The sequence below is a fragment of the Curtobacterium sp. BRB10 genome, assembly GCF_031844325.1.
Classification (GTDB): Bacteria; Actinomycetota; Actinomycetes; order Actinomycetales; family Microbacteriaceae; genus Curtobacterium; species Curtobacterium poinsettiae_A.
Map to the genome: position 1 here is coordinate 339,364 of NZ_JAUZVA010000006.1, position 53,098 is coordinate 392,461.

The following is a 53,098-nucleotide window of genomic DNA, read 5'->3' on the forward strand; positions in this document are numbered from 1 at the left end:
TGACATCACCGTGCTGGTCGACTCGGACACCGTCTGGACCCCCGGCGCGCTCGAGGAACTCCTCAAGCCGTTCGCCGACGAGTCCGTCGGTGGCGTCACGACCCGGCAGCGCATCCTCGAACCGGAGCGCAGCTGGATCACCCGCTGGGCCGACTGGCTCGAGAACTCGCGAGCGCTCTACTCCATGCCGGCACAGAGTGTCCTCGGGCAGATCGGCTGCCTGCCCGGGCGAACCATCGCGTTCCGCCGGAGCATCCTCATGCGGGTGATGGACCGGTTCATGCACGAGAAGTTCATGGGCGTGTTCCTCGAGGTCTCGGACGATCGGACGTTGACGAACCTCACGCTCAAGGAGGGGTACCGGACGGTCTACCAGTACACGTCGCTGGTCTACACGGATGCCCCGCTGCAGGTGAAGAAGCTGTTCAAGCAGCAGCTCCGCTGGGCCCGCGGCTCGCAGTACAACACGCTGCGGATGCTGCCGTGGATGCTCGGCCACGCCCCGGTCCTGGCGGCGTTCTTCATCACCGACATCATCCTGCCGTTCATGCTCTTCGGCGTGATCGCAGGCTGGATCTACCGTGCCTTCACCGGCCAGGGCGAGAACCTGTACCAGGGCATCCTGTCGCAGTACGGCTTCTCGACCGGGTTCGTCTACGTTGCGGCGCTCATGGTGATCTCGAGCGTGCTGAGCATGGCGATCCGCCAGATGCGGCACCTGTCCGAGAAGCCGAGCGACTTCTTCCGCCTGCCGATGTTCATCATCGTGTCGACGTTCTTCCTGATGCCGATCCGGCTCAGCGGTTTCTTCCGCCTGGCGCACGCGTCCGGCTGGGGGACCCGAGCCGGCGCCTACGCCGGTGGTCCGATGCAGGAGGACCCGGCGGACGCCGTCCAGCCGCTGTCCGCCACGGCGCAGATCCCGGTCAGCCCGATCGACGCCGAACGCGCCCGCATCAACGGTGCGGACGCAGGTTCGGCGGGCTCGGGGTCAGGTCTGCCCGCCCCGCTCGAGACCGTCGACCAGGTGGCCGTCGACCGTGCGTTCGACGAGCTCTTCGGCGCCGACGCGGCGACCAACTCCACCACCACCGTGCTCGCCACCCGCCGCGAGGCCGCTGCCGCGGTCGCGCAGCAGGAGGCCCAGCGAGCAGCCGCGCCGGCCTCCGCCCGAGCCCGCCGGTACAACCCGTACGCAGCGATCCCGTACGTGATCGGCATCGCGATCTTCGCCCTGGAGGCGTTCCTCATTGTCTGACATCATCCGTTCCTCGAGTGCTTGGTGGGCGCAGTCCAGCAAGCACGCCCGCCGGACGGCCATCGGCACGACGGCCATCGTGCTGGCGCTCGGCCTCATCACCTGGTCGGTGTGGATCTCGCCCACCGGCCCCGTCTCGACCGCCGTGCACCAGGCACTCGGCGTCGAGGCGCCGAAGGCCAAGAAGGTGTCCGCCGCCGAGCTGCAGACGCAGCTCGACGCCGCCCAGGAGCGCATCTGGTCGCTCGAGGGCAAGCTCGACTCCCGCACCGCCCAGGCCGGGTCGCGCGGCGACCAGATCTCGGAACTCAAGGCGCAGATCGCGTCGCTGCAGTCCCGGCTCGGTGCCGCGAAGGGCTCGGGAGGCTCGTCCGACGTCAACGCCGCGGGTTCCGGCAGCGGTGGCTCGGGTTCCGGCGGGCCCGGTGCCGCGTCGGCAGGTGGGTCCGGTTCGGGTTCGGGCTCGTCCGACAACGGGTCCGGCAGCGGCTCGGGTTCCGGCAACGGATCCGGGTCTGGTTCGGGCAACGGTGGCGGCTCGAAGCCGAACCCCGGTCCCTCGACCGACCCGGGTACCACCCCGGTCGTCACGCCGACCAAGGCCGAGATCCTCGGTCAGCAGTCTCGCTGGTACGGCCTGTACACCGCGCAGTCCCCGTTCAACTGGGCCGAGTACGACGAGGTCTCCCGTCAGGTCGGCACCGCGTCGAACATGACCGGCTTCTTCCAGGGCTTCGACCAGGAGTTCAACGCCAGCGCGGTGCAGCGCTCCTGGGCCAACGGTCGCGTCCCGCTCATGACGTGGGAGACGGTGCCGGCGCAGACCGGCAACGACCAGAAGTACGTCCCCGGGTACACCAACGAGGACATCTCCGGCGGGTCGTTCGACGCCTACCTGACGAAGTACGCGAAGGCGCTGGCGGCCAACGGGCAGCCGATGGTCATCCGTCTCGACCACGAGATGAACGGCTCCTGGTACAACTGGTCCGAGGGCGACGCCCAGAAGAACCCGGCCGGCTCCTACAAGAAGATGTGGCAGCACGTGCACGACGTCTTCCAGGCGAACGGTGCGAACAAGTACGTCATCTGGGACTGGTCCCCGAGCCGCATCGACAAGCTCGGCAACCCGAAGTACCAGACGCTCGACTACATGCAGCAGTACTACCCGGGTGCGGACTACGTGGACTGGGTCGGCATGAGCGGCTACTACCGCGACGCCACCGAGCAGCCGACGTTCGCCACGACCTTCGGAGCGACGCTCGCGCAGCTCCGGCAGATCGCGCCGGGCAAGGGCATCATGCTCAACGAGATCGGGGCGACCGAGACCGGCACGAGTGTCGCGAACCCGCAGAAGACGCAGTGGATCAACTCGCTCTTCGATGCCCTGGCGGACCCCGCCAACAAGGACATCGTCGGCTTCGCGTACTTCAGCGAGACGGCCACCACCATCATCGACGGCAAGCGCACCACGAACGACTGGCGTCTCAACTCCCGCGCCGATTCCCTGAAGGCCTTCGCCGAGGGCATCAAGCGCAACGACATCGACTACGACCTGCAGGAGGTCACGCAATGAGCGAGTCCAAGAAGTCGACCGCATCGGCCGACACCCGCCCCGCACCCGTCATCAGCGTCATCGGCACCGGCTACCTCGGCGCCACCCACGCGGCCGCCATGGCCGAGATGGGCTTCGAGACCATCGGTGTCGACATCGACCCGTCGAAGCTCGCCGCGCTGTCCGCCGGTGAGGTCCCGTTCTTCGAGCCCGGGCTGCCGGAGCTCATCACGAAGCACGTCGCCAGCGGCAAGCTCCGCTTCACCGCCGACATCGCCTCGGCCGTCGCCGCTGCGGACGTCCACTTCGTCTGCGTCGGCACCCCGCAGAAGGCCGGGTCGCACGCCGCGAACCTGGCCTACGTCGAGAGCGCCACGCGCGGCGTCGCCGAGAACCTCACCCACCCGGGCCTCATCGTCGGCAAGTCGACGGTCCCGGTCGGGACGGCATCGCGACTCCGCGGCATCGTCCGCGAGTTCACCCCCGCCGGCATCGACGCGGAACTCATCTGGAACCCCGAGTTCCTGCGTGAGGGCAAGGCCGTCGAGGACACCCTGCACCCCGACCGTCTGGTCTGGGGCGGAGCCTCCGAAGCCGCCGACGCCGTGATCCGCGAGGTCTACGCCGCGCCCATCGGCGAGGGCACCCCGGTCATCACCACCGACCTCGCCACCGCGGAGCTCGTCAAGGTGAGCGCCAACGCGTTCCTCGCCACGAAGATCTCGTTCATCAACGCGATCTCCGAGATGTGCGCGATCACGGGAGCGGACGTGTCCACGCTCGCCGACGCCCTCGGCCACGACGCCCGTATCGGCCGGAAGTTCCTGAACGCCGGCCTCGGCTTCGGTGGTGGCTGCCTGCCGAAGGACATCCGGGCCCTCATGTACCGCGCGAACGAGATCGGCGCGGGCCAGGTCGTCGGCCTCATGCAGCAGGTCGACGAGATCAACATGGGGCAGCGCCAGCGGGTCATCGACATGGCGATCGACTCGGCCGGGGGATCGGTGCTCAACCGTCGCGTGGCCGTCATCGGTGCCGCGTTCAAGCCCCTGACCGACGACGTCCGGGACTCCCCGGCGCTCAACGTCGCCGCCGCGCTGCACCTCCGCGGCGCCCAGGTGACGCTCTGGGACCCCGAGGCGATGGAGCCCGCGAAGCGCTCGTTCCCGACGCTGAGCTACGCCGCCTCGATGACGGACGCGATCGAGGGCGCCGACGTCGTCCTCGTGCTCACCGAGTGGGACGACATCATCACCGCCGACCCGGTCGCCCTCGGTGACCTCGTCGGGCGCCGCGTCGTCATCGACGCGCGCAACTGCCTCCCGGTCTCCGACTGGGTGAAAGCGGGGTGGACCGTCCGTTCCCTGGGACGTCCCACGCCGGTCACGGGTGCACCCGTGAGCGTCGCAGCGGGGACGAACGACGCGTTGGCCACGAGCCGCTAGTCACCGTTCGCGAGACGGGGTCCGTGCCGGGCGGCGCGGGCCCCGTTCACGTGCGCCCGGGGAGTGCCTCGTCGATCCGGGCGCACCTGGTCGGATCGAGCGTACCTGGTCGGAAGTTCTGACCAGGTACGCCCGATCCCACTTCCCAGTCCAGCTGCGATGGGAAGGAACGCGCGTCGCGACCGCCTGGAGGCCCGACGCCCGCCCGCCGGACCGGCACCGGGCCTCCAGGCGGTCGCGTCCGCACCCCGCGTGCACGGTGGCAGCGTCCCCTCGTGAACGCGACAGGATCCCGCGGAACGTTCGCGACGTTCTGTCGCTCTCGCGAGTGCGAGCGCCCAGGCCGTCAGCGCGCTGTCGCTCCGGCCACACGCACGAAGGGCCCCGCACCGGACGGTGCGGGGCCCTTCGTGTGGTTGTCAGCGAGACTCAGACGCCGAAGTACAGCTCGTACTCGAACGGGTGCGGGCGCTGGGCCAGCGGGAGGATCTCGTTCTCGCGCTTGTAGTCGATCCAGGTCTGGATGAGGTCCTCGGTGAAGACGTTGCCCTTCGTGAGGAACTCGTGGTCCGCCTCGAGCGCGTCGAGCGCCTCGTCGAGCGAGCCGGGGACCTGGGGGATGCCCTTGGCCTCCTCCGGGGGGAGCTCGTAGAGGTCCTTGTCGACCGGCTCGTGCGGCTCGATGCGGTTCTGGATGCCGTCGAGGCCCGCCATCAGCTGCGCGGCGAAGGCGAGGTACGGGTTTCCGGAGGCGTCGGGCGCGCGGAACTCGATGCGCTTGGCCTTCGGGTTGGTGCCCGTGATCGGGATGCGGATCGCCGCCGAGCGGTTGCCGGCCGAGTAGACCAGGTTGACCGGGGCCTCGAAACCCTTGACCAGACGGTGGTACGAGTTGATCGACGGGTTGGTGAAGGCGAGCAGCGCCGGGGCGTGCTTCAGGATGCCGCCGATGTACCAGCGGGCGAGGTCCGACAGACCGCCGTAGCCGTTCTCGTCGTAGAAGAGCGGCTTGCCGTCGGACCAGAGCGACTGGTGGGTGTGCATGCCCGAGCCGTTGTCGCCGAAGAGCGGCTTCGGCATGAACGTGGCGACCTTGCCCCACTGGTCGGCCGTGTTCTTGACGATGTACTTGAACTTCAGGATGTCGTCCGCGGCGTGGACCATCGTGTCGAACTTGTAGTTGATCTCCTGCTGGCCGCCGGTGCCCACCTCGTGGTGCGAGCGCTCGAGCTCGAAGCCGGCGTCGATCAGCTTGAGGGTGATGTCGTCGCGCAGGTCGGCGGTCTTGTCGACCGGCGACACGGGGAAGTAGCCGCCCTTGTACGGGGTCTTGTTGGCGAGGTTGCCGCCCTCTTCGTCACGACCGGTGTTCCAGGCGCCCTCTTCGGAGTCGACGGCGTAGAAGGATTCGTTCTGCGTGACCGAGTAGCGGACGTCGTCGAAGATGTAGAACTCGGCCTCGGGGGCGAAGAACGCGGTGTCCGCGATGCCCGTCGACGCGAGGTACTTCTCGGCCTTCTTCGCGACCTGGCGCGGGTCGCGGCCGTAGATCTCACCGTTCCGCGGGTTGTAGATGTCGAAGATCATGATGAGCGTGCGCTCGGCGCGGAACTGGTCGACGTACGCCGTGGTGACATCGGGGATCAGCTGCATGTCGGACTCGTGGATCGACGCGAACCCACGGATCGAGGAGCCGTCGAACAGCTGGCCGACCGAGAAGAAGTCCTCGTCGACGGTGGATGCCGGGATGTTGAAGTGCTGCTGCACACCGGGCAGGTCCGTGAAGCGGATGTCGAGGAACTTGACGTCGGTGTCCTTGATGAAGGCCAGGACCTCGGAGGAATCGCTGAACATGGGGCCGATCTCCAATGGGTTGGGTGATGTCGGAGGCACCGGTCAAGGCACCTCCGACGAGGCTATTGACACGGGGTTTCCCGGACATGACTGGTTTGTTTCGGGCGTGTTACGCCCGGACCGTCGCCTACGCTGGGGACCATGGCCCGCAGCACTCCCAGTCCGTCCGCGCCCTCCGAGCACCCGGACGGATGGCCGGGGAAGGACCTCAGACTGCCCGAGTCCGGGCCCCGGAGCGTCGGGCGGATCGGCCGGCGGGTCGTCGCGCTGCTGATCGACGGAGCGCTGGCCGACCTGGTCGCCTACGTCACCGGTGTGTGGTCGCCGGTGAACGGTTCGGGCGACATCGCGCACTCCTGGGTGCAGATCGCCATCTTCGCGGTGCTGCAGATCGTCTTCATCTGCCTGCTGTCCGGGTCGTTCGGGCACATCTGCGTCGGACTCCGGGTCGTGCCCATGCGCGGGGGCTACGTGGGGGTGTGGCGGCCGATCCTCCGGACGGTGCTGCTCTGCCTGGTGGTCCCGGCGCTCATCATCGACCGCGACAGCCGGGGCGCGCACGACCGCATCGCCGGGACGGTACTCGTCCGGCGCTGATCGGGGCTGGCCGGGGTGCGGCGAGCGGGCCGTGCCTGTCGTCCGCGCCGTCGCACCGTGCGAGGTTGCTCATCCGGTGCGAGCATGCCCGCCCGGTGCGCCGTCGGAGTCCTGCACCGAGCCGACAACCTCGAACGGTTCTCCGAAGGTCGCACGGCGCAGGCCTCGCGAACACCGACGCCCCGCGGTCACTCCACGCTCAGACACTCCACGCTCAGACGACGACGCCCCCGACCGGATCTGGTCGGGGGCGTCCTGGTGTACGGAGGGCTCGGGTCAGCGCGGCCGTCCGGCGCGAGCCCGCATCGGGTCCATCCCCTTCGGGATCGAGGCCGCAGGGCTCTGGGTCAGCGAGTCGAGACGGTTCGCGACCGCCAGCACCTCGTTGCGGTTGAGCGACTTCTTGAGCTTGTTCATGGCACGGGGCAGCTTGTGCAGCGTCAGGCTCTCACCGGTGCCGTCACCCACGTGCAGCACGTGCACGGCGACGTTCGGGACGATGCGCTGGACCTTGCGGCGCTCCTCGTCGACCTGGCGGTTGAGGTTGCCGCGCTGGCCCTCGGTGATCAGGACCACTCCGGGGCGACCCACGGCGCGGTAGACCGCTGCCTGCGAGCGACCGTGCACCGCGACGGGCATCTCGCTCGAGCGCCACTGGCGACGGAGCGAGTTCGACAGCACGGCACCGACCGCGCCGGGCTGGCCTTCGATCTGGGAGTACGCGGCACGCTCTGCGAGGCGGCCGAGCACGATGAGGAAGAGCAGCACACCGAGCAGCACACCGGCGACGATCCACAGGACGATCGCGAGCCAGTTCTGCCCCGGCAGGAGCAGCGCCAGCAGGACACCGAGGACGACCGGACCGACGAAGGCGAGGGCGAACCACCAGACCGACGACGGATCGGCCTTCCGGGTCATCTGGAAGACCTGGAACATCTGCTTGAGACGCCCCGGCTCCTTCGCCTTCTTGTCTGTGGAAGAGCTGCGTGCCATGCGAACAGGATACGGCCTCCGTGCGCCAGGGGAGACCGTCGCGTGTCCGGCTGTGCGCGAACACGTCTTGTCCACAGTTGGTGCAGGAGAGCCTGGAGGCCCACCGCGCCACGGCCACGCTGGTCACCATGGAGACGAGCACCGACCACCACCCGGATCGCTGGATCGCGACCGGCAACGAGCACGACGAGCACGAGGTGCTCACCTGGGTCGCCGACCGCTCCGCGGCCGCCGAGCGGCACCTCGTCCCGGTGGCCGCGGTCGGTCGGACCGCGACGGGGCGTCTCGTCGTCGACCTCGACCGGCCGACCGGTACGTCGCTCGTGCCGGCGCTCGACCGGCTCGGCACCCCGACCACCGGGGCCGCGGTGACCCTGACGGTCCCGCTCCTCGAGCTCCTGGTGGCGGTGCACGACGGCGCGGTCCTGTTCGGTCCCGCCGGCATCGACGACGTGCTGGTGGACGACTCCGGTGCCGTCGTGCTCTGCGACCGCCCGACGAGCGCGACGAACCCGACCGTTCAAACCGACGCGACGACCCCGCCGCGCCCCGCGCACCCGGCGGATGCGACCCGGACCCTCGTGCTCGCGGCTCGGACCGTGTGGGACCGTGTCGACCCGGCCGACCCTGCCCAGGCCCCGGTGCTCGGAGCGTTGCAGGACGCCCTCGACGGTGACGGGCCGAGCGCACGAGCAGCGCTCGACGTCGTCCGTGCCGCCGCCGCGCCCCGGCCGTTCCGCTGGACCCCTGTGCCGAGCGACCTCGTGTTCGCCGAACCGCCGACACCGGACGGGCAGGACAGACTGCTCGAGCGTCTCCGCGACGTGGTCGAGCACGGGGTCCCGCTCGGAGCCGATCGACGACTCCCGCTCCGCCGTGTGCTCGTGGGGCTCGTCGTCGCCGTCGGGTCGGTGGTCGCCGCCCTGACCCTGCTCGGCGGTGGGTGACGCGGTGGGTGACGCGGCGGGTGACGCGGTGGATGACGTCGCCCCCGGAACGGGAACGGCCCCGGCTCCCACGAGGGGAACCGGGGCCGTCGGCCGTGCTGCTGGGATCAGTACCCGAGGTTCGGGGCGAAGTTGCCCTCTTCGAGACGGTTCTTCACCGCGACGAGGTACCGCGAGGCGTCCGCGCCGTCGATGATCCGGTGGTCGTACGACAGTGCCAGGTAGACGAACGAGCGGATGGCGATGGCCTCCTGGCCGTCGACCTTCACGACCGCCGGGCGCTTCGTGACGATGCCGGTGCCGAGGATCGCCGACTGCGGCAGGAACACCACGGGGGTGTCGAACAGCGCGCCACGCGAACCGGTGTTGGTCAGCGTGAACGTGCCGCCGGCCAGCTCGTCGGGCTTCAGCTGGTTGTTCCGGGTGCGCTCGGCGAGGTCCGCGATGGACTTCGAGAACTGCGCCAGGTCCAGCGAGGCCGCGTCCTTGATGACCGGGGTCAGCAGGCCGCGCTCGGTGTCCACCGCGATGGAGACGTTCTCGGTCTCCGGGTAGACGATCTCGTCGCCCTCGACCGTGGAGTTGATCTTCGGGTGGGCCTTGAGCGCCTCGGACGCCGCGAGGGCGAAGAACGGCATGAAGGAGAGCTTCGAGCCGGTCTTCTCGAGGAACTCCGCCTTGTGCGCATCGCGGAACTGCGCCACCTTCGTGACGTCGACCTCGACGACGCTCGTGAGCTGCGCGGTCGAGGTCATCGACTGCACGGCACGCTCGGCCACCACCTTGCGCAGGCGGGTCATCTTCTCGCGGGTTCCGCGCAGCGGCGAGACCTCGGCGACGAACGGGCCGGACGCGGTGGCGGGTGCTGCTGCAGCCGGGGCGGCCGGGGCCTTCGCAGCGGCGGCGAGGACGTCCTCCTTGCGGATGCGCCCCCCGACACCGGAACCCGTGACCGTGGACAGGTCGACTCCCTGCTCGTTGGCGAGCTTGCGCACCAGCGGGGTGACGTAGCCGGAGGCCGCGCCGTCCTGCGTGGGGTTCGGCACCGCGGCGGCGGCGGTGGCGCTCGGCGCGGAAGCCGGAGCCGGCGCGGCTGCCGGAGCGGCCTGGGCCGGCACGGCTGCCGGCGGAGCGGCTGCGGGCGGCGGGACCGGCGCGGCGGCCGGGACCGGCGCTGCCGCGGGCGGGGCGGACGGTGCCTGGGGGGCGGCGGGCTGCGTCTGACCGGCGGGAGCGGGCTCGGGCTCCGTGGGCTCGGGCGCGGGGGTCTCGGCCTCCTGCTCCGTGCTCGGAGCGGCCTCGGGCTCCTCGGCGTCGGCAGCGGCGGCGTTCGTGTCGTCGGCGCCGGAGTCGGACGAGTCCGAACCGCCGTCCGACGAGCCGGAGCCGTCACCGATCTTCACGAGGGCGGTGCCGACCTCGACGGTCTCGTCCTCCGGCACGAGGATCTCCTCGACGACGCCGGCGATCGGCGACGGGATCTCGGTGTCGACCTTGTCGGTCGAGACCTCGAGCAGCGGCTCGTCGACCTCGACCCGGTCACCGACGTTCTTCAGCCATCGGGTCACCGTGCCCTCGGTGACGCTCTCGCCGAGCGCCGGGAGGTTGACGGATTCGCTCATCGGGTGGACTCCTCTTCGCGGGGGATTGCAGTGGTTGTTGGTGTGGTTGTCACAGTGCGCTGACCGGTGCCGGTCACAGCGCGTGCAGCGGCTTGCCCGCGAGGTGCAGGAACGCCTCGCCGAGGGCTTCGTTCTGGGTCGGGTGACCGTGCACCAGGGGAGCGATGTCCTCGGGGTAGGCCTCCCAGTTCACGGCGAGCTGGGCTTCGCCGATGAGCTCGCCGACGCGGGCACCGATCATGCTGACGCCGACGACGGGGCCGTCCACGACGCGCACGACCTTGACGGAACCGGAGGTCCCGATGATGTGGCTCTTGCCGTTGCCGGCCAGGTTGTACTCGTACGAGTCGACCTTGTCGGCGCCGTACTGCTCTTCGGCCTTGGCCTGCGAGAGCCCGACCGACGCGACCTCGGGGTCGGAGTAGGTGATCTTCGGGATGTTCTTGTCCTCGATGACCACCGGGTTGAGGCCGGCGATCTCCTCGGCGACGAAGATGCCCTGCTGGAAGCCGCGGTGCGCGAGCTGCAGGCCGGGGACGATGTCGCCGACGGCGTAGACGTTCGGGATGTTCGTGGCGAGACGCTCGTTCGTGGTGACGAACCCGCGGTCCATCGCCACACCGACCTCGTCGTAGCCGACGTTCTGCGTGACCGGGCCACGGCCGACGGCGACGAGCAGGACGTCCCCGTCGAAGGTCTTGCCGTCCTCCAGCGTGACGACGACGCCGTTCTCGTGCTGCTCGACACCCTGGAACCGGACACCGAGCGAGAACTCGATGCCGCGCTTGCGGAACGCGCGCTCCAGCTGCTTCGACATCGACTCGTCCTCGGCGGGGACCAGGTGCGGCAGGCCCTCGACGATGGTGACCTCGGCCCCGAAGGACTTCCAGACGCTGGCGAACTCGACGCCGATGACGCCGCCGCCCAGGATGACGACCTTGTTCGGGACGTAGTCCATGCGGAGCGCGGTCTCGCTGGTGATCACGCGGCCGCCGATCTCGAGCCCGGGCAGGGACTTCGAGTAGGAGCCGGTCGCGAGCACGATGTTCTTGCCGGTGACGGTCTGGTCGCCGACCTGCACGGTGTTCTGGGAGGTCAGACGACCCCAGCCCTCGACCACGGTGATGCCGCGGGCCTTGATCAGGCCCTGCAGGCCCTTGTACTTGGAGTTGATGACGCCCTGCTGGTAGTCGATCACCTTGGGCACGTCGACCCCGGCGAACTCAGCGATCACACCGTACTTCTCGGCGTCACGCGTGCCGTCGGCGATCTCCGCGGCGTGCAGCAGCGCCTTGGTCGGGATGCAGCCGCGGTGCAGACACGTCCCTCCGAGCTTGTCGCCCTCGATGAGCGCGACGCTCATGCCGAGTTCGGCGGCCCGGAGCGCAGCGGCGTACCCACCACTCCCGCCACCGAGGACAACGACGTCGTAAGTCTGTTCCGTCACCTGGTGCAACTCCCTCGTGCGTGTCGGGCCGATCGGGCCCTACGTGGACACCGCGGAGGGCGGCGTCCGACGGTCGGACCGCGTGGTTCCGGTCCCGTCCCGTGCAGTACCGGTGGGAGGCGCGTCGGTGCGCCGATCCCACCGGTACCAAACCTACTACTCGGACTGGAGGTCTTCTGCGAGAGCGATGAGCGTCCGGACCATCACGCCCGTCGCACCCTTGCCCAACCAGGCGTACCCGCCGCCCTTGTTCTCCGACGGACCCGCGATGTCGAGGTGCGCCCAGGGGACACCCTCGCCGGCGAAGCGCTCGAGGAACTTGCCCGCGAGCAGCATGCCGCCGGCCGGGTTGCCCACTGTGGCGTTGACGATGTCGGCGACGTCGCTGGACAGCCGGGCCTCGAGTTCCTCGGGCAGCGGCATCGGCCAGATCGGCTCCGCGACGCCGTCGGCGACGGCGCGGACCTTCGCGACGAGGTCGTCGCTGCCCATCAGGCCGGTGGTGCGGTCGCCGAGCGCGACGACCTGGGCACCGGTCAGCGTGGCGACGTCGACGAGCGCGTCGGGCTGCTCGAGCGACGCGGCGGCCATCCCGTCACCGAGAACGAGGCGGCCCTCGGCATCGGTGTTCGTGACCTCGACCGTGGTGCCGTTCTTCAGCGTCAGGACGTCGCCCGGGCGGGTCGCGGTGCCGGAGGGCATGTTCTCGGCGAGGGCGAGCCACGCGGTCACGCGCACGTCGAGGCCCAGGCGGGCGGCGGCGACGGTCGCGGCGAGCACCGTGGCGGCACCGGTCATGTCGGTCTTCATGCCGAGCATCGACGCCGCCGGCTTGAGCGAGAGGCCGCCCGAGTCGAAGGTGATGCCCTTGCCCACGAGGGCGAGGTGCTTCGTGGCGGACTCCGGCGAGTACCGGACGACGACCAGGCGCGGGGGACGCGCCGAACCACGGCCGACGCCGAGGATGCCGCCGAAGCCCTGCTCCTCGAGCGCCTGCTCGTCGAGGACCTCGACGGTGAGCGGCAGGTCGGAGGCGAACCCGGTCGCGACGTCGGCGACGTCCTGCGGCCCGAGGTCGCCCGCGGCGGTGTTCACGAGGTCGCGCACGAGCGACGCGGCGTCGGCGACGATGGCGGGGCGCACGGCGGCGTCGGCGGCGACGTCCGCGGGGGCGACGACCTCGATGCGCTGGTCGCCGCGGGCCGGGGCCTTGGTGCCGGCGCCCTTGTGCCGGGTGAAGGCGTACGCACCGAGCGCCGCGCCCTCGAGGGCGGCATCGACGAGCTCGGCCGAGTCGGTGGGCAGGGCGAGCGTGATCGAGTCGACCCGGGGGAGCTGGCGGACGGCGCTGCCGGCCGCAGCACGAATCGCCGCGGCACCCGTGGCGGACCCGAGCCCGATCAGCGCGACCGACTTCGCACCGACGCCGGTGGCGGGCAGGCGGACGAGCTGGTCCTTCGCGCCGGTGACCCCGATCGCGGCGAGGTCGAGGCCGGCGAGGGCGTCGAGCGCGCCCAGGGCGGTGGGAGCGAGCACGGCGGTGCTGTCGGCCTCGCCGGACGAGCCCGGACGGACCCCGACGACGAGCACGTCGGCGGTGGTGGCCTCGGGTGGTGAACTGGTGGTGGAGAGCGTCGGTCGGACCATGCTCCAACCCTACCGACGGCCTGTTCGCTGTCGGCGTGGTCGTCGCGCACCGGTGACGTCGGAGGCCCCGCCTAGCATGGGGACGGTGAACCACCCCGAGGAGCTCTACACGTTCGACGCGGACGCCCCGACCGTGCCAGCAGGGTTGCACCTGATCGCCGGGCTGACCGGCTTCGCCGATGCCGGATCGGCGGTCGCGCAGGTGACGAACTCCGTCCTCGAGGACCTCGACTCCGAGCTCGTCGCCGAGTTCGACCCCGACGTGCTGCTCGACTGGCGGGCCCGTCGCCCGGTCATCACCTTCGAGCACGACCACATCAGCGCCGTCGAGCCGCCACGGTTGGCGCTGCACCTGGTGCGCGACGAGATCGGCCAGCCGTTCCTGTTCCTGTCGGGCTACGAGCCGGACTTCCAGTGGAACCGCTTCGTCCGCGCCGTCACCGGGCTCGCCGCCGACCTGCAGGTGGCCGACACCACGTGGGTGCAGTCCATCCCGATGCCGGTCCCGCACACCCGTCCGATCGGCCTCACCGTCTCCGGCACCCGGGCCGACCTGGTCGAGCAGATGAGCGTCTGGAAGCCCGAGACCCAGGCGCCGGCGAACGTCCTGCACCTGGTCGAGCACCGCCTCGCCGAGACGGGCGCGCAGGTCACCGGGCTCGTGCTGCTCGTGCCGCACTACCTGTCCGACACCGAGTTCCCCGACGCCGCCGTCGCGGCGCTCTCCGGCATCGCCGCCGCGACCGGGCTCATCTTCCCGACGGACGCCCTGCGCGAGTCGGGTCGCGAGTTCCTCGCCCGCGTCGAGGAGCAGGTGGCCGGGAACCCCGAGCTGCAGCGCCTGGTGTCCGTGCTCGAGGAGCGGCACGACACGTACATGGAGGGCAACCCCGTCGCGTCGCCGCTCACGGGCGTGGACGGCGAGGTGCCGACCGCCGACTCGATCGCGGCCGAGCTCGAGCGCTTCCTCGCAGACCGACGCACCCAGGGCGACGCGACCGATTGACCGTCGCGGGATCCGGACGTCCCCCCAGGGCGGCCTGGAGGCCCGTGGCGGCCCCGCACCGCGCCTCCAGGCCGTCCCCGGGTCGCCCGCACGACGTGACCCGCGTCGACGACGCTCGTCGCGCATCGACGCGGGGAGGCGTCGGTAGCCTGGTCCGGTGAACTCCCGTCGTGCCTTCCTGATCTGGGGCGTCGCGGTCCTCGCGTACGTCCTCGCCGTGGTGCAGCGGTCCTCCCTCGGGGTCTCCGGAGTCGACGCGCAGGACCGGTTCGCCGTCTCCGCCGCGGTCCTGTCCACCCTGGCCGTGGTGCAGATCGCCGTCTACGCGGGGCTCCAGATCCCGGTGGGGATCGCCCTCGACCGCGTGGGCCCGCGCCGGCTGGTGCTCCTCGGCGCCGCGCTGCTGGTCGTCGGACAGGCGATCGTCGCGGTGTCCCCGTCCATCGGGCCGGCCATCGTGGGGCGGGTGCTCGTCGGTGCCGGTGACGCGATGACCTTCATCTCGGTCATCCGTCTGGTGCCGATGTGGTTCAGCGGCCGGATCCTCCCGCAGATCTCGCAGTGGACGGGCAACCTCGGGCAGATCGGCCAGATCCTGTCGGCGTTCCCGTTCGCGGTGCTCCTGCACACGGTGGGCTGGACGCCGGCGTTTGGCGTCGCGGCCGCTGCCAGCGCCGTGGGCCTGGTGCTCGCAGCGGTCTTCGTGCGCAACGGTCCCGTGCCGGTGCGGACGGACACGATCCCGCTGCCGCACTCGTGGGGCGCCGCGTTCCGCACCTTCGGGCACGCGCTCCGGCGCCCGGGCACGCAGCTCGGGTTCTGGTCGCACTACGTCACGCAGTCGTCGGGCACGGTGTTCTCGCTGCTGTGGGGTGTCCCGATGCTCCGGGGGCTCGGGTACTCCCCGGGTGAGGCGGCGGGCTTCCTCACGATCATCGTGGTCGTCGGGTTCGTCGCCGGTCCGGTGCTCGGCGTGCTCTGCGCGCGGTTCCCGATGCGCCGGTCGAACCTGGTGCTCGGCGTCGTCGTCCTGCTCGCGGTGCTCTGGACGGCGATCCTGCTCTGGCCCGGGCACCCGCCGACGTGGCTGCTCGTGCTGCTCGTCGTCGCGATGGGGATCGGCGGGCCCGGTTCCCTGATCGGCTTCGACTTCGCCCGGTCCTTCAACCCGGTCGGATCGCTCGGCTCGGCGAACGGCGTCGTGAACGTCGGCGGGTTCCTGGCGGCCTTCGTGATGATGTACCTGATCGGCGTCCTCCTCGACGTCGCTGCGCGGGCGTCGGGCACCGAGGTGTTCGCCTGGGAGAACTTCCGGATCGCCCTCACCGTGCAGTACGTCGTGGTCGGTCTCGGTGTCGGGATGCTCCTGCACGCGCGCCGTCGGACCCGCCGGGTGCTGCACTCGGAAGAGGGAATACGCGTCGGGCCGCTCTGGGTTGCACTCGTTGCACGCCTGCGGAAGCGGCACGTGCAATAATGATCACGGACCCGTTCGGGCCCCCTGTCTGTCGGAACACTTCGGTGCGCCGGTGAACCCGGGGGACTTGACATGGGTCCTAGTGCTGCCCGGAACGGTAGGACTCGTACGACGCGGGGGACTGCGGCGCGGGACCTGGGCGGCGAGGGAGGCCACGACCCCACGAACGTGGCACGACGAGAGAGGTGATCGCATGGCTGCCCGGAGCACGACGATCGATCCCACGAAGGACACCGAGCCCGAGGGCGCCGTGGCAGAGGACGCCACGGACACCGAGGGCACCGCAGCGCCGAAGAAGCGTGCCACGAAGGCCCCCGCCAAGAAGGCGCCCGCCAAGAAGGCAGCACCCAAGGCGAAGAAGACCGACGCCGTCGACGAGGCGATCGCCTCCGACGAGCCCGTCGAGGAGCCGACCGACGAGGCCGACGACACCGACGACAAGACGGCCAAGCCGGACGCCGCTGCCGCGGTCGCCGCCGGTGCGCTCGTCATCTCGCAGACCGACGACGACGAGGCGCCGGTCTACTCGACGACCATCACGGGCGCCACGGCCGACCCGGTGAAGGACTACCTCAAGCAGATCGGCAAGGTCGCCCTGCTCAACGCCGAGCAGGAGGTCGAGCTCGCGATGCGCATCGAGGCCGGCCTGTTCGCCGAGGACAAGCTGCAGCACGCGACGGGGCTGTCGAAGCCCGCCGAGCGCGAACTGCGCTGGGTCGCCCGTGACGGACAGCGTGCGAAGTCGCACCTGCTCGGCGCGAACCTCCGCCTGGTCGTCTCGCTCGCGAAGCGCTACACCGGTCGTGGCATGCAGTTCCTGGACCTCATCCAGGAGGGCAACCTGGGCCTGATCCGTGCGGTCGAGAAGTTCGACTACACGAAGGGCTTCAAGTTCTCGACCTACGCGACGTGGTGGATCCGTCAGGCCATCACCCGTGCCATGGCCGACCAGGCCCGCACCATCCGCATCCCGGTGCACATGGTCGAGGTCATCAACAAGCTCGCCCGTGTCCAGCGGCAGATGCTGCAGGACCTCGGTCGCGAACCCACTCCGGAAGAGCTCGCCCGCGAGCTCGACATGACCCCGGAGAAGGTCGTCGAGGTCCAGAAGTACGGCCGCGAGCCGATCTCGCTGCACACGCCCCTGGGTGAGGACGGCGACTCGGAGTTCGGTGACCTCATCGAGGACACCGAGGCGGTCGTGCCGGCTGACGCGGTGGGCTTCACGATGCTGCAGAAGCAGCTCGAGAGCCTGCTCGACTCCCTGTCCGAGCGCGAGGCGGGCGTCATCCGCATGCGCTTCGGCCTCGGTGACGGCCAGCCGAAGACCCTCGACCAGATCGGTGACACGTTCGGCGTGACGCGTGAGCGCATCCGTCAGATCGAGTCCAAGACGATGGCGAAGCTCCGCCACCCGTCGCGGTCGCAGTCGCTGCGCGACTACCTCGAGTAAGCCGGCATGCGCTTCTTCATCCCGATCCTGATCGGGCGGATCCTCCGTGCCCTCGCCCGCGCGAGGGGCGGCGGGTCCGCCTACCCCGGGTACATCGTCCTGAAGCTCGTGCCGGACTTCCTGCAGCACGTGACGAAGCAGTTCCCGAACGGCGTCGTCTTCGTGCTCGGGTCGAACGGCAAGTCGACGACGACGCACATGATCTCCGACATCGTCCGGGCGCACGGGCTGCGGGTCTTCACGAACCCGTCCGGCGCGAACCTGCCGCAGGGCATCGCGTCGGCCCTGCTGTCCGAGGTGTCGCTGACCGGCCGGCTCAAGGCCGACATCGGCATCCTCGAGGTCGACGAGGCCTTCGCGGTCGAGCTCGCCGGCATCCTGTCGCCCTCGACGGTGACGATGCTCAACGTGCAGGTCGACCAGCTGTACCGGTTCTTCGAGACCGAGCGCGTGGCGACGATGATGCTCGACACCGCCGCACTGTCGACCGCGAACGTCATCACGAACCACGACGACCAGTTCCTCGATGGCTACTCCGGCACCCCCGGGCAGCGCGTCCTGCGGTTCGGTGCGAGCGACGAGGTCATCGCCGCGGCACCGAACGGCCTGCAGAACGCCGACTCGTTCGACGCCGGTGACCGTGCCCAGCACACCGCCGACGCCGAGGTCGTGGCCCACACTGGCGACGGCGCGACGATCCGTTTCGACGGCGCCGAGATCCCGGTCCGGCTGCCCGCCCGCGGCCTGCACTACGCGGTCGACGCCGCTGCGGCCACCGCGACGGCCAGTGCGGCCCTCGGCGCGCAGTTCCGTGCCGACGCCGTGACCAAGGCCTTCGGCGCGATGAAGCCCGCCTACGGCCGCGGAGAGCGTCTGCCGATCGCGGGTGAGTCCGCCGAGTTCACGATGTTCAAGAACGCTGCGAGCCTGCAGCTCAACCTCGACGCCCTGCCGGACCAGCCCGAACAGGTCCTCATGGCGATCGACGAGGGCACGCCCGACATCTCCTGGATCTACGACATCGACTTCTCGAAGCTCGACCACGTGGACGTCGTCTCCGGGGACAAGGCGTGGCAGATCGCGATCGCACTCGAGCACGCCGGTGTCCGCATCGGCCGGGTCGAGCCCGACGTCGAGGCAGCCATCAAGCACATGGAGCAGCTCGGCTCGACGACCCGCGGGACGAAGAACTTCATCGTCAACTACGAGATCATGATGATCGCCCGCAAGGCACTGGGCCACCCGGACATGGAGAAGACCGCATGACGGCCGACCGGCTGACCATCCTGCACGTCTACCCCCGGCAGATGGGCGTCTCTGGTGACCGCGGCAACGTCGCGGCCCTGGTCCGCCGTGCGGCCGCCGCGGACATCGAGACCCAGGTCTTCGAGTACGCGCCGGGTGACGAGCTTCCGACCATGGCGGACGTCGTCGTGATCGGCAACGGACCGCTCAGCGCGATGCGCTCCCTGGGTCACGACGTCACACGCATCGGCGGCGCGCTCCGTGCGTTCGCGACCGATGGTGTGCCGGTCATCGCGGTCGGCGGTGGGTTCGACCTCGCGACGAACGAGGTCGTGCCGACCGAGGGCGCACCGGTCGCCGGCTTCGGCGTGTTCGACGCCCGTGCGGTCCGAGGTGCCGAGCGCCGCGTGAACTACTTCGTCCTCGAGACCCGGTACCCGCTGCTCCCCGGAGCACCGAAGCGTCTCGCCGGCTTCGAGGACCACGCCACCACGATCGAGCTCGCGGCCGGGGTCAGCCCGTTCGCCGACGTCGTGTCCGGTGGCGGCAACCAGGCGGGAGCCCCGGTCGAGGGCGCGATCGTCGGTACGTCGTTCGGCACGCACACGCAGGGTCCGATCCTGCCGCTCAACCCGCAGCTGACCGACGGTGTCCTCGCCGCGGCCACCGCACGGCTGGGCCGCGAGTACGCGCCGGACCCGGAGCAGACGGCGACCATCGACCAGTACGCACGCGAAGCGCGCGCGACGATCGACCGCTACGTCGACAAGGCGTTCAAGCGCATCGCCTGACGGCGGTTCGCCGTGGACGTCGAGCGCGTCCACGCAGAGACGGGAGGCGCGGTGCCAGCTGGCACCGCGCCTCCCGTCTTCGTGTCGGTCGCGACTACTTCGACTCGTAGAGCCGGCTGCTCTCGTCGTGCCACTCGATGGCGGTCGCCGCGAGCTTGTCCTTGAACTCGGCGCCGTGGTGGGCGCAGAAGTAGAGCTCGCCGCTCGACATGGTGGCTCGGATGTAGGCCTGCGCCCCGCAGCTGTCGCAACGGTCGGCGGCGGTCAGCTGGTGGTTGCTGACTTCGTCGATGGAGGGGTCCTGCACGGTCTGGGTCATTGCTGTGCTCCTCACGGATCGCAGGTGGTGCCGGGTGGTTGCACCATTTCAACACGTGATGCCTGAGAGCGACGCATTGTCGGGGCCTGTTTCGCTCAGCGCGGATCGCTTGGCCCCAGTGCGAGTGTCCACACGGTGCTGTCGGTGCCGCTCGGTAAACTCCGACGGTGAGCTCCGACTACTCCGCACGCCATCTCTCCGTCCTCGAAGGGCTCGAGGCGGTCCGGAAGCGGCCGGGCATGTACATCGGCTCGACGGACTCCCGGGGCCTCATGCACTGCCTGTGGGAGATCATCGACAACTCGGTCGACGAAGCCCTCGCGGGGCACGGCGACGAGATCGGTGTCGTGCTGCACGCCGACGGCTCGGTCGAGGTCCGGGACACCGCGCGAGGCATCCCCGTCGATGTCGAACCGAAGACCGGTCTGACCGGGGTCGAGGTCGTGTTCACCAAGCTGCACGCCGGCGGCAAGTTCGGTTCGGGGTCGTACGCGGCCTCGGGCGGCCTGCACGGCGTCGGCGCCTCGGTGGTGAACGCGCTGTCGGAGCGCCTCGACGTCGAGGTCGACCGGGCCGGCAAGACGTATGCCATGTCGTTCCACCGCGGCGAGCCCGGCATCTTCGACGACAGCAAGGGCATCGGACCGGACGCTCCGTTCGCGCCCTTCACCTCGGGCAGCGAGCTGCGAGTGGTGGGCAAGGTCAAGAAGGGCGTCACCGGTTCCCGGATCCGTTACTGGGCGGACCGCCAGATCTTCACCGCCGACGCCCGGTTCAGCACCGACGACCTGGTCACCCGTGCACGGCAGACCGCGTTCCTCGTGCCCGGCCTCGGCATCACCATCACCGACGAGCGCGCGGCGTCGATCGACGCCGCTGCCGCCCGGGCCGAGGCGACGGGCACCACGGTGGCCGCCGGGCCGGTGGTGGAGCGCTTCCGGTACGAGGGCGGGATCGGTGAGTTCGTCGAGCACCTCGCCGTCGACAGCCCCCTCACCGACGTCTGGCGCGTGCAGGGGACCGGCACCTTCACCGAGACCGTGCCGATGCTCGACGACAAGGGCCACATGGTCTCCACCTCGGTCGAGCGCGAGTGCGAGGTCGACCTGGCGCTCCGCTGGGGCAGTGGCTACGAGACCGTGTTCCGCAGCTTCGTCAACATCATCGCGACGCCGAAGGGCGGGACCCACCAGGCCGGGTTCGAGTCCGGCGTCGTCAAGGCGGTCCGCGCCCAGGTCGAGGCGAACGCCCGCAAGCTCAAGGTCGGGCAGGACAAGCTCGACAAGGACGACGTCCTCGCCGGCATGACCGCCGTGCTGACCGTGCGGTTGCCGGAGCCGCAGTTCGAGGGGCAGACGAAGGAGATCCTCGGCACCCCGGCGGTCCGGAAGATCGTCGACCAGGTCGTGTCGAAGCGCATCACCGAGATCCTCACCTCGACGCAGCGCACCGAGAAGGCACAGTCGGCGGCCCTGCTCGAGAAGGTCGTGTCCGAGATGAAGACGCGCATCTCGGCGCGGGCCCACAAGGAGACGCAGCGCCGCAAGAACGCGCTCGAGAACTCCTCGCTGCCGACGAAGCTCGCCGACTGCCGCTCGCAGGAGACCGAGGGCACCGAGCTCTTCATCGTCGAGGGCGACTCGGCGCTGGGCACCGCGAAGCTCGCCCGCAACAGCGAGTACCAGGCACTGCTGCCGATCCGCGGCAAGATCCTCAACGTGCAGAAGGCATCCGTGTCGGACATGCTCTCGAACGTCGAGTGCGCATCGATCATCCAGGTCATCGGCGCCGGTTCGGGCCGGACGTTCGACATCGACCAGGCCCGCTACGGGAAGATCATCATCATGTCGGACGCCGACGTCGACGGTGCCCACATCCGCACGCTGCTGCTGACGCTGTTCTTCCGGTACATGCGGCCGATGATCGAGCAGGGCCGCGTCTTCGCCGCCGTGCCACCGCTGCACCGGGTCGTCGTGGTGAACCGCGGCAAGCCGAACGACACGCTGTACACGTACTCCGAACAGGAGCTGCAGACGGTGCTGAAGAAGCTCGAGAAGACGGGCAAGAAGTACCAGGAGCCGATCCAGCGGTACAAGGGCCTCGGCGAGATGGACGCGGACCAGTTGGCCGAGACCACGATGGACCGCGCGCACCGCACCCTGCGCCGGGTCAACGTGACCCATGCCGAGGGCGCGGCGAAGGTCTTCGAGTTGCTCATGGGCAACGACGTGGCACCGCGCAAGGAGTTCATCCTGGCGGGCGAGGGCCTGGACCGCGACCGCATCGACGCGTAGCGCGCGGCGGAAGCGACACCGCTCGGCCGACGCACGCGGTCCATCCCGCAAGAGCGACAGAACCCCGCCGACCGTTGGCGGGGTTCTGTCGCTTCTGCGACGGCGGACCGGAGGCCCGTGGCGGTGCCGTCCCGCGCCTCCAGGCCGCTCGTCTGCGTCCTCAGGCGCGGGGCGACGCGCCACGGGGTGCCGAGCGCGTGAGGTGGTGTCAGGCGCGGAACGTGGCGGACGCCAGCGCGCGCCTACGCCTCGCCTGCGGTGCCGTCGAGCGTCGCGGCGCTGCCACCGATCGAGCCGATGACCGCCTCGAGCGGGGCGCCGGACCCGTCGCGCTTCGACAGCCAGTCGGGCAGGGTCCGCGCGGCGCCGTCCGTGCCGACGGCGTGCGGCGGCGCGATGCCCGCCCATCCCACGGTGAGCCCGTCCTCGCCCTTCAGGAACGCGTGCGCCCGGACACCCTGGGTGGCACGGCCCTTCGCCGGGAACTCCGACAGGGCGGAGACCTTGGCACGGCCGGCGTCGGTGCCGGGCAGGGCTGTCGAGGTGGTGGACACCGTGGCGACCACGGCGTCGTCGGATCGTGCGACCGAGCCGAACCAGATCACCGAGGCACCGTCGGCGAGGGCCATGCCGGCCACTCCACCGGCGGGCAGCCCCTGCGCGCGGACGACGGACGCCGGGAACCGCAGCAGCTGCGCGTTCGAGCTGATGAACACGAGATCGTCGGACTCGGGCGCCTGCGCGGCACCGACCACGTGGTCGCCGGGCTTCAGACCGATCGCGACGAATTCGGGCTTGTCCGGCCAGACGCCGGGGACGACGCGCTTGACGACGCCCTGCGCGGTGCCGATCGCCAGCGAGTCCGACGACGCGCCGGACAGGTCGACGATCGCCACGACGGTCTCGCCCTTGGTGAGCGCCAGGAAGTCGGTGACCCGGACGCCGGCGTCGAGCCGGACCGCGGCGGGCGGCACGGCGGGGACGTCGACGGGGGAGAGTCGTAGGACCCGACCGGTCGAGGTGATCGCGCCGACCTGCCCCCGCACCGTGCTCACCACGGCGGAGCGGACGGCGTCGTGCTTGGAGCGCTTCGGCACGCGGACGATGCCGAGTTCCGACGTCGGGATGTCGACGCGGATGAGCCGTCCGGTGGTCGAGAGCAGCACGCGGCAGGGGGAGTCGGCGATCTGCAGGGACTCCGGGTCGACCGCGGCCTTCCGACCGCCCTTGACCGGGGCGTCGGCCTCGGTGAGCAGCGTGCGGCGCGGGGTCGCGAACCTGTCGGACACCTCGGTCAGCTCGAGGGCGACCTGCGCGCGCAGCCGCTCGTCGGATGCCAGCAGTTCCTCGAGGGCGGCGATGTCGGCGAGCAGCTGGTCGCGCTCGGCCTCGAGCTCCATCCGCGAGAACTTCGTCAGGCGGCGCAGGCGCAGCTCGAGGATGTACTCGGCCTGCACCTCGGACAGGTCGAAGACGTCGCGCAGGCGGTTGCGCGCCGCCTCGGAGTCGTCCGAGGTGCGGATGACCTGGATGACCTCGTCGATGTCGAGGATCGCGATGAGCAGGCCCTCGACCAGGTGCAGCCGTTCCTTGCGTCGTGCCAGCCGGTACTGCGACCGCCGGGTGACGACGTCGAGCCGGTGCTGCACGTAGACGTCGAGCAGCTCACGGAGCCCGAGGGTGCGCGGTGACCCGCCGACCAGGGCGACGTTGTTGATGCCGAAGCCGTCCTCGAGCGGGGTGTGCTTGTAGAGCTGCTCGAGCACGGCGGTGGGGTTGAAGCCGCTCTTGATGCCGATGACGAGCCGGAGCCCGTGGTTGCGGTCGGTCAGGTCGTTGACGTCGGAGATGCCGACGAGCTTCTTGGACTGGACGCCGTCCTTGATCTTCTCGATGACGCGTTCGGGGCCGACGAGGTACGGCAGCTCGGTGACGACGAGCCCGACCTTGCGCGGCGTGAGGTTCTCGACGCTCACCTTCGCGCGGGTGCGGAACGAACCACGGCCGGTGGCGTAGGCGTCGCGGACCCCGGAGAGCCCGACGATCGTGCCGCCGGACGGCAGGTCGGGGCCGGGCACGAACTCCATGAGCTCTTCGAGGCTGGCCTGCGGGTTCATGAGCAGGTGCTTCGCCGCCTCGACCACTTCGCCCAGGTTGTGCGGCGCCATGTTCGTCGCCATGCCGACCGCGATGCCCGAGGCACCGTTGACGAGCAGGTTCGGGAACGCCGCCGGCAGCACGCCCGGTTGCATGATCTGGTTGTCGTAGTTCGGGACGAAGTCGACGACGTCCTCGCCGAGGCCCTCGGTCATCGCCATCGACGGTTCGGCGAGCCTGGCCTCGGTGTACCGGGCGGCAGCGGGGCCGTCGTCGAGCGAGCCGAAGTTGCCGTGGCCGTCGACGAGCGGCACGCGCATCGTGAACGGCTGGGCCATCCGCACCAGCGCGTCGTAGATCGCGCCGTCGCCGTGCGGGTGCAGCTTGCCCATCACCTCGCCGGTGACGCGGGCGCTCTTGACGTGTCCGCGGTCGGGCCGCAGCCCCATCTCGGCCATCTGGTACAGGATGCGACGCTGCACCGGCTTCAGGCCGTCGCGGGCGTCGGGCAGCGCCCGCGAGTAGATGACGGAGTACGCGTACTCGAGGAAGGAGCCCTGCATCTCCTCGGAGACGTCGACGTCCTCGATGCGCTCACCGTCGGGCAGGCCGACTACGTCCGTGCGTGCCATGGCACCTTTCTGGAGAACCGGAGTCGTCTGGGAGACTCGTGGGATGGGAACAAGCGTACCGACGGCCCCCGACGCCGTCGCGAACCTCGCCGACGTCTTCCCGAGTTGCCTCGTGGCGCTCGGCGCTGCGGATGACGCGTGGTTGCGGAACGACGGCCTGGAGGCCCGGATCACCCTCCGCCCCGCCCGCTCGGCGATCGTCGTGCTGGTCGACGGCCTCGGTTCCGCCGCGCTGGCGGCCCGCGCCGGGCATGCCCGCTGGCTGACCGGCGCGAAGGGCACCGGCACCGCGAAGAAGCTGCGGAGCGGGTTCCCGACCACGACCGCGGCCGCGCTGAGCACCCTGACCACCGGCCGGTCGCCCGGCACGCACGGCGTCATCGGCTACAGCGGCTGGAACCCGGACACCGGTGCCGTGATGAACCTGCTCGGCGGCTGGGACACCGAGGTCCCCGCGGACTGGTTCCTGACCCGGACCCTGTTCACCCGGGCCGCGGAGCTCGGGCTCGACCCCGTCGTCGTCGGGCCGGACCGGTACCGCTCGTCCGGGATGACCGCGAACGTGCTCGGCGGCGCACGGTACGTGTCGGCGGACACGATCCCACAGCGCATCGACGCGGCACTGGCCGAGACCGCCACCGGCCGCTCGCTCGTCTACCTGTACGTGCCGGAGCTCGACTCCATCGGACACAAGCACGGCTGGCAGTCCGACCGGTGGACGGCTGCCCTCGAGCTGCTCGACGGGGAACTCGTCCGCCTCGATGCCCGGACCGCCGCCGACGTGGGGGTCCTGGTGACGGCGGACCACGGTGTGCTCGACGTGCCGGACCACGCGAACATCGCCATCGACCCGCTACTGCTCACCGACGTGGTCGGCGTCGCGGGCGACCCTCGCTGCCGCCAGCTCACCGTCGCACCCGGCACGGACGTCCGCGCCCTCGTCGGCGCGTTCCGGGCCCGCTACGGCAAGAAGGCGTACGTCGCCAGCCGTGCCGAGGCGATCGAGGCCGGGTGGTTCGGGCAGGTGTCCGACCAGGTGCTGCCGCGGATCGGCGACGTGCTCGTCGTGGCGCGTGGCTCGTGGGCGTTCAACGACGACCGTGCCCTGCGCGAGGACGAGACGCCGAAGCGCATGGTCGGCCAGCACGGGGCGATGACCGACGAGGAGACGATCGTCCCGCTCCGGCTCGCCGGCGCGTTCTCCCACTAGCGTCGCCAGCGCCCGCGCGAGGCGTCAGCGCCGACGGTCGGTGGGCGTGCCGGTCAGGCCGGGTCGTCGTCCGGACGGGTGCCGAAGACGATCTCGTCCCAGCTCGGCATCGAGCGGCGGTTGCGCTTCTTGCGTTCGCCGCGGCTCTCGGGCTCCGGCGCCGAGGCCGGGCGGGCGTCGGACGACTGCGGTGCGGTGTCGTGGGCGCCGCCGTCCTCGAAGCCCTGCAGCGGGATGTCGACGACGCTGATGGAGGTGCCGCGGGCTGGCTCGTCGCGCTGTTCGCCGAAGGACGCTGCTTCGCGCTCACCCCGGCGACGGCGGAGCGCCTCGAGCAGGTCGGCGGTCTCGTTGCCGGGAGCGCGCTCTTCCACAGCGGCCTGGCCGATGCGGGGCAGCGGTGCACGGAGCGGCGCGTGCTGGGACGGCTCGGGCTCGGCGGCCGGCTGCTCCGGCTCGTCGACGCGGAAGGCGCCGGAGTCGAACCGGGTGCCGTCGTCGTCCTGCTGCTCGAACTCGACCGCACGCAGCCGCGGGGCGATGCCCTCGTCGTCGGTGTGCGACAGCCGGTGTGCGTCACCGTTGTCCGGCGCCAGGGTCGAGGTCTTCGGGTCGAAGTGCCACTGGGCGTCGTGCTCGACCTCGCCAGCGGTGTAGCGGACGCGGACCTGCCAGCCGCTCTCCGGGTGCTTCCAGGAACCCCAGGTGATCGCGGTGGCCTCGCCGGCCTCGAGCTTCGCGGTGATCGCGGGGCCGAAGGTGTCGGGGGCCTCGTCGTCGACCGGGGTGACCGGCACGCGGTGCGAGGCGTCGAGGATGAAGGCACGCTCGGCGAGGACCGGGCCCTCGAAGCGGCGGACGTACTCGACGTCGACGTCGAGCGCGGCGGCCACGTCGGCGGCGTCGGCGCCACCACGGATGCGCGCCTGGACGTCCTTGGGGGAGACCCGCTTCTGCGGACCGGCGTCGGGGTTCGCCTGGCGCACCTGGCCTGCCAGCGACGACGTGATGGGCAACCGGAACTCGGTGCCGCCGTCGGTCGCCAGGAGGAGTGCGCCGGACTCGACTCCGATGACTCTCACGTCTTGCATGGTTCCGCCTTCCCAGCGTCGCGTACGGTCCTGCTGTCGTACCCCGTGAGTATGCAGGGACGACGGGCGGTTTCCGGGGAGGCGCACGGGCGTGCCGCGGACATCCGCACGGCTGATCCCGGGCACACGGCGCTCCGGCAACGGGTGTCGGGAATGTCCGGTTCCGGCCCTGGGTTGCACAGCCAGCACGACCCGCTGCAGCACTCGGTTTGCGCTCTGGCGGGGCGTGGTGCAAACTGTCGCCGCCGATCACCCGGCGACGACCTCTCGATACGAGAAATGGATGGGCATGGCCACCGATTACGACGCCCCCCGGAAGACCGACGACAACTCTGACTCAGAGTCGATCGAGGCCCTCAAGGAGCGCGTTCCCGACAAGATGTCGGGGGTCGTCGACGATGATTCCGACAACCCCGGCAGCTTCGAACTCGCCGGACAGGACCTCAGCGACGTCGACCTCGACGTCGTGGTGCTGCCCCCGCAGGTCGATGAGTTCACCTGCGTCGAGTGCTTCCTCGTGAAGCACCGCTCCCAGCTCGACCACGAGTCGAAGCTCGGACCGGTCTGCGCGGAGTGCGCCTCTCTCTAGCGAGCACAGCCGCGTCGCTCTCGACGCAACGATCAGCGAAGGCCCCGCATCCTCCAGGGATGCGGGGCCTTCGTCGTGTGCTGCGCGGCGGGGCCGAGCCGCGCCTCCAGGCCGTGGGTCGTGGGCCGTCAGGACCGCAGCGCCTCGACGACCTTGCCCGGGTGTCGGACGCTGACCAACCAGTAGGGGGTCGGGTCCGCGTCATCGCGCACCTCGACCTTGACGACCCCGCGCACGTAGCCGCGGAAGAGGGTCCAGGCGCGGGCGTCGAGTGCCGGCCCGCGCTGCTCGGTGGCCGCTGCACCCTCGAACGCCTCGGTCGTGCCGACCAGCGTGCGGGGGAGGTGTGCCCTGCCCGCGCGGAACTCGGTGTCGGTGACCTCGATGGTGGGTGCGAGTGCCCACAGGAGGACCAGGACCCCGAGCTCCATCCCGATCGCCACGAGGACGCCGGCCAGGACGCTGATGGGGAGGAAGACGAGCAGGGTGGCGGGGATGACGAGCGCCGTCGCCAGGTAGAGGGCGGGCGGGGCCCAGAGTCGTTCGCGGTACAGGGTCACGGGTCCATTCGATCACGAGCGAGCGAGGTCACGGAACGGTCACGGCTGCACTACCCTCGTCACGTGACCGAACCAGTCGACGTCCTCTGGACCGGGGAGCACGCTCCCGGCCACGCCCACCCCGGCGACGCGGGTGCCGATCTCGTCTCCACCGAGGCCTTCGTGCTGCAGCCGGGCGAGCGACACCTGGCCGCCACGGGGCTGCGCATCGCGCTGCCCGAGGGGTACGCCGCGTTCGTGGTCCCACGGAGCGGCCTGGCGGCGAAGCACGGCATCACGATCGTGAACAGCCCCGGCACGGTCGACTCCGGCTACCGCGGGGAGATCAAGGTCGCCCTGCTCAACACCGACCAGACGGAACCGTACGAGGTGCACGTCGGCGACCGCATCGCCCAGTTGATCGTGATGCCGGTGCCGCAGGTGACCTACACCCGGGTCGACGACCTGCCGGACAGCGTCCGCGGACAGGGCGGGTTCGGCTCGTCGGGCTACGGTGACCGGAGCGACGCCGTGACCGGTGCCGCCGCAGACGCTCAGGAAGGAACGCGCGCATGAAGTTCGGCCGACGCAAGCGGGACGAGGTCGAGGTGGCGGACGCCGTCGCCGACGACATCGAGGTCGCGGACACGTCCCCCGAGGTCGACATCGCGACGGATGCCGACGCGGACCTCGACGAGGTCGACGCGGTCGCCCCGACGGACAAGTCCGCCCCGGAGGACCGCGCCGAGAACGGCCCCCACGACGAGACCGAGGCGAACCTGGTCCGCCCCTACGTCGACCTGGGCGGGGTGAAGGTGCTCCCGCGCGAGGGCCTGCACCTGCGGCTCGAGGTCGAGGAGGGCTCGCAGCGCGTCGTCGCGGTCGGGCTCGACTACGACGAGTCCACGCTGCAGGTCCAGCCGTTCGCGGCGCCCCGGTCCACCGGCCTGTGGCACGAGATCCGCGCGCAGATCGCCGAGCAGATCGAGCGCCAGGGCGGTGTCGTGACCGAGGTCGACGGGCCGTTCGGCCCCGAGCTCCGCGCGTCCGTCCCGGTCGCGGTGGACGGCGACGGCGGCACGGCCGGCTCCCGTCCGGCCCGCTTCGTCGGCGTCGACGGCCCGCGCTGGTTCCTCCGCGGCGTGATCGCCGGCAAGGCCGCCGAGCAGCCCGACGACGCGAGCGAGATCGAGGAGCTGTTCCGCAGCGTCGTCGTCGTGCGCGGCACGACGCCGATGCCGCCGCGCGACCTCATCCCGCTGCACATGCCCAAGTCGACGCAGACCGCGATCTGACGGACTGACGACCAACCCCGCCTGGAGGCACGGTGCCGGACCACGACGACACCCCACGACCCGAGACGGCTGGCTCCGACCCCGCTGCACCGGCGGTTGCGTCATCGGCGACGCCGTCGGCCGCGCCGTCCTTCTCCGCGCAGTTCCGCGACGCCGTGCAGAACGCGGGCATCGCCCGCGTCGCGCCCGGTGAGGCACCGTCCGGCCGCGCGCTGCTCGGCGCGGTCGGCGGGGTGCGCGGGCTCGCCGAGTCGGTGCTGCCCGGGTTCGCGTTCCTGGTCGTCTACGCCATCACGAAGGAGCTCGTGCCGAGCGTCGTGATCCCGGTGGCCGTCGGCCTGGTGTTCGTGGTGCTGCGGCTGCTGCAGCGGCAGTCGGTGACGATGTCGTTCGCGGGCATCCTCGGCGTCGCGGTGTCGGCCGGTCTCGCACTGATCACCGGCCGAGCGGAGAGCAACTTCATCCCCGGGATCGTCATCAACGCGGTCTGGCTCGTCGGGCTGCTGATCACGCTGGCGATCCGCTGGCCGCTCATCGGGCTCGTCGTCGGGTTCCTGCTGCCGGCGAACGAGGACGGCTCGCACGTCGACTGGCGCGCGGATCCCGTCAAGCGTCGCGTGCTGACGGTCGCCACCTGGATCTGGGTCGGGCTGTTCGCGGTCCGGCTCGCGGTGGAGGTCCCGCTGTACCTGACGGCGCAGGTCGAACTGCTCGCCGGGCTGAAGCTCATCCTCGGCGTACCGCTGTACGCGGCGGTGCTCTGGGTGACGTGGCTGCTGGTCCGCACCGTGTTCGTCCGACGCGACGACGTCGCCCCGGTGTAGAGTTCTCTCGACATCAAGATAGTTCTCGCAGGGCGCGCACGCGTCCTCGGGATTAGGTTTGCCTTGCTGGTGGGACGGTCCACGGCCCGCGAGGATGAGGGCAAACCGATCAGTAGGGAGGCGGCACGGTGGCTGCAGTCAATAGCTTCGGCTCGAAGGACACACTGTCGGTTGGGGGTGTCGACTACGCGATCCACCGGATCGACTCGGTTCCCGGGCACGAGAAGTTGCCCTACAGCCTGAAGGTGCTGCTCGAGAACCTCCTCCGCACCGAGGACGGCAAGAACGTCACCGAGGGACAGATCCGGGCGCTCGGTTCCTGGCGGCCCGACGCGGAGCCCGACACCGAGATCCAGTTCTCCCCGGCACGCGTCGTCATGCAGGACTTCACGGGTGTGCCGTGCATCGTCGACCTCGCCACCATGCGCGAGGCCATGGCGGACATCGGTGGCGACCCGAACAAGATCAACCCGCTGTCGCCGGCCGAGATGGTCATCGACCACTCCGTCATCGCCGACCTGTTCGGCAGCACGGACGCCCTGCAGCGCAACACCGACCTGGAGTACGAGCGGAACGGTGAGCGCTACCAGTTCCTCCGCTGGGGCCAGACCGCGTTCGAGGACTTCAAGGTCGTCCCGCCGGGCACCGGCATCGTCCACCAGGTCAACATCGAGTACCTGGCGAAGGTCACCTACACGCGCGACTTCGACGGCGAGACCTACGCGTACCCGGACACCCTGGTCGGCACCGACTCGCACACCACGATGGTGAACGGCCTCGGCGTGCTCGGCTGGGGCGTCGGCGGCATCGAGGCCGAGGCCGCGATGCTCGGCCAGCCCGTGTCGATGCTCATCCCGAAGGTCGTCGGCTTCAAGCTCTCCGGTGCGATCCCGGCCGGCGTGACCGCGACCGACGTGGTGCTCACCATCACGCAGGAGCTCCGCAAGCACGGCGTCGTCGGCAAGTTCGTCGAGTTCTACGGCGAGGGCGTCGGCGCCGTCCCGCTCGCCAACCGCGCCACCATCGGCAACATGTCGCCCGAGTTCGGTTCGACGGCGGCGATCTTCCCGGTCGACGACGTCACGCTGGACTACCTGCGACTGACCGGTCGCGACGAGGCACAGATCGCCCTGGTGGAGGCGTACTCCAAGGCCCAGGGGCTGTGGCACGACGCCACGGTCGAGCCGAACTACTCCGAGTACATGGAGCTCGACCTCTCCACGGTCGTGCCCTCCATCTCGGGCCCCAAGCGCCCGCAGGACCGCATCGAGCTCACGAACGCGAAGAGCCAGTTCGAGCTCGACCTGAACAACTACACGACGCCGTCCGAGCAGACCGACCTCGACGACGCGGTCGAGGAGACGTTCCCGGCCTCCGACCCGATCGCCGCCGGCTCGACGAGCGAGGACACGGCGCTGCACGAGCACGTGCACGTGTCGAGCGCACCGTCGACCGCCTCGGCGCCGACGAAGGTCGCGATGGACGGGGCCGACCCGTTCACGATCGACCACGGTGCCGTCGCGATCGCCGCCATCACGTCGTGCACGAACACGTCGAACCCGTCGGTCATGATGGCCGCCGGCATCCTCGCCCGGAACGCCGCGAAGAAGGGCCTCACCGCGAAGCCCTGGGTGAAGACCACCCTCGCGCCCGGGTCGAAGGTCGTCACCGACTACTACGAGAAGGCCGGTCTCACCACCTACCTCGAGCAGCTCGGCTTCTACACGGTCGGCTACGGCTGCACCACCTGCATCGGCAACTCGGGCCCGCTGCCCGAGGAGATCTCGCAGGCCGTGCAGGACAACGACCTCGCCGTCACCGCGGTGCTCTCGGGCAACCGCAACTTCGAGGGCCGGATCAACCCCGACGTCAAGATGAACTACCTGGCGTCCCCGCCGCTGGTCATCGCCTACGCCCTCGCCGGGTCGATGCACTTCGACTTCGACAAGGACGCCCTCGGGCAGGACCAGGACGGCAACGACGTCTACCTGACCGACATCTGGCCCGACGCGGCCGAGGTGCAGCAGGTCATCGACACCTCGATCGACACCGAGATGTTCACCCACGAGTACGGCTCCGTGTTCGAGGGCGACGACCGCTGGAAGAACCTGCCGACCCCGACGGGTGACACCTTCGAGTGGGACCAGGAGTCGACCTACGTCCGGAAGCCCCCGTACTTCGAGGGCATGACGATGCAGCCCGACGCGGTGTCGGATATCTCCGGCGCCCGGGTGCTCGCTAAGCTCGGCGACTCGGTCACGACCGACCACATCTCGCCGGCCGGTTCGATCAAGGCCGACAGCCCCGCCGGCCAGTACCTCGCCGAGCACGGCGTCGACCGCAAGGACTTCAACTCCTACGGCTCGCGTCGCGGCAACCACGAGGTCATGATCCGCGGCACGTTCGCGAACATCCGTCTGCGCAACCAGCTGCTCGCGTCCGCCAACGACGGCGCTGGCGTGGAGGGCGGCTACACCCGCGACTTCACGACGCCCGACGGTGCCCAGTCGTTCATCTACGACGCCTCGCAGCACTACCAGGAGCAGGGCATCCCGCTCGTCATCTTCGGCGGCAAGGAGTACGGCTCCGGCTCATCCCGCGACTGGGCGGCCAAGGGCACGAACCTGCTCGGTGTCCGTGCGGTCATCACCGAGAGCTTCGAGCGGATCCACCGCTCGAACCTCATCGGCATGGGCGTCGTCCCGCTGCAGTTCCCGGCGGGGGAGACGGTCGAGTCCCTCGGGCTCGACGGCACCGAGGTCGTCTCGATCTCCGGGCTGACCGAGCTGAACGAGGGCCGCACCCCGAAGACGGTGCACGTCACCGCGACGCCGAGCGAGCACTCGCCGGCCGGCAAGCAGCCGGTCGAGTTCGACGCGGTCGTCCGCATCGACACCCCCGGTGAGGCCGACTACTACCGCAACGGCGGCATCCTGCAGTACGTGCTCCGTTCGCTCGTCTGACCGACGGGCGCACGGGCCGCTGACGCGACCACACACCGGACGGGAGGCCCGTGGCGACACCGCCACGGGCCTCCCGTCCGTTGTCGGTCCCCGAGAATAGAGTGGGCCGACAGCCCCACGAAAGGAGCGCTCGTGAGCCTGCTCAGCAGCATCACGTCGCCGCGCGACCTGAAGCGTCTGTCCGACGCGCAGATGACCGACCTCGCCGCCGAGATCCGGCGGTTCCTGGTCGCCGAGGTCGCGAAGACCGGTGGGCACCTCGGGCCGAACCTGGGCGTCGTGGAACTGACGCTCGCGATGCACCGCGTGTTCGACTCGCCGAACGACCCGTTCGTCTTCGACACCGGGCACCAGTCGTACGTGCACAAGCTCGTCACCGGGCGCCAGGACTTCTCGAAGCTGCGCGAACGCGGCGGCATCGCCGGCTACCCGCAGCGGAGCGAGTCCGAGCACGACATCGTCGAGTCATCGCACGCGTCGTCGTCCCTGTCGTGGGCCGACGGCATCTCCCGCGCGTTCGGGCAGACCAGGCAGACCGACCGCACGGTCGTCGCGGTGGTCGGTGACGGCGCCCTCACCGGCGGCATGACGTGGGAGGCGCTCAACAACATCTCCGACGACAACGACCGTCGCCTGGTCATCGTCGTCAACGACAACGGCCGCTCGTACGCCCCGACGATCGGGGGTATGGCACGGTTCCTGAGCTCCGTGCGCACCCGGCGCGAGTACCGGGCCCTGTACGAGGGCACGCAGGCCGTGGCGGCGCGGTTCGGTGCTCCGGGTCGTGCGGTGTACCGCGGCATGCGCGGCGGCCTGCACGGCTTCCTGTCACGGCTGACGAACAACGAGGCGCTGTACTCGAACCTCGACATCAAGTACATCGGCCCGGTGAACGGGCACGACCAGCAGGCGATGGAGGCAGCACTCCGGCAGGCCAAGGAGTACGGCGCGCCCGTGATCGTGCACGCGATCACCGAGAAGGGCCACGGCTTCGAGCCCGCCCTGCGCGACCAGGCCGACCAGTTCCACGCCGTCGGGCACATCGACCCGGAGACGGGGGAGTCGCTCGACGCGGCGTCGGGTCCGTCGTGGACGTCGGTGTTCGCATCGTCCCTGGCCGAGGCCGGTGATGCGGACCCGCGGATCGTCGCCATCACGGCGGCGATGCTCCGGCCTACGGGACTGCACCTGTTCCAGGAGCAGCACCCCGACCGGGTCTACGACGTCGGGATCGCCGAGCAGCACGCCGTGACGACCGCCGCGGGCCTGGCGTACGGGGGACTGCATCCGGTCGTGGCGCTCTACGCGACGTTCCTGAACCGTGCGTTCGACCAGGTGCTGATGGACGTCGCCCTGCACCGGGCCGGCGTGACGTTCGTGCTCGACCGGGCCGGGATCACCGGTCCGGACGGCCCCTCGCACCACGGCATGTGGGACCTCGCACTGCTGCAGGTCGTGCCGGGGATCCAGATCGCGGCGCCTCGTGATGCCGCGACCCTGCGCGAGGAGTTCCGCGAGGCGATCGCCGTCGACGACGCCCCCACCGTGCTGCGGTGGTCGAAGGGCCAGGTCGGGCCGGACATCCCCGCGGTGCGCCGGCTGTCCGACGGAGTGGACGTCCTGCACGAAGCCGCCGACGCCGTCGAGGACGTGTTGCTGGTGGCCGTCGGGTCGATGGTGCCGACCGCGCTCGAGGCCGCTGCGCTGCTCGAGGCGCAGGGCATCGGGGTCACCGTCGTGGACCCGCGCTGGGTGGTGCCGATCCCGTCCTCGCTCATCGAGCTGTCGCGGACGCACCGACTGGTGATCACCATCGAGGACGGCGTGCGGGTCGGCGGCGTCGGGACCCGCCTGCGGCAGGACCTGCGCGCTGCCGGGGTCGACACCGGGGTGAACGAGCTCGGGCTGCCCGACGCGTTCATCGACCACGCGACCCGGTCGCAGATCCTCGCCGACGCGGGGCTGACGGCGCAGGCCATCGCCCGCGACGTCATCGACCAGGTCGTCGGGACGAAGCTGCCGCAGGCGAAGCCCGCGCGGTCCCGCGAGTCGGCGGCGTCCGACCGCTGACCGCGCGGCCCGGGCCGGCCCGGGCCCGGACAGCAAAACACCGGTGTTCGCGCTCCACTCCGCGGTTTGCGGGTGTTCGGTGCGCGAACACCGGTGTTCTGCGTACTGGGCTCTAGCGGGAAGCCGGCCCCACGATCCGCGGGTCGTGGAACGTGCCGCCGAAGACACGCTCTGAGGCCCCGGAGCGGTCGAGGTACGGGCTGATCCCACCGGCCTGGAACGGGTAGCCGGCACCGAGGATGAGCCCGAGGTCGATCTCCTCGACGTGCTCGACGACCTGGTCCTCGAGCATGCGGTGCAGCTCGTCGGCCAGGGCGTCCTCGAACCGGCGCTGCATCTCCGCGGCGTCCACCGGCTTCGCGTCCTTCTTGGACGGCGCGACGAGCTTCACGGCGGCGGGGTCGTACCCGGTCGCGTTGCCCTTCTTGTCGCGGGTCAGGATCGTCCCGTGCTCGGCGATCTTCTTCAGGCCGTCGCCCGGGTAGAAGCGCTCGGGCCAGGCCGCGTGGTGCGAGTCGAGCACGTGCGCGCCGACGGGCAGGCCGACGAGTTCGAGCAGCTCGAACGGCGACATCGGCAGGCCGAGGGGCGCGGCACCCTGGGCGACGGTGTCGAACGAGGTGCCCTCTTCGACGCCGCGCATCGCCTCGCCGAGCACCCGGGCGAGCACCCGGTTGACGACGAAGCCCGGCTGGTCTGCGGTGATGATCGCGGTCTTCTTCAGGGTCTTCGCGACGGCGAGGGCGGTGACGAGGGCCTCGTCCGAGGTCTTCGCCGCGCGCACCACCTCGAGCAGCGGCATGACCGCGACCGGGTTGAAGAAGTGGAAGCCGACGAGCCGCTCCGGGTTCGTCAGGACCGACGCCATCTCGTCGACGGAGAGGGACGACGTGTTCGTGGCGAGGATGGCGTCCGGTGCGATGACCTGCTCGATCTTCCGGAGGACCTCCTGCTTGACGGTCATCTCCTCGAAGACGGCCTCGATGACCCAGTCGGCGTCGGCGAAGGCGTCGTAGGACACCGACCCGCTGACGAGCGCGGTGATGCGGTTCGCGTCGTCGGGGGAGACCCGGCCCTTGTCGAGCAGCTTCGCGACCTCGCCGCGGATCCGCTCGACGCCGGCGTCGACTCGGGACTGGTCGACGTCGGTGATGACGACGGGGACGCCCAGACGTCGGGCGAACAGCAGCGCGAACTGCGACGCCATCAGCCCGGCTCCGAGGACGCCGACCTTCGTGATCTTCTTCGGTTCGACACCCTCGGGAGCGCCGACGGGCTTCTTCGCACGCTTCTGCACGAGGTCGAAGGCGTACATCGAGGCCGCGAACTGGTCGCCCGAGATGAGGTCGGCGAGGGCCTCGTCCTCGTCGGCGAAGCGCTCGTCGAGCGAACCCGACTTGGCGGCGGCGACGAGGTCGAGCGCCCGGAACGGCGACTTCGGCACGGTGCCGATCTTCGAGGCGACCTGCCCGCGGGCGACCTTGACGACGGTGCCCCAGGCGGCCTTCTCGAGCATGCCCGGTTCGTTCTTGCGCACCACCTTGGTCGTTCCGCTGATCACGCGGTCCGCCCACGCCACGGACGAGGGCAGGAACGTGACGGACGGGACGAGCACGTCACCGATGCCGATCTCGACCGCGGCCGGACCGTCCATCAGGCGGTTGTTCTTGAGCGGGTTCTCGACGATGACGCGGAGCGCGCGCTCCGGACCGATCAGGCGGGGGAGCAGCGTCGCGCCGCCCCAGCCGGGGATGATGCCGAGGAACACCTCGGGCAGGCCGATGCCCTGCGCCGCGGACGAGAACGCCCGGTACGTGCAGTGCAGCGCGATCTCGAGCCCACCGCCGAGCGCCAGGGTGTTCACGAACGCGAACGAGGGCACTCCCAGGTCCGAGAACTTGCGGAGCGTGGCGTGCCCGAGGGCGGCCAGGTCGTGGGCGGCCTCGCGCGACGGGACCGCCGCTGCCTGGGACAGGTCGGCCCCCGCGGCGAAGCAGTACTCCTTGCCGGTGATCGCGACGCCCTGGATCGTGCCGGCGGCGGCCTCGGTCTTCAGGGTGTCGAGCACGCCGGACAGCTCACGGAGCGTCCGCGGCCCGAGGGTGTTCGGCCGCTTGTAGTCCTTGCCGTTGTCGAGCGTGATGAGCGCCAGCGTGCCGCCCGAGGGCATCGTGACGTGCTTGACGAACGAGTGCGTGACGACCTCGTCCTCGCTGAGTTCGGCCAGTCGGTCGTTGTCGACGATGGTCATGGTCACGCCCCCTTCCGAGCCGAACGCTCGGCCGACTTGCTGTGGTTCGGGTTCTCCCAGATGACGGTGCCGCCCTGGCCGAGCCCGATGCACATCGTGGTGATGCCGTACTTGACGTCCGGTCGCTCGGCGAACTGTGCGGCGAGCTGGTTCATCAGCCGGACACCACTCGACGCGAGCGGGTGGCCGACGGCGATCGCGCCGCCCCATGCGTTCACGTCCGGGGAGTCCTGGGCGATGCCGTAGTTGTCGAGGAACGCGAGCACCTGGACGGCGAACGCCTCGTTGATCTCGAACAGGCCGATGTCCTCGATCGACAGGCCGGCTTTCGCCAGGGCCTTGTCGGTCGCGGGGACCGGCCCGACGCCCATGACCTCGGGCTCGACGCCGGCGAAGGCGAACGAGACCATGCGCATCTTCGTCGACAGTCCGTGCTGCTTCGCACCGTCCTCGGACGCGAGCAGACTCATGGTGGCGCCGTCGTTCAGGCCCGCGGCGTTGCCGGCGGTGACCCGTCCGTGGGGCCGGAAGGGCGTCTTCAACGCGGCCAGGGCCTCCAGTGTGGTGCCCGGACGCGGCGGCTCGTCCGCCGAAACGATGTCCCAGCCGTCGCCCTTGTTGACCTCGACCGGGATGACGTCCGGCTGCAGCTTGCCGTTCGCCCAAGCGGCGGCGTAGCGCTGCTGGGACTGGACGGCGTAGGCGTCCGTGCGGTCCTTCGTGATCGCGGGGAAGCGGTCGTGCAGGCGTTCGGCGGTGGCGCCCATGACGAGGGCGTCGCTCGAGACCATGCGCTCCGCGACGAAACGCGGGTTCGGGTCGGCGTTGAAGCCCATCGGGTGCCGACCCATGTGCTCGACACCACCGGCGATCGCGATGTCCGCGGCGCCGAAGGCGATGGCGCCGGCGAGCGTCGTGACGCTCGTCATGGCACCGGCACACATCCGGTCGATCGCGTAGCCGGGCACCGACTTCGGCAGACCCGCGAGCATGCCGACCGTGCGCCCGAGCGTCAGCCCCTGGTCACCCTGCTGCGTGGTCGCCGCGACGGCGACGTCGTCCACCGCTGCTGTGTCGAAGGTGTTCCGGTCGAGCAGGCCGCGCATCGCGTGCACCGCGAGGTCGTCGGACCGGGTCTTCCAGAACACCCCCTTCTCGCCGGCTCGTCCGAACGGTGTGCGAACGCCGTCCACGAACACGACGTCTGATGCCTTTGGCAATCCGGGCCTCCCAGATCCTCATCGATCGGGCCGGAACGCAGGTCGCTCCGGCCTGGCCGGGCCTCGCCCGGCGACCCTCCCGACGCTATGCCCCCAGCCTGGGCGGCCGCATGCCGGTTGGGTGGTTCCTACGACTCGTCGTCGTTCGTCGCTGCGGGCCGCTGTGCGGCAGCGACAAAGGCCGACGCGATGATCGACGCGAGTTCCTCGACCTGCCACGGACGGGCGTCGTGCTCGGCGAGGGCGGCTCCGACCAGCTCGGTCGACGGCGGCGACGGCGGGGCCCACGACACGAGCCGGAGCGTCTCCGGTGTGAGCAGGTTCTCGAGCGGGATGTCGAGCTCCTCGGCACGCTTCGTCACCGCGGCACGTGCGGCCTTGTACCGGCGGTCGGCCGCCGGGTTGCGGTCCGCCCAGGCGCGGGGCGGGGGCAGCGTCGCCTCGCCGGCACCGCGCAGACGGGGGAGGTCGTCGGTGGTGCGACCTTCCTCGACGGCGGCCCACCAGCGGTCGAGCTCGGAACGGCTGGCGCGACCCGTGAAGGCCTTCAGCGCACCGAGTTCGGCGCGGGACTCGGGTGCGGCGGCGGCCGCGGCGACGATGGCGGCGTCGGGGATGGTGCGCCCGGGGGCGATGTCCGCCTGTCGGGCGTACTCGTCACGAGCGAGCCAGAGCGACCGGGCGATCGCCAGGGCTCGCGCCCCACGGAGCGCGTGCATGCCGGACAGTCGACGCCAGGGCTCGGCTCGGGCGGGCTTCGGCGCGCGGTGCAGGACCGCGTCGAACTCCTCCTGGGCGATCCGGGTCTTGCCGGCCTCGTCGAGCTTCTCGGCAAGGGCGTCGCGGAGGTCGGGCAGCAGCTCGACGTCGAGCGAGGCGTAGATGAGCCACGACTGCGGCAGCGGTCGGGTCGACCAGTCGGCCGCCGAGTGCGCCTTCGCGAGGGTGATGCCGAGCAGTTGCTCGACGACGGCGCCGAGGCCGACGCGCGGGAACCCGGCGATCCGGGCGCCGAGCTCGGTGTCGAAGATGCGCGTGGGGACGAGGCCGACCTCCTGCAGGCACGGCAGGTCCTGCGAGGCGGCGTGGAACAGCCACTCCTCGTCGACGATGGCGGCCTGCAGCTCCGAGAAGTCGCCGATCGGGATCGGGTCGAACAGGAAGGCACCGGCACCGCGGCGGAACACCTGGATCAGGTACGCGCGCTGCGAGTAGCGGTAGCCGCTGGCTCGTTCGGCGTCGACTGCGACGGGGCCGTGGCCGGCGGCGATGGCGGCGACTGCCTCGAGGTAGTCCTCACGCGTGTCGATGACCTTGACGGCATCGTGCGAGGCCTCGAAGGCGGGGCCGGCAGCGGCGGCCGGAGCGGCCGAGCCGGCAGCTGGAGCGGCCGAGCCGGCAGCGGGGCCGGCGGCGTCCTGGGGAGCGGGGTCGGTCACTTGGCGAGCCTCCTCGGGGCCAGCAGGGTCACGCCGTCCGATGCGGGAGGCAGACCGGCGAGCATGGCGACGATGTCCTGCCAGGCCCGGACGTGTGCGGTGAGGTCGTCGCCGCGTGGTGTCCACGACGCGCGGAGTTCCAGCTGGGCGCCGTCGCCCTGTGCGGCGAGGTCGCCGTAGCCGCGCGAGATGATCTTGGTGGCCGTGCCCGAGGCGTGGTCGTACGTCGCACCGTGTGACTCGAGCGCGTCGACGAGCCAGCTCCAGGTGACGTCGGCGACGAACTCGTCGACGCCGATCTCAGGCTCGAGCGGCGCCTGCGCGAAGGAGACGACACGGAACGCGCCGCCCCAGCCCTCGGGCTCTTCCGGGTCGTACAGGGCGATGAACCGGCCGGTGCCCAGGTCCGACTCGACGCCGTGCGCGGTGCCGGACACGTCCGCCGCCAGGGCGATCGAGAACGGTGCGATCCGGGTCGGCGAGGGGATCTCGGTGACGGTGGTCTCGGCGCGGCCGCTGCCGCCGGACACGAACGCGCGGAGCCGCGCGAAGGCGTCGGGCTCTCGGGATTCGGACACACATGCAGACTAGGCTCCGGGCCATGTCCCGATCCGCGCGACCCGCCGAGGACGTCGTCCAGGAGACCGCTCGATCGGCCGGGTTCATCGCACTCGGCGCCGGCCTGGCAGCTGCCGCGGTGGGGACGGCCGTCATCGGTGGCTTCGTCGCCGCCGTCGCCCGTGCCGTCGTCACCCCCGACCGCAAGCGCAACGAACGCGTCCCGATCCACGCCGTCGACCCCGTCCGGAAGACCGTCACGATCGAACGCACGGCCGACACCGAGCTGCAGGGCCGCTACTCGCTCTGGTTCGGCGGCGGCACCGGCCACATGCGCGTCGGCGAGGTGCTCGGCACGACCGAGACCACCGTCACGCGCCGCATCATCGCGATCGACGCCGGCGACGCGACGGCCGCCCGCCGCGGTCGCTGGGGCGGCTGGTTCTACCTGACGCCCGGCGAGCTCGACGTGCCCGTGGAGGACGTCGACATCCCCACCCCGAACGGTCCCGCCCCCGCCTGGGTCGTCCGCGCCGACGACCCGGCAGCGCCGTGGGCCGTCCTGGTGCACGGCCGTGGCGTCACGCGCGCCGAGACCATCCGCGCCGTCCCGGTCTTCCGCGCCGCCGGCTACTCGGTCGTCCTCGCTTCGTGGCGGAACGACGGCGTCGCCCCGCCGAGCGTCGACGGCCGCTACGGCCTCGGCAGTACCGAGTGGGAGGACGTCGACTCCGTGCTCCGCTGGCTCACCGCGCAGGACGCCCAGAGCGTCGTGCTGATGGGCTGGTCGATGGGCGGCGCCGTCGTGCTGCAGACCCTGCTCCGCTCGCGCTTCGCCGGCCTGGTCGACGGCGTCGTGCTCGAGTCACCCGTCGTCGACTGGCACGCCGTCCTGAAGTCGCAGAGCCAGCTCCTGCGCCTGCCGCGTCCGGTCCGCAAGGTCGCCCAGCGGCTGCTCCGCACCCCGGTGCTGCACCGCCTCGCCGGCCTGCAGCAGCCGGTGGACCTGCGGGAGCTCGACATGGTCACCCGGTCCGCCGAGCTGACGGTGCCGATCCTGCTGCTGCACAGCGACGACGACGGGTTCGTGCCGTCCTCCGCGTCGCACGACCTGGCCCGCGCCCGACCCGACCTGGTCCGGCTCGAGGTGCAGACCACGGCCCGACACACCAAGCTCTGGAACCACGACGCCGACTGGTTCGACGCCCGCATCCTCGCGTGGCTCACCGAGGTGGTCCAGCGGCGCGGGGCGGCCAGCGCGCGGTAGACGCGACCGAAGGGCGGACGGGAGGCGCGGTGCCAGCTGGCACCGCGCCTCCCGTCCGTCGTTGCGTCCGTTCGGTCGCATCGTGAGCAGAAATGGTCGGGTCGCGATCACGCGCTCGACCATTCCTGCTCACGAAGGGGGTGGTCCGGCCGGAACGTCACGGTCTTCATCCGCTCGCTCTCACGGATCGATCACTTCGTCGAAGAGCGCGGACGAGCGCTCATCTCGTGGGCGTACGCATCTGCTTCGGTCTTGTAGATCTCGCCACATGCAATGCTCGGAGGCATGGCACGGACAGGCGGATCGACGTCAGGGAGACAGATCTGCACGAAGTGCGGGAATGTGGGGAAGGTCCAGAGGTCTTCGTCCTCGAAGCGACTCCAGAGCAACAGCTCCCCGACACCCAGCGGGTGGCCGAGCTCCTGACCGTTCAGCGGCGGATCGCAGCTGACCATCAGCGCATGGTGACCGTTCGTGAGCTCGATCGGTCGTTCCACTTCGCACCGGAAGACGGACGAGAACCGCTTGCTGTCCATGGACGAGAGGAAGAAGACTTCTTGCATGTCAGAACTCCGGGTTGACGCCGCTGACGCGACCGAGCTGGGTCGCTCCCTTCTCGATGCCGTTCGGGAGGGGCCGCGCGACGTTCCTTCGAGCAGGAACTGCCCCGATCCCACGCGGTGATCGGGCGCGGTCTTCGCTGACGGTAGTCCTGCGACGTCGCGGTGGTTTGCAACAGGGTAGGACGGCGACCACGAGGCACCGGTCGCCTGGGCATCTCCGCCGGAGACACGACGCCCGGATCCTCGCGTGGCTCACCGAGGTGGTCCAGCGTCGCGGGCGGCCAGGCTGCGGTAGACGCAAGAGCAGACGGACGGGAGGCGCGGTGCCAGCTGTCACCGCGCCTCCCGTCCGTCCATGATGCCGTCTGCGAGACTCGAACCATGTGGCCGTTCCGCAACCGCCCCGAGCCGGTGCCCTCGTTGCCGACGAACCCCGTGCTGCAGCAGATCGTGCTGCGGGGCGGCGACCTGTCGGAGCCGCGTGACTGGGTGCACTTCGTGTACTTCCCGGACGAAGGCACCGCCAGGGCAGCCTCCGATCAGATCGCCGCCGCCGGGTGGAACGTCGCAGTCAAGCCGTCGGGTGCGGAGTGGTACGTCGCCGCCGATCAGCAGAACGTGCTCGTCGACGACGCCCGACTGGGTGAGGCGGTGCAGTTCTTCGCGAGCATCACCGCCGAGACGCCCGGCGCGCAGTGGGACGGCTACGAAGCGAGCATCTAGAGCGTCGGCTGCTGTCGCGGCCCGAACTCCTCGAGACGAGTCGCCGGTCGGCGCGGCTGCGCTGGGCCGTGCGTCAGGTCGGAGGTCATCCGGTCTCCTGTGTCGGGCGTGGACCCGGCGAGAGCCCGCCCACGCTCATGGCAGCGAGGACGTCAGTCCTGCCGGGCGCGAACGCCGTTATTCCGACCGAGGTGTCAGCCTGCACGATGCAGAGCCCCAGCTGCTCGTCGCCGAGCGGCACGAGCGCACGGGCGAACCCGTCGAGTCCGCGCACGTCGAAGCCCTTTTCGGCGGCCATCGTGTACTTCGTCAGGAAGGTCCGTGCTGTCGACAGCGCGCCCTGTTCGAAGATGCGGACCCGTTCGTCGGCCGGACACTGCGATACCACCTCGAGCGCCAGTCCCGCCCCCGGAGCGTCCGATGCGCGGAGCCGCGAGCACAGTTCCTGGACGGTGATGTGGACGAGACCCACGGATCGGTCGATCGCCGTGGCCGCCACGAGCGTTCGGTCCCTCGCACGCAACACGACCGTCACGAGTTCATCGCCGTGCTCGACCTGGCAGATCAGGACGAGTTCGTCCCCGAGGGCTTCGAGCGGGTCGATGAACGGTACGAGGTTCGGTTGCTTCTTCGAGTAGGTCCGCCGGATGACCGCTGCGAACGACCGTGCGGACACGTCGTAGACGAGCACATTGGTGTCCGGACCGACAGCGGCGAGGATGTCGACGACACGGTCCGGGAGCTCCACGGTCGGATCGTTGGTGACCGCTCGGAGATGACCGATCGAGATGTGCGGGGGAGCGCTTGTCACCGTCGGACCTCCGCGGACGACGGGCTGTGTCGGTACTGCACGTCGCCGTCGGGCAGGGCGTCGATGTCGACCCGTGCGCGCCCCGGTTCGCTGTAGTGCCAGGACGGACCTCGGCGGTTCGGCCAGCCCTCGAGCAACGCACCCGAGGCGAACCGAATGGCGATCCGCCCGCCCGTCACTGCACCGTCCGACACGACCTCGGTGTGCAGCGCGAGGAGGCCGAGCAGGGACGGTTTGTCACCGGGATCGAGGAACTCGTGCTCCCCGTCAGAGCCGGTCAGCGCGAAGTCGGTCTCGAACCGGAGCGACGCACCGTTCGAGAAGCGGATCGTCACGTCGGATTCGAGGCCGATGAAGTCGACGGTGTCGCCGGCGATGTCCAGCGCGAAGGGTTGGCGCGGAACGCCGCTCATCCTCGATCTCCTTCCGTACCTGTGCTCGTCCTTCCGGTCGGCGGATCGACACGAACCGGGCGACCCTTCGGCTCCGAGACGTGCCAGGACTCGAACTCGGCGTCCGGACCAGCGACGAGGGTCGCTCCTTCAGCGAAGACCAGCGTGAGCGTGTCGCCCTCGACGGATCGCCGAACGAGTTCTGTGCCGAACAGCCGCAGGATGGGGAGCAGCGAGTCCTTCCGCTCCGGATCGACGACCACGCTGCCCCCGGATCGGTCCGTGACGGTGAACGCAGATTCGAGCTGCACGCCGGAACCGTCGGTGAAGCGCAGCTCGAGCCGGAAGTCGACGCCGATGAAGCCGAGCGAGTGCGCGCCTTCGACGGCCGTCTCGACCCCGGGCATCACCGTGTCAGCGACCACGATCGTCCCCTCGTGCGGATTGCCGTTCAGGAGCTGCCTTCGATGAGTCTGCTCGAGCAGATCGCGGTTCTCCGAAGAGTTCCAATGACGTCGGCGTCGAGCGGTACCGGAGGTCGTCGTACACCGCCAGCCACGGTTCCAAGCCGTGGTGGGCACGAACCGCTTTCTCCAAGACCATCGGGGAGTCGATGGTCAGATGTGGAACGCGGCGGGCCTCGTCAGCCGTCGGCCTCCGCATCCTCGACCCTTCGAAGTTCGTGACGTGCACCCCGTCGTAGTCCTCTGATCCGTGGCTGAACGCGGGCAGGAACCGGCGTTGATCGGGAACGCTGTTCCCCACGATCTGCCACATGCGCGGTCGGAATCGCGCATCGAACGTCATCCGCGCGAGAAAGGGAGCCGCTGCCGTCACCTCGCTGATGCGGAGGCCGTGTACTGGGCTCACGGGCACCACGAGGTCGAAGATGGTGACGTAGAGCGCCTTCGTGTACCTGCCGATCACCTTTCCGAGCGCCACCTTCCCGTCATCGAGCGGCACGGTGAAGACATCACCGACCGCAACTGGGTGAATCTGTTGCTGTGAACTCACCGTCGTCCTCTCAGGATTCGGTTGCACACGTCGCAAGTGCGATCGCGGGGCGCATCGTCCCAAACTTCGATTGGCTGAGCACGAGCCTGACGGGTGATGCTCTTCACGGATGGGGAGCCATCATCGCGTGCACCAGGGGGCTCAGGAATGCACGTTTCGACCTGATCGGCCATCCGGGCTCTTCGCGCTCCTGGCTTGCGACCGCGCGATGCGGGTGGTCATCGCCGGCACTCGCAATCCCGACCCGAACACCCGGGCAAATTCATCCCGAATTCCGACCCGATCTGTGTCGATGATGATCGTCCACAACGACCCGTCACTCATGTCGAGGCGGATGGCTGCTTTGTTGATCACACCGACATCGGATGGGTGGAATCCGACAAATTCGCCCTCGATGAACTGATGTGTGGCTTCGGCGAGTCGCGCGAACGAGGCACTGTCGAGTACCGGATTTGGCAAGTGGGGCGCGCTAGACACTTGCTCCAGTTCCGCGACGTCCAGTCCGGGATCTGTCGATACGTTGACGAATATGTCCTCAGCCGTCCATGAAAGCTCGGGCAGATGGAGGGAGGCCACAACGTCGGCGAGGTCGAACCATTCGGTCTCGCCCTGCTTGGATTCATGGGTAAAAAGTCGCAGCATCGGATCCGATTCAGCTAGAAGAGAGGCAGAGCGGTCTTACTGTGAGTGTGTTTTCCGCCCGTCGAATAAAGCTGCCGAGAAGTTCTTCGCATCATTCCGGGAACAGTTCAGCGGACGAGGGAGTGGGATGGTAACGAACTTTTTCGAGCACATCGAGCCAAGGATCGACGCCTGCATTCGCTCGGAGGAATCGTTCGATCAGCGCGGGAGACCGTAGCGTCTTCTGGGGGATGCGGGCGGCTTCCTCTGCGGAAGCCATGCGGGTTCGCGAACCTGAAAAGTTCGTCACGCGTACTCCACCCGTCGCTGGCAGCCCCCAGGTGAAAGCAGGCAGGAGTCGTTGAGTATCAGCTGGGGCCTGACCGATCACACTCCAGGCGTCCGGTCGGAAGCGCTCGTCGTGGGTCCAGCTCGCAACGAGCGGTTCCGCGACAAGGGCGTCTGATACGTCGGTCAGATCCACGCTGTCGCTGATCGGGAAGTCGAAGATCACGATGAACAGTTCGTCACCGTCGGTCGTCAACACTTGGCCGACGTACGAGCTTCCGTCTGTCACCGGGACAGTAAAAACGTCACCGGGTCGAATGTTCGCCTTGCGGCGCTTCGGTGTCATTCGAAATCACCCCCTGCGTTATCATAGCGCTGTTGGTTCATCTGATGCCGCTTGTTGGCAAGACCGCCATCCGGGTTGCTTTTGTTCGTCGGTCCGCCGTGCATCCGAATGTAGTACTCCTCGCGGCGATCAAGATCCTCACCAGGGTACCCACGATCGAGTTGGCGGAACTCGTACTCGGCCTCTGGATTCGCTCTCCTGTGTTCGGATCTTCTCGTCTTGTAGCGATCATCATTGATGGCTTGACCAACGTAAGGCTTCTCGTCACCGAGAGAGTGCTCGCGGAGGTACACGTGCCCGGGCGGCTTGGGAAGTTCGTCCCCGAGCTTGTTCACGGACGTCGGCAGGTTCACCTTCGACATCGTGCCGCCGGTGGCCGCCGACGTCGCGGCACCTTCGGCCGCGTTCCGGAGCAGACCACCGGGGGTCACGGGCTGGCCACTCACCGCGTAGTTGGCGACGTTCTCGGCCGCACCTTCTGCTGCGTTCTTGACCAGCTGCTTGCCGATCAGGGCCCTGGCACCACCGCCGGCAGCGCCGAACGCCCCGCTGACGGCGACCTGCCCCCAGTTGACCTCGCCGGTGGTGGCCTTCTGGATGATGGTGTCGGCACCGGCACCGATGAGCATCATGCCGACCGGACCGCCGACGCCGGTGGCGACGAGCACACCGCCGGCGACGACCATCGCGCCACCGGCGACGTACTCCCAGTTGTCTGCGAACCAGTCACCGGTCGCGGCTGCGGCACGGGCGAGCGGCCCCTGCTGCACCGCCGCGTAGGCCTCGAGCTCCGCGTCGGTGATCGGCGCGAGGCCGAGCGGGTCGATCGCGTGCAGCGGGTCGTTGCCGGCGAACGAGTACGGGTTGCCGGCCCAGGCTGCTCCTGCTGGCGCGCTGACCGGGTCGACCGACAGGAAGCCGCGCGACGACGGGTCGTAGGCACGCGCCCCCATCCACTCGAGGCCGGCGACCTGCAGCGAACCGTCGGCGCCGAGTGCGATGCCGCCGGGCAGGCCGGAGCCGCCAAGGTCGACGAGCGTCTGCCACGGGTCGGCGTCGTCGGCTGCTCTCGTGGTGCGCCGACCGCTGGCGATCCAGCGGTCGTCCACCCCGATGAGGCCGCCGGGAGCGCGGAGCACCGGCTCGTCACCGACGGCCAGGAGCGTCGGTGCGAACGCGGCGGTGTCCCAGTCGATCGGGACGCCGTCGACCTCGGCGAGTTCCCCGAGGGCGTCGACGTGCAGGTCGGTCGTGGTGCTGGCTGCCGCCGTGGTCTCCGCCACCCCGATGAGGCGACCCTGCGGGGTCCAGCGGTACGTGGTCGCGACGCCGTCCGTTCGGACCGTCTGGACCCGTCGACCTGCGCCGTCGTAGGCGTACTCCGCCTCGGGCGCCCCGTCCGGAGCGTCGACCCTGGTCAGCTGTCCGGCGGCGTCGTCGAGAACCGTCGGGCCCCGGAGTCCGTCCGTTCCTCGGCCAGACGGCCAGCGACGTCGTAGACCCAGTCCGTGCGACGGGCTTCCTGGACGGACGCCACCAGCTGCGCGGCATCGTCGTGCTCGTAGGTGGTGCTCCCACCGGGTCCGTCGACCCGGGTGATGCGCCCGTCGGCATCGCGTTCGATCGTGCTGGCGTTCGTGCCGTCCGCGTCGATGCGCGCGTGCCGGACCACGTGTCCGTTCGCGTACTCCCAGGTCTGCAGCTGATCGCCGGCGCGGGCCTGCAGGAGCCGCCCCGCCGCGTCGTGCTCGTACCGGACCTCGCCGAAGGCCGAGTGGTCGACGCGGACGACCCGTCCGGTGGCGTCGTGCTCGTAGCGGGTCGTGGACCCGTCGGGGGACTGCACCGAGGTGCGGAGTCCGTCGGCATCGTGGGTCCACCGGATCTCGCGCGCGCCGGTGGCACGGCGGACGAGCTGGCCCAGTCGGCTGAACTCGAGGACGTGGGTGGCGGGGGAGTCGGGACGGGTCCTGTCGGTGATCGTCACCGTGCGAGCACGCGCATCGCGGCCGATCAGCCGATCGCCGGCGTACTGCGCGGATTCGCGCCCGGCCGCGTCGTACTCCCACCGCAGGACGGCCTCATCCTGTCACGGCGCGAGCGTGAGGTACCAGAGGACGGCCTGCGTACCGACGGCGTGACGGACGGGAGGCCCGTGGCGGTGTCGCCACGGGCCTCCCGTCCGTCACCGGGTCGCGTCTACGCGACCGCCGCCTGCACCTGCCGCTGCACGCGACCGAGCATGCCCACCATGCCGCGGATCCGCAGCGGGCTGACCGCTTCGGACAGGCCGATGGTCAACGGGTAGTCCGTCGGGACGGCGAGCACCTGCTCGACGGTCAGGCCGGACAGTCCCTGCGCCAGGATCGAGGCGAAGCCGCGCGTGGTCGGCGCCTCGCGCGGGGCGGTGGCGTGCATGCGGACGACGTCCGGGGCGTCGCCGTCCTCGCCCACCGTCACCCTGATGAAGACGGGGGACTGGCACTCCTCGACGCGTTCGAGCTCGTCCTCGTGCCCCTGCAGGCGTTCGGGCAGCGCGGGTAGCTCGTTCGAGAACTCGAGCAGGAGCTGCAGGCGGTCCTTCTGCCCGAGGGCGAGGAAGTCGTCGCGGATCTCGGCGAGGGTGGCGGGGAGTGGTGCGTCGGTGCTGGCGTTCATCGGTTCGGAACAGTACCCGGCTCGGATCCCTGCACGATGGGGACGCGGACGGCGCTGCCCCACTCGGTCCACGAGCCGTCGTAGTTGCGGACGTTGTCGTAGCCGAGCAGGTGCTGCAGGACGAACCAGGTGTGGCTCGAGCGCTCACCGATGCGGCAGTAGGCGATGACCTCGTCGGCGTCACCGATGCCGGCGCCGTCGCGGTAGACGGCGTCGAGCTCGTCCCGCGACTTGAACGTGCCGTCGGCGGCTGCGGCCGTCGCCCAGGGGATGTTCACGGCCGTGGGGACGTGGCCGCCGCGCAGCGCGCCCTCTTCCGGGTAGTCGGGCGCCGTCGTGCGCTCCCCGCTGTACTCCGGGGCGCTGCGGACGTCGATGAGCGGCTTGCCGAGGTGCGCGAGGACGTCGTCCTTGAAGGCACGGACGGTCTCGTCGTGGCGCTCGACGACGGGGTAGTCGACCGCCGTGACCGGGGTCTCGTCGGTGGTCAGGGCGCGGTCCTCGGCGATCCACTTGCCGCGACCGCCGTCGAGCAGGCGGACGTCCTCGTGGCCGAACAGGGTGAACACCCAGAGTGCGTACGCGGCCCACCAGTTGTTCTTGTCGCCGTAGATCACGACGGTGGTGTCGCGGCCGATGCCCTTGCCGCCGAGGAGCTCGGCGAACGCGGCACCGTCGATGTAGTCGCGCTGCACCGGATCGTTGAGGTCGGTGTGCCAGTCGACCTTCACGGCTCCCGGGATGTGCCCCGTCTCGTAGAGCAGGACGTCCTCGTCGGACTCGACGACCACCAGGTCGGGCGCGCCGGCACCGGCGTCGAGTTGCTCCTGCAGCCAACCGGTGGAGACGAGGCGCTCCGGGTGCGCGTAGGCGGCGAACTTCTCGGACGGGTCGACCGGTGCGGTCATCGGGGGTACCTCCAGGGGTGCGGGGGAGCGTGGTGCGGGGCGAGCGTGGTGCCCGGTGCGAGCTGCCGGCGCCGGACTAGGATCGGGCGTTGGTGCCTGTGGGCAACGGTACGCGGACGTACCGTTCCCCTGCCGCAACGTGACACCCCACGACATGCTTCCCGGAAGGGTTCCCCGATTGCCCGCTCACCTCGTCGACCGTGATCCCCAGGTGACCCCGCAGCAGATGGCTGCGGCGCTCGTGCCCCCGCCGCAGTTCACGGACGCGTCGTTCGACTCGTACCGGCCGGACCCGGACTACGACTCGCAGGCCTCGGTCCGCGATGCCGTCGCCGCGTTCGTGGCCGCCGGCCCCGCCGAGGCCCCACGGCGCGGGCTGTTCGGGCGCCGCAAGCAGTCGGCGGAACCCGCGGCGAAGTCCGGTGTGTACCTGGACGGCGGGTTCGGTGTCGGCAAGACCCACCTGCTCGCAGCCGCCTACCACGCGGCGACCGGCCGGAAGACGTTCGGCACGTTCATCGAGTACACCGCGCTCGTGGGGGCCCTCGGGTTCCAGGGGACCGTCGACCTGCTCCGCGGCACCGCACTGGTGTGCATCGACGAGTTCGAGCTCGACGACCCGGGCGACACGATGGTGATGACCCGGCTCATCAAGGAGCTGACCGAGACCGGCACCCGCTTCGCCGCCACGTCGAACACGCCCCCGGGAGCCCTGGGCGAGGGTCGCTTCGCCGCGCAGGACTTCCTGCGCGAGATCCAGGCCATGTCGGACCGCTTCGACACCATGCGCATCGACGGCCTGGACTACCGCCGACGTGCCGTGGACGAGTCGGCGCAGGTCGTGTCCGACGTGCCGGCCGCGCTGCCGTCCGGCACCGTGACGCTCGACGACTTCGGTGCGGTGATCGCCCACCTGGGTTCCGTGCACCCGTCGAAGTACGTCGCCCTGGTCGAGGACCTCGACGCCGTCGGGCTCACCGACGTCCGGGCGTTCACCGACCAGACCGACGCGCTGCGTTGGGTCGCACTGGTGGACCGCCTGTACGACGCACAGGTGCGGATCGTCGCCTCGGGGACCCCGCTCGACCAGGTGTACCCCGACGCGATGCTCGAGGGCGGCTACCGCAAGAAGTACCTGCGCGCGGCGTCCCGCGTGGTGGCGCTCACCCGGGCCTGAGCCTCCTTCGCCGTCAGACGGATCTGTCCACGGCGGTCTCCTGCCCCTCGCGCAGGGGACATCGGGCCGGCGGAAACACGACGTTTACAAACGGCGCGGTCGCGTTACACCCGCGAAACAGTTCGTGCTCCCTCGTGAAACCTCGCCTCGCCAGACTCTGTGACACCCGAGGCGGTCCAAGAGCCGCTCGTGCAATCGAGAGGTGAGCAGATGCTTGATCAGGGCAACACGACGTTCGTGTTGGTGATGGCTGCGCTGGTGTTGTTCATGACACCCGGCCTGGCCTTCTTCTACGGCGGTCTGGTGAAGGCCAAGTCCGTCATCTCCATGATGATGATGTCGTTCGGTGCGATCGCGCTCGTGAGCGTGCTCTGGGTGGTCTACGGCTACGCGATCGCCTTCGCCAACCACGGCGACGGCACCGCGGTCTCCGGCGTGGTCGGGTTCTTCAGCATCGACTGGAACCAGATCGGCCTCGGCCAGGCCTTCGAGGAAGCACAGTCCTCGGACATCCAGGCGGCGTACCCGTCGATGGCCTTCGTCGGGTTCCAGGCGACGTTCGCGATCATCACCGTCGCGCTCATCTCCGGCGCCATCGCCGACCGCGCCAAGTTCGGCGCGTGGATGGTCTTCGCCGGCGTGTGGGTCACGGTCGTCTACTTCCCGGTCGCCTCGTGGGTCTTCAACCTGACCTCCGGCTGGGCCGCCACGTGGGGCGTCATCGACTTCGCCGGTGGCACCGCGGTGCACATCAACGCCGGTGCCGCGGGTCTCGCCCTGGCGATCGTGCTCGGCAAGCGCGTCGGCTTCGCCAAGGGTGCGCACAAGCCGCACAACCCGCCCTTCGTCCTGCTCGGTGCCGCCATCCTGTGGTTCGGCTGGTTCGGCTTCAACGCCGGCTCCGAGGGCGCCGCTGACGGCATCGCCGCGATCGCCTGGGTGAACACCCTCGCCGCCCCGGCCGCCGCCATCCTCGGCTGGCTGCTCATCGAGAAGCTCAAGGACGGCAAGGCCACCTCGGTCGGTGCCGCATCGGGCGCCGTCACCGGCCTCGTCGCGATCACCCCGGCCTGTGCCGCGCTGACCCCGGGCTGGGGCATCCTGCTCGGCTTCCTCGCCGGCATCGTCTGCTGCTTCGCCATCGACTGGAAGTACCGCCTGGGCTTCGACGACTCGCTCGACGTGGTCGGCGTCCACCTGGTCGGCGGCATCTTCGGCACGCTGTTCCTCGGCTTCTTCGCCAACGACACCGGACTGATCTACTCCGGCTCGTTCGAGCAGCTCGGCAAGCAGGCCGCAGCGGCCCTCGCCGTCGGCGTCTACTCGTTCGTGCTCGCCCTGGTCATCGGGTTCGTGATCGAGAAGACGATGGGCTTCCGCGTCAAGACCGAGGACGAGGTCGCCGGCATCGACACCGCCGTCCACGGCGAAGAGGGCTACGTCCTCTACGAGCAGACCGACGACAGCCCGGTCAGCGTCCGCTAGACACCAGGCACCACCCGCACGACGACGGGCCCCGCGCACACAGCAGCGCGGGGCCCGTCGTCGTCTCGCTGGTCGCGTCCTGGTCGTGACCACGGACTGGAGGCGCGGGGGGGGGGGGGC

The 53,098-nt window shown here is 70.0% G+C and carries 46 protein-coding genes and 1 pseudogene (1 of these 47 cut by a window edge); 22 read left to right on the top strand and 25 right to left on the bottom strand.

The features are described from left to right. The 3 genes in view from Q9R26_RS15095 to Q9R26_RS15105 are tightly spaced (each overlapping or abutting the next) and all read left to right on the top strand, a layout consistent with a single transcriptional unit that may run on beyond the window. A protein-coding gene (locus tag Q9R26_RS15095; protein WP_311227724.1) for a glycosyltransferase family 2 protein crosses the window boundary here: on the top strand, positions 1-1,258 show its 3' portion. Its footprint begins 383 nt before the window's first position; 1,258 of the gene's 1,641 nt are visible here — the last part of the coding sequence; the start codon falls outside the window, past its left edge; the stop codon is at positions 1,256-1,258. Then, entirely contained in the window at positions 1,251-2,831 is a 1,581-nt protein-coding gene (locus Q9R26_RS15100; RefSeq protein ID WP_311227725.1) for a glycosyl hydrolase, read from the top strand. Before Q9R26_RS15095 ends, Q9R26_RS15100 begins: the two co-directional genes overlap by 8 nt. Then, positions 2,828-4,255: a UDP-glucose/GDP-mannose dehydrogenase family protein gene (locus Q9R26_RS15105; RefSeq protein ID WP_182067029.1), complete on the top strand. Its 1,428-nt coding sequence runs from the start codon at positions 2,828-2,830 to the stop codon at positions 4,253-4,255. The genes Q9R26_RS15100 and Q9R26_RS15105 overlap by 4 nt, the downstream gene beginning before the upstream one ends. A 429-nt stretch (positions 4,256-4,684) precedes the next feature. Here Q9R26_RS15105 and glnA read toward each other — a convergent pair whose 3' ends face one another. Beyond that, positions 4,685-6,109, bottom strand: a complete 1,425-nt coding sequence (glnA, locus tag Q9R26_RS15110; RefSeq protein ID WP_017886082.1) for a type I glutamate--ammonia ligase — start codon at positions 6,107-6,109, stop codon at positions 4,685-4,687. Positions 6,110-6,250: 141 nt separating this feature from the next. On the opposite strand from glnA, the gene Q9R26_RS15115 reads away from it, so the two are divergent. Continuing rightward, complete coding sequence (locus Q9R26_RS15115) at positions 6,251-6,706, top strand: RDD family protein (RefSeq protein WP_311227726.1); 456 nt, start codon at positions 6,251-6,253, stop codon at positions 6,704-6,706. A 276-nt stretch (positions 6,707-6,982) separates the two neighbouring features. On the opposite strand, the gene Q9R26_RS15120 is transcribed toward Q9R26_RS15115, so the two are convergent. Beyond that, positions 6,983-7,699 carry a DUF4191 domain-containing protein gene (locus Q9R26_RS15120; RefSeq protein WP_027465455.1) on the bottom strand — a complete coding sequence of 239 codons (717 nt, stop codon included), beginning with the start codon at positions 7,697-7,699 and terminating at the stop codon, positions 6,983-6,985. A gap of 128 nt (positions 7,700-7,827) precedes the next feature. On the opposite strand from Q9R26_RS15120, the gene Q9R26_RS15125 reads away from it, so the two are divergent. After that, positions 7,828-8,646 (top strand): hypothetical protein, encoded by an 819-nt coding sequence (locus tag Q9R26_RS15125; RefSeq protein WP_311227727.1) that lies wholly within the window; start codon positions 7,828-7,830, stop codon positions 8,644-8,646. 107 nt (positions 8,647-8,753) lie between these two features. Here Q9R26_RS15125 and sucB read toward each other — a convergent pair whose 3' ends face one another. From sucB to Q9R26_RS15140, 3 genes are all read right to left on the bottom strand, one after another. Further along, entirely contained in the window at positions 8,754-10,268 is a 1,515-nt protein-coding gene (gene sucB, locus Q9R26_RS15130) for a 2-oxoglutarate dehydrogenase, E2 component, dihydrolipoamide succinyltransferase (protein WP_259577698.1), read from the bottom strand. Positions 10,269-10,341: 73 nt separating this feature from the next. Further along, the gene (gene lpdA / locus Q9R26_RS15135; protein ID WP_027465458.1) at positions 10,342-11,715 is read right to left on the bottom strand and encodes a dihydrolipoyl dehydrogenase; all 1,374 of its coding nucleotides are present in this window, start codon (positions 11,713-11,715) and stop codon (positions 10,342-10,344) included. A gap of 156 nt (positions 11,716-11,871) precedes the next feature. Next, positions 11,872-13,362, bottom strand: a complete 1,491-nt coding sequence (locus tag Q9R26_RS15140; protein WP_259577699.1) for a leucyl aminopeptidase — start codon at positions 13,360-13,362, stop codon at positions 11,872-11,874. Positions 13,363-13,438: 76 nt separating this feature from the next. Here Q9R26_RS15140 and Q9R26_RS15145 point away from each other — a divergent pair, with 76 nt between their 5' ends. The 5 genes from Q9R26_RS15145 (at position 13,439) to Q9R26_RS15165 (ending at position 19,334) form a co-directional block, all read left to right on the top strand. Next, positions 13,439-14,368 (top strand): proteasome assembly chaperone family protein, encoded by a 930-nt coding sequence (locus tag Q9R26_RS15145; RefSeq protein ID WP_209135655.1) that lies wholly within the window; start codon positions 13,439-13,441, stop codon positions 14,366-14,368. Between the two features lie 157 nt (positions 14,369-14,525). Next, positions 14,526-15,845 carry a nitrate/nitrite transporter gene (locus Q9R26_RS15150; RefSeq protein WP_259577702.1) on the top strand — a complete coding sequence of 440 codons (1,320 nt, stop codon included), beginning with the start codon at positions 14,526-14,528 and terminating at the stop codon, positions 15,843-15,845. Between the two features lie 193 nt (positions 15,846-16,038). Next, a complete protein-coding gene (locus Q9R26_RS15155) occupies positions 16,039-17,298 on the top strand; it encodes an RNA polymerase sigma factor (RefSeq protein WP_027465462.1) in 1,260 nt (419 codons plus the stop codon). A gap of 6 nt (positions 17,299-17,304) precedes the next feature. Beyond that, positions 17,305-18,564, top strand: a complete 1,260-nt coding sequence (locus Q9R26_RS15160) for a MurT ligase domain-containing protein (protein ID WP_311227728.1) — start codon at positions 17,305-17,307, stop codon at positions 18,562-18,564. Next, positions 18,561-19,334 carry a hypothetical protein gene (locus Q9R26_RS15165; RefSeq protein ID WP_311227729.1) on the top strand — a complete coding sequence of 258 codons (774 nt, stop codon included), beginning with the start codon at positions 18,561-18,563 and terminating at the stop codon, positions 19,332-19,334. Before Q9R26_RS15160 ends, Q9R26_RS15165 begins: the two co-directional genes overlap by 4 nt. A gap of 94 nt (positions 19,335-19,428) precedes the next feature. Here the strand turns inward: Q9R26_RS15165 and Q9R26_RS15170 are convergent, their stop codons facing one another. Continuing rightward, positions 19,429-19,653, bottom strand: a complete 225-nt coding sequence (locus tag Q9R26_RS15170) for a hypothetical protein (RefSeq protein ID WP_017886093.1) — start codon at positions 19,651-19,653, stop codon at positions 19,429-19,431. A gap of 167 nt (positions 19,654-19,820) precedes the next feature. Here Q9R26_RS15170 and Q9R26_RS15175 point away from each other — a divergent pair, with 167 nt between their 5' ends. Then, on the top strand, positions 19,821-21,947 hold the full coding sequence (locus Q9R26_RS15175) for a type IIA DNA topoisomerase subunit B (protein WP_259577707.1): 2,127 nt from the start codon (positions 19,821-19,823) through the stop codon (positions 21,945-21,947). A 242-nt stretch (positions 21,948-22,189) separates the two neighbouring features. Here the strand turns inward: Q9R26_RS15175 and Q9R26_RS15180 are convergent, their stop codons facing one another. Beyond that, positions 22,190-24,676, bottom strand: coding sequence for a DNA topoisomerase (ATP-hydrolyzing) (locus Q9R26_RS15180; RefSeq protein ID WP_311227730.1), 2,487 nt, complete (start codon positions 24,674-24,676; stop codon positions 22,190-22,192). Positions 24,677-24,719: 43 nt separating this feature from the next. Between Q9R26_RS15180 and Q9R26_RS15185 the strand changes: the two genes are divergently transcribed. Further along, positions 24,720-25,886 carry an alkaline phosphatase family protein gene (locus Q9R26_RS15185; RefSeq protein WP_182065356.1) on the top strand — a complete coding sequence of 389 codons (1,167 nt, stop codon included), beginning with the start codon at positions 24,720-24,722 and terminating at the stop codon, positions 25,884-25,886. A gap of 53 nt (positions 25,887-25,939) precedes the next feature. Here the strand turns inward: Q9R26_RS15185 and sepH are convergent, their stop codons facing one another. Beyond that, positions 25,940-26,968, bottom strand: coding sequence for a septation protein SepH (gene sepH, locus Q9R26_RS15190; protein ID WP_311227731.1), 1,029 nt, complete (start codon positions 26,966-26,968; stop codon positions 25,940-25,942). 298 nt (positions 26,969-27,266) lie between these two features. On the opposite strand from sepH, the gene Q9R26_RS15195 reads away from it, so the two are divergent. Next, the gene (locus Q9R26_RS15195; RefSeq protein ID WP_017886098.1) at positions 27,267-27,566 is read left to right on the top strand and encodes a DUF4193 domain-containing protein; all 300 of its coding nucleotides are present in this window, start codon (positions 27,267-27,269) and stop codon (positions 27,564-27,566) included. 128 nt (positions 27,567-27,694) lie between these two features. Here the strand turns inward: Q9R26_RS15195 and Q9R26_RS15200 are convergent, their stop codons facing one another. After that, positions 27,695-28,126, bottom strand: a complete 432-nt coding sequence (locus Q9R26_RS15200; RefSeq protein WP_182065358.1) for a DUF3093 domain-containing protein — start codon at positions 28,124-28,126, stop codon at positions 27,695-27,697. Positions 28,127-28,189: 63 nt separating this feature from the next. Here Q9R26_RS15200 and dut point away from each other — a divergent pair, with 63 nt between their 5' ends. The 5 genes from dut (at position 28,190) to dxs (ending at position 35,257) form a co-directional block, all read left to right on the top strand. Further along, entirely contained in the window at positions 28,190-28,681 is a 492-nt protein-coding gene (dut, locus tag Q9R26_RS15205) for a dUTP diphosphatase (RefSeq protein WP_071403948.1), read from the top strand. Then, entirely contained in the window at positions 28,678-29,400 is a 723-nt protein-coding gene (locus Q9R26_RS15210) for a DUF3710 domain-containing protein (protein WP_027465470.1), read from the top strand. Before dut ends, Q9R26_RS15210 begins: the two co-directional genes overlap by 4 nt. Positions 29,401-29,432: 32 nt before the next feature. Further along, the gene (locus tag Q9R26_RS15215; RefSeq protein ID WP_311227732.1) at positions 29,433-30,224 is read left to right on the top strand and encodes a DUF3159 domain-containing protein; all 792 of its coding nucleotides are present in this window, start codon (positions 29,433-29,435) and stop codon (positions 30,222-30,224) included. Between the two features lie 128 nt (positions 30,225-30,352). Next, positions 30,353-33,187 (top strand): aconitate hydratase AcnA, encoded by a 2,835-nt coding sequence (acnA, locus tag Q9R26_RS15220; protein ID WP_311227733.1) that lies wholly within the window; start codon positions 30,353-30,355, stop codon positions 33,185-33,187. 132 nt (positions 33,188-33,319) lie between these two features. Next, positions 33,320-35,257, top strand: a complete 1,938-nt coding sequence (gene dxs, locus Q9R26_RS15225; RefSeq protein ID WP_311227734.1) for a 1-deoxy-D-xylulose-5-phosphate synthase — start codon at positions 33,320-33,322, stop codon at positions 35,255-35,257. A gap of 112 nt (positions 35,258-35,369) precedes the next feature. Here the strand turns inward: dxs and Q9R26_RS15230 are convergent, their stop codons facing one another. From Q9R26_RS15230 to Q9R26_RS15245, 4 genes are all read right to left on the bottom strand, one after another. After that, a complete protein-coding gene (locus Q9R26_RS15230; protein ID WP_209135685.1) occupies positions 35,370-37,508 on the bottom strand; it encodes a 3-hydroxyacyl-CoA dehydrogenase NAD-binding domain-containing protein in 2,139 nt (712 codons plus the stop codon). A gap of 2 nt (positions 37,509-37,510) precedes the next feature. Continuing rightward, the gene (locus Q9R26_RS15235; RefSeq protein WP_259577721.1) at positions 37,511-38,728 is read right to left on the bottom strand and encodes a thiolase family protein; all 1,218 of its coding nucleotides are present in this window, start codon (positions 38,726-38,728) and stop codon (positions 37,511-37,513) included. A 128-nt stretch (positions 38,729-38,856) separates the two neighbouring features. Beyond that, on the bottom strand, positions 38,857-40,167 hold the full coding sequence (locus Q9R26_RS15240; protein ID WP_396136832.1) for an HRDC domain-containing protein: 1,311 nt from the start codon (positions 40,165-40,167) through the stop codon (positions 38,857-38,859). Continuing rightward, positions 40,164-40,745 (bottom strand): DUF3000 domain-containing protein, encoded by a 582-nt coding sequence (locus Q9R26_RS15245; RefSeq protein WP_182065364.1) that lies wholly within the window; start codon positions 40,743-40,745, stop codon positions 40,164-40,166. The genes Q9R26_RS15240 and Q9R26_RS15245 overlap by 4 nt, the downstream gene beginning before the upstream one ends. A gap of 23 nt (positions 40,746-40,768) precedes the next feature. Between Q9R26_RS15245 and Q9R26_RS15250 the strand changes: the two genes are divergently transcribed. Further along, positions 40,769-41,992, top strand: coding sequence for an alpha/beta fold hydrolase (locus tag Q9R26_RS15250; protein ID WP_182065365.1), 1,224 nt, complete (start codon positions 40,769-40,771; stop codon positions 41,990-41,992). A gap of 191 nt (positions 41,993-42,183) precedes the next feature. Here the strand turns inward: Q9R26_RS15250 and Q9R26_RS15255 are convergent, their stop codons facing one another. Further along, a complete protein-coding gene (locus Q9R26_RS15255) occupies positions 42,184-42,555 on the bottom strand; it encodes a hypothetical protein (RefSeq protein ID WP_182065366.1) in 372 nt (123 codons plus the stop codon). 381 nt (positions 42,556-42,936) lie between these two features. Here Q9R26_RS15255 and Q9R26_RS15260 point away from each other — a divergent pair, with 381 nt between their 5' ends. Next, positions 42,937-43,278, top strand: coding sequence for a ribonuclease E inhibitor RraB (locus Q9R26_RS15260; RefSeq protein ID WP_182065367.1), 342 nt, complete (start codon positions 42,937-42,939; stop codon positions 43,276-43,278). Positions 43,279-43,363: 85 nt separating this feature from the next. Here Q9R26_RS15260 and Q9R26_RS15265 read toward each other — a convergent pair whose 3' ends face one another. The 11 genes and pseudogenes from Q9R26_RS15265 to Q9R26_RS15310 form a co-directional block, all read right to left on the bottom strand. Then, a complete protein-coding gene (locus tag Q9R26_RS15265) occupies positions 43,364-44,026 on the bottom strand; it encodes a hypothetical protein (RefSeq protein WP_182065368.1) in 663 nt (220 codons plus the stop codon). Positions 44,027-44,085: 59 nt separating this feature from the next. After that, the gene (locus Q9R26_RS15270; RefSeq protein ID WP_182065369.1) at positions 44,086-44,502 is read right to left on the bottom strand and encodes a DUF6188 family protein; all 417 of its coding nucleotides are present in this window, start codon (positions 44,500-44,502) and stop codon (positions 44,086-44,088) included. Further along, positions 44,499-44,906 (bottom strand): DUF6188 family protein, encoded by a 408-nt coding sequence (locus tag Q9R26_RS15275; protein ID WP_311227735.1) that lies wholly within the window; start codon positions 44,904-44,906, stop codon positions 44,499-44,501. The genes Q9R26_RS15270 and Q9R26_RS15275 overlap by 4 nt, the downstream gene beginning before the upstream one ends. Continuing rightward, the gene (locus Q9R26_RS15280) at positions 44,896-45,495 is read right to left on the bottom strand and encodes an Imm26 family immunity protein (RefSeq protein ID WP_311227736.1); all 600 of its coding nucleotides are present in this window, start codon (positions 45,493-45,495) and stop codon (positions 44,896-44,898) included. The genes Q9R26_RS15275 and Q9R26_RS15280 overlap by 11 nt, the downstream gene beginning before the upstream one ends. A gap of 141 nt (positions 45,496-45,636) precedes the next feature. Then, positions 45,637-46,137, bottom strand: coding sequence for a hypothetical protein (locus Q9R26_RS15285; protein ID WP_311227737.1), 501 nt, complete (start codon positions 46,135-46,137; stop codon positions 45,637-45,639). A 91-nt stretch (positions 46,138-46,228) separates the two neighbouring features. Then, positions 46,229-46,693, bottom strand: coding sequence for a hypothetical protein (locus Q9R26_RS15290; RefSeq protein WP_311227738.1), 465 nt, complete (start codon positions 46,691-46,693; stop codon positions 46,229-46,231). Positions 46,694-46,746: 53 nt separating this feature from the next. Continuing rightward, a complete protein-coding gene (locus Q9R26_RS15295) occupies positions 46,747-48,033 on the bottom strand; it encodes an RHS repeat-associated core domain-containing protein (protein WP_311227739.1) in 1,287 nt (428 codons plus the stop codon). 9 nt (positions 48,034-48,042) lie between these two features. Then, positions 48,043-48,255, bottom strand: a pseudogene (locus Q9R26_RS18640) (hypothetical protein); the annotation flags it as partial. Then, entirely contained in the window at positions 48,168-48,737 is a 570-nt protein-coding gene (locus Q9R26_RS15300) for an RHS repeat domain-containing protein (protein WP_311227740.1), read from the bottom strand. The pseudogene Q9R26_RS18640 and the gene Q9R26_RS15300, both read right to left, overlap by 88 nt. 212 nt (positions 48,738-48,949) lie before the next feature. Continuing rightward, a complete protein-coding gene (locus tag Q9R26_RS15305; protein ID WP_311227741.1) occupies positions 48,950-49,408 on the bottom strand; it encodes a SufE family protein in 459 nt (152 codons plus the stop codon). Further along, entirely contained in the window at positions 49,405-50,316 is a 912-nt protein-coding gene (locus tag Q9R26_RS15310) for a sulfurtransferase (protein WP_311227742.1), read from the bottom strand. Before Q9R26_RS15310 ends, Q9R26_RS15305 begins: the two co-directional genes overlap by 4 nt. 154 nt (positions 50,317-50,470) lie before the next feature. On the opposite strand from Q9R26_RS15310, the gene zapE reads away from it, so the two are divergent. Then, complete coding sequence (zapE, locus tag Q9R26_RS15315; RefSeq protein ID WP_396136833.1) at positions 50,471-51,493, top strand: cell division protein ZapE; 1,023 nt, start codon at positions 50,471-50,473, stop codon at positions 51,491-51,493. Between the two features lie 210 nt (positions 51,494-51,703). Beyond that, positions 51,704-52,978 (top strand): ammonium transporter, encoded by a 1,275-nt coding sequence (locus tag Q9R26_RS15320; RefSeq protein ID WP_182065379.1) that lies wholly within the window; start codon positions 51,704-51,706, stop codon positions 52,976-52,978. Positions 52,979-53,098: the final 120 nt, after the last annotated feature.

Excerpts from the sequence above, each read along its gene's own strand:
- Q9R26_RS15305 (WP_311227741.1), bottom strand. The coding sequence starts at position 49,408 with ATGAACGCCAGCACCGACGCACCACTCCCCGCCACCCTCGCCGAGATC.
- Q9R26_RS15310 (WP_311227742.1), bottom strand. The coding sequence starts at position 50,316 with ATGACCGCACCGGTCGACCCGTCCGAGAAGTTCGCCGCCTACGCGCAC.
- Q9R26_RS15210 (WP_027465470.1), top strand. The coding sequence starts at position 28,678 with ATGAAGTTCGGCCGACGCAAGCGGGACGAGGTCGAGGTGGCGGACGCC.
- Q9R26_RS15195 (WP_017886098.1), top strand. The coding sequence starts at position 27,267 with ATGGCCACCGATTACGACGCCCCCCGGAAGACCGACGACAACTCTGAC.
- Q9R26_RS15160 (WP_311227728.1), top strand. The coding sequence starts at position 17,305 with ATGCGCTTCTTCATCCCGATCCTGATCGGGCGGATCCTCCGTGCCCTC.
- Q9R26_RS15180 (WP_311227730.1), bottom strand. The coding sequence starts at position 24,676 with ATGGCACGCACGGACGTAGTCGGCCTGCCCGACGGTGAGCGCATCGAG.
- zapE (WP_396136833.1), top strand. The coding sequence starts at position 50,471 with ATGCTTCCCGGAAGGGTTCCCCGATTGCCCGCTCACCTCGTCGACCGT.
- Q9R26_RS15320 (WP_182065379.1), top strand. The coding sequence starts at position 51,704 with ATGCTTGATCAGGGCAACACGACGTTCGTGTTGGTGATGGCTGCGCTG.
- Q9R26_RS15115 (WP_311227726.1), top strand. The coding sequence starts at position 6,251 with ATGGCCCGCAGCACTCCCAGTCCGTCCGCGCCCTCCGAGCACCCGGAC.
- Q9R26_RS15230 (WP_209135685.1), bottom strand. The coding sequence starts at position 37,508 with ATGACCATCGTCGACAACGACCGACTGGCCGAACTCAGCGAGGACGAG.
- Q9R26_RS15145 (WP_209135655.1), top strand. The coding sequence starts at position 13,439 with ATGGGGACGGTGAACCACCCCGAGGAGCTCTACACGTTCGACGCGGAC.
- Q9R26_RS15255 (WP_182065366.1), bottom strand. The coding sequence starts at position 42,555 with ATGCAAGAAGTCTTCTTCCTCTCGTCCATGGACAGCAAGCGGTTCTCG.
- Q9R26_RS15165 (WP_311227729.1), top strand. The coding sequence starts at position 18,561 with ATGACGGCCGACCGGCTGACCATCCTGCACGTCTACCCCCGGCAGATG.
- Q9R26_RS15155 (WP_027465462.1), top strand. The coding sequence starts at position 16,039 with ATGGCTGCCCGGAGCACGACGATCGATCCCACGAAGGACACCGAGCCC.
- Q9R26_RS15260 (WP_182065367.1), top strand. The coding sequence starts at position 42,937 with ATGTGGCCGTTCCGCAACCGCCCCGAGCCGGTGCCCTCGTTGCCGACG.
- glnA (WP_017886082.1), bottom strand. The coding sequence starts at position 6,109 with ATGTTCAGCGATTCCTCCGAGGTCCTGGCCTTCATCAAGGACACCGAC.
- Q9R26_RS15185 (WP_182065356.1), top strand. The coding sequence starts at position 24,720 with ATGGGAACAAGCGTACCGACGGCCCCCGACGCCGTCGCGAACCTCGCC.
- sucB (WP_259577698.1), bottom strand. The coding sequence starts at position 10,268 with ATGAGCGAATCCGTCAACCTCCCGGCGCTCGGCGAGAGCGTCACCGAG.
- Q9R26_RS15170 (WP_017886093.1), bottom strand. The coding sequence starts at position 19,653 with ATGACCCAGACCGTGCAGGACCCCTCCATCGACGAAGTCAGCAACCAC.
- Q9R26_RS15120 (WP_027465455.1), bottom strand. The coding sequence starts at position 7,699 with ATGGCACGCAGCTCTTCCACAGACAAGAAGGCGAAGGAGCCGGGGCGT.
- Q9R26_RS15125 (WP_311227727.1), top strand. The coding sequence starts at position 7,828 with ATGGAGACGAGCACCGACCACCACCCGGATCGCTGGATCGCGACCGGC.
- Q9R26_RS15285 (WP_311227737.1), bottom strand. The coding sequence starts at position 46,137 with ATGCTGCGACTTTTTACCCATGAATCCAAGCAGGGCGAGACCGAATGG.
- Q9R26_RS15140 (WP_259577699.1), bottom strand. The coding sequence starts at position 13,362 with ATGGTCCGACCGACGCTCTCCACCACCAGTTCACCACCCGAGGCCACC.
- Q9R26_RS15105 (WP_182067029.1), top strand. The coding sequence starts at position 2,828 with ATGAGCGAGTCCAAGAAGTCGACCGCATCGGCCGACACCCGCCCCGCA.
- Q9R26_RS15270 (WP_182065369.1), bottom strand. The coding sequence starts at position 44,502 with ATGAGCGGCGTTCCGCGCCAACCCTTCGCGCTGGACATCGCCGGCGAC.
- Q9R26_RS15250 (WP_182065365.1), top strand. The coding sequence starts at position 40,769 with ATGTCCCGATCCGCGCGACCCGCCGAGGACGTCGTCCAGGAGACCGCT.